Raw genomic sequence first — 43,195 nt, 5'->3', positions numbered from 1 at the left:
CTGTTACCCTGGTCACCGTCAAGCCTSAGAGTCCCGATATCGTGAGTTACRGGCACTTCCATGCCGTGTTCCACACTGACTGCCTTTCCGGGCATCATAAGGATTTCTGCAAGCTTGTCGACTTCATCGGCACTCAGACCGGAGATCTCACCGAGGTCGGCGGCATTTGCCACACCTGCCTCAAGCTCCTCCATGATCTTTTCTTTCGTAAGGAAGATACGTTTCCCGTCTCCCATTCTCAAAGCATATTCAGTTGCCATATCTTTTCACTTCCCCAGGAGCAGTTCTTTTGCTTTTGCTACAGCTTCACTTGCATTTTCAGCGTAACAGTCAGCCCCGATTTTGTCAGCCCAGGCCTGGGTTGCAGGGGCACCCCCTACCATAACCTTTACTCTCTCCCTCATTCCTTCTTCTTTGAGAAGTTCAATAACTTCTCTCTGCCCCTGCATTGTGGTGGTCATGAGAGCTGAAAGTCCGATCATATTCGCATTGACCTCCTTTGCCTTCTCAACAAAGTTCTTTATAGGAACATCTCTGCCTATGTCGTGGACTTCAAAACCAGCTGACTGAAGCATGGTTGAGACGATAGACTTGCCAATATCGTGCACATCCCCTTCAACGGTCCCGTTTACGATAACCCCAAGTTTCTTTGTCTCAGCCCCTGCAGGCAGATCAGCTTCAAGGATCTTGACTCCGGCAGTCATTGCATCGGCAGCCATCATTACATGCGGCAGGAAAAGTTTTCCCCTTTCAAAAAGAGTCCCTACCTGATTCATGCCGGCAGCAAGCCCTTTGTCAATTATTTCTGCAGGCTCCATCACTTCTTTTGCCTTTTCTACGGCTGCAATCACTCTGTCCTTTTTACAGGAAATTATTGCATCCGAAAGTTCCTGTATCAGTTCTTCTTTGCTTGCCATTCTCAACCCCCATTTTCAAAGTCGTGTAAGAGAACCGGAAAAATACTTCAAACTGAAAGAAATCCCTGTCTCTACTTTTTAAAAAGTAAAAACCTTTTTTAGGGAAAATGAATTTTCGGAAAAATTCAACTTGCTTCTCACTGCAGAAATTCCCGCGGAGAGCTGTGAGGTGTTTGTTTTCCGGGTTGACTCACCCTATTCAATATATTTTAAATAAATATATTAATATCATTCGAAAATTATTAAAATCGGTTTATTTTTTCTAATAATCAAAATTTTCCCATACCGTGGTAACGGGACTAACAGAAAGTTCAGGATATAAAAAAGATATAAAAAAGATATAAAAAAGAAAGTGTTTTTTCCTTAATTTTCAGCCCTGGTTACAGGAAGACACTTCTTCTAGTAGAAAGTAAAAAATCGAGAGTTTAGATAAAACATACCAGTTCTGGATAGAAATGAATTCTGAAAAGCGTCTATGTCTGCTGGATACATGATAGCGTGAGCAGCACGAAGACTGTAATAATTATTAAAGGAATATGATTTGCCTCCAGATAGCTCAGTCGTCCTCAAGCCCCGAGTTCTCTTCGACTGAGAGCATAAGTTCCCCGTAGAGCAGCTTCTCAAGGGTTTCGGCTACGTATTTTCTCTGCTGATATCTCTGGATGTCTTCATGCATCCTTATATCCGAATCTACCTGGACTCTGAGCAGGGCAAAATGAAAAGCTTTTTCATTCTTTATCTGCGCAGTATGAAAGGTTTCCAGCAGGTAAGGAAGTTTTCTGGGGTCTTCAATTACTTCACTTAAAAGCAACATTTCTTCGGGGATATCAATCGTATGCGAACGTATATCCTTTTTTCCGGTAATTAGCTGCAGGTTTCTTTCCGAATACTTTTTATCAAGGATGATTATTTCACCACTCATACCTTCCACCTCCATCTATGTTGTGATCTCTAAGTTTTCCTGATAAACTGCTGTTGATTGGCTGAAAACTCCAGTTTATAGGATGCCGGATTCAGATAAATAAGGGATGAAGGCAAATTTAAGCCAGCATTCCTTTTACTATGATATCTATTGCATCGTCTTCTTCAAGACCGCGGGCCATAAGGGTTTCGACTTCCTTTTTGTCCACGCAGCCGATTGCAGCTTCATGTGTAACCTTGGCAAGAGGGTTGTCTACACGGACAATCGGTACGGCTTCAGCTTTTGCATTACCCTGGATAACTTCCATACAGTCAACATGTCCGCGCGCTCTCGGGGCGTGACCTTCGGTGATTCCTCTGAACATGGATTCTGCGTTATCGGTTATTGCAAGCCGGCTTTTAATTACGCTGCGGGCATTTTCTCCGTTAAGAGAGATCCTTTCGAGAATTTTTATTTTATCGTCCGCTTTTCCGTAGACCTTGGTGACCATCTCGCAGATCGAATCTTTTTCGGCATCAACACTGTAATCGAATTCCAGATACCCAACTCTCCCGGAAATGAGAGAAAAGTTTGTGTAGTAGCTACCTCCTTCTTCTATCTTTATATGGGCTTTCGGGAGCACCTGAATTCCGCCATATGGGCCGTGGAAATGAGTCTCTGTGTATTTCAGAGACGCGTTCTTTCCGATAACCATCTCGGCATCCATTTTATGGATAACTTTTTCAGCATTCGGGAAAGTACAGTGGGCGATAAGTTCTACAGCCGAGTCTTCTTCGGCTACGAAGTCCATTTTGATTTCCTGGATTCCGTCTTTAGGGACAAGCCCGAAGCAAAGGTGGACAGGCAGGGGGATCTTATAACCTTTTTTGATGGTCATTTTGATGTCCACGCCGTATTCGGTCTCTTTCTTCTCAAGCACTATGCCTTCGGTCCCATTTGCGCTGAGAACTTTGTTCCCGCTTACCACAAGGCTTGCGAGCCCATGGTTATGCAGGACTGCAGCATCTCCTCCGGCTGCTGTGTAAGCTGCAGTTATGTCTTCCGTTTCTCTGGAAAGTGCATTTAATGTAATCTGAGCCATTTTTCAGACCACCTTTGGGGGAGATACCCGGTTGTCACAGGGTATGCATCTGTTTTTGAAAAATTCGCTTATCTCCAGGGGGTCTCCGCTCCTGAGGATTACCCCTTCGCACATCAGGGACGCTTTATCCGAGGCAGCTGCAATTTCTTCCCTGTGCGTAATAACGAGCACTGACGAGCCGTTTTCTTTAAGCGTCCGGATCAGGGAGACAATTTCTTTTAAGGAAACAACGTCAATTCCGGAGTCCGGCTCATCAAGGATTGCAAGTTTCGGCTTCATGGTAATGATGGAGGCAAGCTCAATCCGCTTCCTTTCGCCCCCGCTCAATGCCTCGCCTACTTCTCTGGAAAGGTATTTTTCAGGCTTCAGGTCGACTTTTCTGAGGGCTTCCTTTATCTCTTCTTCCGTGATGCCTCCATTGCCTCTTGCCCCGATTGCGAGGTAGTCCCTTACCTTCAGCCCCTCAAAGCGGGCGGGTTCCTGCCAGGCAAGAGTTATGCCTTTTTTTGCACGTTCGGTTATCGAAAGTACTGCAACATCTTCCCCGTTAAAAATGATGCTGCCCTCTTCATGTTCATAACCCTGGAGCCCCATCAGGGTATATGCAAGTGTACTTTTTCCTGCACCGTTTGCGCCGATGATACTGTGGATTTCACGGTCCCCTACCTCAAGGTTGATTCCACGCAGAATTTTCTTCCCATCACGGCTCAATATCAGGTTTTTTAAGGATAGAATATATGACACCTCTAGCAAATTTTAGTTTGAACACTGCAGCAAATCCTTGCAGCGCTGCAGGTCTTTAACGGTATTTACGTTTATTGCTAGTCTGGGATTATCGAGTATCAGATTAAAGTCTTCCTGTTCGTTTCGAATCTGAGAACTGTCAAGGATATTTACTCCCGCGGGCACGATAAGTTTCCCATCCTTGTTAAATACGGTATCCGGCCTGGTTCCTGCTCCCTTGCATACATTGATCGGGACATACACGGAAAGTGCCGGTTTTCCTTCTTCCCTGTATTTCCTGATCACTGACTCAATAAGCTCAGAATCTATAAGGGGCAGGTCTGACATTATAATCATTACCGGACCTGTCGTTTCTGCAGTTTCCACTGCATGTATCATGTCCCCTACATAGTTTCCTCCAAAGGTCCTGATTACCTGAACCTCGCCTTTGTAGCGTTCCTGGATCATGATTTCGGTCTTCGGGGTAACAGGCGAGACCGCTACGAAAACTCTGTCTATATCTTTCGTTGATCTGAGGGTATCTATTACATAGGTAATGAGTGGCTTTCCGAGCAGTTCTACGCAGGGCTTTTCCCCCATTCCAAGTCTCTGCCCGAATCCTCCTGCCATTACAATAGCGTCCATTCTAAACCTCCCAGGTATCCATTTAATGAAAGTTTGAGGGTAACTGCAATGACAATCAGGGCAGTTATCCTTCCAATCTCGTTGGCTGTACCTATTCCGTCGCCGTTTAAGCCTCCAAAGTGGGCATAGCTCCTGTTAAGGAGCACCAGAGCCGAAATGCATGCTGCCAGATACGGAAGCAGTCCTATTAGCCCAAAGGGCAGGAAGCACACAACCGCTCCGAAAATAAATCCTATCAGGAAGTTTTTCCGGGTTGCTCCGTTTATTGTCATTTCCCCCAGGCCAGGATAAGCCTGTTTTTCCGGTCGTGGGAGCGGTTTTCCAAAAGCTGCAATTGTTAACATTGACTGCTTGGCACTGACTTCTGCTATAAACATGGATGCAAATATAAGCAACGGAAGGTTCGAACCGACGACAGTAAAGCCTTCATCCTGTACTGCTCTTATGGAACCGTAAAGGGTGAGCAGTACAAGCATGCCAAAAGCAACTCCTCCTGTCCCGAGGGTTGTGTCTTTTAAGGCTTTAATTTTTTTCTCACGGGACCCATGGGCCATAAAGCCATCTCCCATGTCCGTAACTCCATCGAGGTGGTTAAAGCCTGTAAAGTAATATACAGACCCCATGATAAGGGCTGCAAGGACAGGGCCCGGAAATATCAACTGCCCTACGTATGCAATTGCCCCTATGAGAAGCCCGAGTACGGCTCCCACGACAGGGTAAAAGTATATCTTTTTCATGAGTTCGTCGATCCCTTCCATACTGATCCCTACAGGAATCGTGGACAGGAAGCCAAAACCCGACTTAAATGCAAGTAAGTATGAATTCATTATGTATCGCCTGTTTTTCAGTCTTTTCTTTCAAACTCTGCCATACCTCTTGAATACATATTGGAGGATACCCCTCCTATAAGGCCCCCTATGACATCGTCCATGAAAGGCCCCAGATTTGCAAGGATTCCGGGTTTTAGTTTGTCATACCTGACAAACTCGAATGTCCCTTTAGAGCCGCTGATATAGTTTGCGATGCTGTTGCCCAGAACTTCGTCAGCAATTATGAAACTAAGGTCTTTTTCATAAGAACTTTTGCTGAGGTTCGGAAGGCTTCCGGCTCTACCTTCTCTTTCCAGCAGGACCCCGGAGTAAATCAAAAGGCAGAGATTTGGGTCAGAAAGAGCGAATTTAAGTTCTCTTTTAAACAGGGATTCGGCTTTTTCCCTTGTTTCAAGTCCGGGGTGAGGGACGTACATTTCCAGAGCCGTGTCCGCAAGGTCCTGGACGCTTATGCCTTCTTCTGCCAGGACATCGAGGATATCGATAGTAGCTTTTCCCTCTATTTTTTCAGGCTGCCCTTTTTTCAGGTCCCTTTCCTCAATATCGGATAACTTCATACTGATCACTCCGGGGTTGTTGAAATTATTATGTTAGATTTCCTGAGGTTCTTGGAGTTGTTGGTCTTGAAACTAGATCCTTAAATCAGGAGCTTGGTTTAAGCTTTGTTTTTAAGCTTTTATACCGGTTAACATTCTGGATTTTACGGTGAATTTTACTGCTTCCAGCATTACCTGCCAGATACATTCCGGTTTCTCAGAGTCTCGGCTTCCGCACAAAAGTCCGGATTGTGAACTTGACAGGGATCCTGTAAGTCAATGAGCTCAAATTAATAGGGGAATTGATGAATGTATATCTACAGATTACGGGTAATAAAGGTAGATTCCCACCATCTGGATAACTGCCACAAAAGCAACAAGTGAAAAGCCTGAAGCAATTGCTATTAATTGGGATACCCGTTTTATATCTTTTACTTCGGTAGGGGGGTACGAGATTCCCAGAACATAAGTATCAGGTTTTTCGAGTTTGACTCCCAGGGCTCCCGCAGTAGCAGCCATCGGATAGCCGGAATTGGGGGACGGGGTCTTCATCCCGTCTTCGAACGCAGTCTTTACGCTGTCAAGGGGATTGGTTTTTCTTCCTTTTTTAGGGAATAAGGATATTGTAAAGGCTGCAGCAAGGATAAAAATAACTGAAATCCGGGCAGGAATCCAGTTTAATACATCATCTGACTTTGCTGAAAAATATCCAAGTTCTCTGTAAGGCTCGGTTTTATACCCTACCATCGAGTCAAGGGTACTTATGGCTTTAAATGCGTATGCAGCCACAAGCCCTAATTCCCCGAAAAGTGCGTAATAGAAAATAGGGCTCAGGATACCGTCTACGTAATTTTCGGAGACGGATTCAATAACTGCCGAAGACATCTGAGTTTTTGTCAGTTTGGAGGTGTTCCGGCTGACGTAGATAGGGAGCAGTTCCCTTACTTTTTCCAGCTGGTTTTCTTCAAGGTGTTTGTAAATCTTTCTGGCAGGGCTCAGCAGACAATTTATTGCAAAGGTGGCTTTCAGGAAGTAGGCTTCAATTAAGAGTGCTAAAATGTACGGAATTCCCGGAAGGGCTGCAATATAGAGAATGGAATAGCCCAGTAAAGACGCGAAGAAAACACAGCAAAGAGCCATTGCAGTGCCATAGAGTTTCCTGTGGGTTTTTGGGGCTGCGTTTTTCAAAAAACTGATTAATTTTCCTATCCAGACAACGGGGTGAACAGCAGCAGGGGGTTCTCCGAAAACTATGTCTATAAATGCAGCAAGCAGAAGTACCAGAGCGAGGTGCCCGCTGTCCGGAATAATCATAAGATGGGCTCCATCACTTTTTTCCAGGCTACTTTCACAAGTTTGTCCGTATCTCCTTCCTGCATCAGGCAGTCAAGGATTTGCTGGGCTATTTCTTTCTTATGGACAAGGTGACAGTCAACACAGCTCCATACCCTGCCGCCTCTTGAACTCTGAATCCATTTTCCTCCTGTTTTCTCATTTTCACAGGGGTAAAACGGGCAGAAACAGAAGGTGCAGTTCTGACCTTCAAAATGGCATGGGTAGTATTCGCAGGTCTTTCTGCCCCCTATGCCTTCTTCACTCGCTTTTTCTATTACGTGCTGCAGTTCGTTCTTTGCCTGTTCTCTGCCCCACTCAGTGATAACTTCTCCGATCGCAGCAATGAGCCTGTCGTTTTCTTCTGCGGTCCTTACTGCAACCCTGATGTAGTCTTTTCCAAGGCCATGAAAAGAGATACAGTCCCGAATAAGGACTCCGCGGGCTGCAAGGCGTGCAGCCAGTTCACTTGAGTTGAGTATGAATTTGCTTATATCGACGAAGATAAAGTTTACATTCACTTCTCCGGCTTCAAAACCTCTTATCCTGTTGAGTTTAGCTTTGAGCTTTTCTCCTTCTTCCATAATCATTTCCCTTGCTTTTTTCAGGTAAGGGCTGTCAATCCCGCCTTCTATATTGAGAAGCGCGATTCCGATAGCGTTTGCAATAGCTCCGAGGTTCCAGGACAGCCTGGCTGTGTTCAGGATATCAGCCATACCCGGAGAAGCTATCCCGAAACCCATCCTGATCCCGGGGATTGCAAAATCTTTTGTAAGGGAACGCATGACAAAAATGTAATCGTTATTTGCAGGAAGATCTGCAACACTCTGCGAGGGATCGGAGAGCTCTATGAAAGCTTCATCTACATAAAGAAGAGTCTTATGTTTCCTGCAGCGCTCTGCAAGGGCTTTAAGTTCTTCTCTGCTGCGGAGTTTCCCTGTAGGGTTGTTCGGGTTACAGATAAAAAGGATCTTTGCTTCTTCCAGCATTTCATCAGAAAGCGTGTTCACCTCTTCCTGTGAGGGGTATACCGGTTCTGCTCCCATGACCCGGCACTGCATTTCGTATTCTCCGAAAGTGGGCCAGGGTAAAAGGACTTTATCTCCTTTTTCTATCACAGATTCGACCACAAGCCGGACTATCTCCGTTGATCCGTTACCCGGGATAATATTCTGAGGTGTTACTCCAGGTCCTACAAATCTTGCAGCAGCTTCCCTGAACTCCAGATACCTGTTGTCGGGGTATTCCAGGAGTTTTCCAAAGCTCTCCTCTATAATATTGGTAAAGTTAAGTCCGCTTCCCGGGTAATCAAAAGGGCTTCCCAGCGGGTTAAAGTTTGCACTGAAGTCGAGGATTTCGTTTTCGGGGATCCCGTACATCTCCGAAGTTTCCTGGATTAGCCCTCCATGTCTGCAGGGCTTCAGGGATAGCAAATGCTCCCTTAAAGGTACACTTCTTTGCTCTGACACGTTGATCACAAATATTTAGCGTAAATCATGTATATTAAGTTGTTTATTATATTAGCCGGTGTAAACTTGTCTTTATTTGATTTATGGTTATTTGATTGCGAAAACTCTGCTTTCTGGAATCCATTCTACTTTATTTTACAAGAAAAATATATTATATCTGTTTTTTCTCCTTTTATAGAACCTATTTTTCGGGCTCCTTCTACATAGGTATTTTTGGTCTGTAGAGCGTAAATAACGAAAAAGTAAAATAGCTTGTTTTTAACTACCATCCAGAAAGCTGAAGAGAAGTAGAATAAATCCCGTACAATTTTAGAAATACTGACTCTTTACATGATCTTTATATTCTGTTTATGGAATGTATAGAGTTATTTATCCTAACAGGCGGTTATGTCTTCAGCATAAATCCTCTAAATTCAATATACCAGGTGCATTAAAAAATGACAGTCAACAGGCCAAGAGGGACCCGGGACTTTTTACCCGCAGATACTGCCCGGAGAAGGTACGTGGAAAGCGTTATGCGAAATGTTGTCCGCAACTGGGGCTACAGTGAAATCATTACGCCCACGTTTGAACATCTGGACCTTTTTACCCTTAAGTCCGGAGAAGGAATCATAGGGGAACTTTATAACTTCACGGACAAAGGAGGAAGGAACATGACCCTCAGGCCGGAACTTACGGCTCCTGTCATGCGGATGTATGTAAATGAACTCCAGCCTTTCCCCAAGCCTTTGAAATTGTTCTACTTCGAAAACTGTTTCCGCTACGAACGCCCCCAGAAAGGCCGCTTCAGGGAGTTCTGGCAGTTCGGAGTCGAACTTATAGGGAGTGGAAAATCCGATTCTGATGCCGAGGTTATTGCCCTTGCCGATGCCCTGTTAAAAGCTGTGGGCATACAGGGCGACATGAAGCTTGGAAACCTTGCAGTAATCCGTACGCTTTTAAAGGGGCTTGAACCTGAAATCGTGAGCAAGGCTATGAGGCTTGTGGACAAAAAAGAGTATGCAGGCCTTGAAGCTCTGCTTGAGGAGATAGGGGCAGAAGAGAAGTTGAAGTCCGACCTCTTCCGCCTTATCAAACTGGAAGGCAGGTATACCCTCCCGCAGGCAAAAGAAATAGTCGGAAACATCCCTGAACTTGTAAGCTTTGAAAAGACCCTTAAACTCCTTGACGCATACGGTGTCAATTATTCACTTGACTTCGGAATCGCTCGCGGGCTTGATTATTACACGGGCATGGTCTTTGAGATCTATGCCGAAGGCCTTGGCGCCCAGAAACAGGTATGCGGAGGAGGCTCTTACCAGCTTATCCAGCTTTTTGGGGGCGGAGACGTGCCTTCAACAGGTTTTGGAATAGGTTTTGACAGGATAATGGAAATCTGTCCTCTCTTACCTCCGGAGCTCAAAAGCCTTGTACTGGTTTCAAAACCCGAAACTCATCTGGAAGCCGTAAAAATTGCAAATGAATTAAGGAATTACCTGCCAGTCCAGATAGACCTTATGGAGCGCAACTTCAAAGCCCAGCTCTCGTATGCCAATACTGTCAATGCCGCTTATGTAGTCATTGTAGGAGAAAAAGAGCTCGAGGCGGGGAAACTAACTCTCAGAGATATGGTGTCCGGAGAACAGGAACTTTTAACGCTGGAAGAAGTGATTGGAAAAATTACAGAACAGTAAACCGAAAGGTTTTCTTCTTTCATCCTTTTTTTCTTTCCCTTTTTCTGTTTTTCCTTTTCTCTGTTTCTCCTTTTCTCTTTTTCTGTTTCTCCTTTTTCCAATTTTACGTGCAATTTACCTTCTGTCTGCTTTCTTTTTCTTTTCCTCTTTCTTTCCTTTTCTATTTTTTACTTGCTCTTCCGTTACCCCATTTTTTTCTCTCTTTTTTCTCTTTTCTTTTTAATTTTATATTTCTGTTTCAATTTTTTTCTTTGCTTTTCTCCAATTTTTACTCCAATTTTTGCTTTATCCTTTCCATCTCGGCTATTATTTTATCGATCGCAACCGCCTTTTTTTCATTTGTCTTCAAATGCTTCAATTAAAACAAAAGATAATCTATTTATTATCAGACTGCCTAACTTTTATTGTCTCCAATTCATAACTTTTTTCTGAATCTGGAGTTAAGGGGGTAAATTTACGGCTAGTAAGGCTCAGGTTTTAGCCTGTAAGCTTGGAACTGATGAGTCTGCAGTATGCGGGCTTCCTTTCAGGCTTACAGTTACAGGTACTTTTTTTGCTGTACTTGTGCTGATCTCTTCAGTCTCTCTTTCCGGTTTTCTGGACGGGGTAAAAGAGCAGGAAACTCTGGATGAGGTTGCAAAACTAACAGCTGCTGGCGAACAGCTCTCCATACGCGGAGAAGGGAGTGAGATTATCCTTGAGATAGATTTGCCTCGTGGGGCATATGCAGACTTCGGGACTTTGCCGGGCCGGGAGAAGAACTGGCCTGAGAATGCGGATAATTATTGCATCACTATTGGAGGAAAATCGAAATTTTATCCCGCATATGCTTCCTTCTCGAATCCGGAGCTTAACGGGCCCTTATCGCTTGGTCCGGGCAGGCATAGATTATTCCTTTCAACACAGGTCGATCAGGGATCAGGTAGGCTGTTTGTTCTGATCTCAGAAACCGGAGCTGACCGAAGAACGTGAAGTCAGGAAAGACCTGTATGGTAAAGGAGCTTTCAGGAGACGAATCGGCATGGGCTGACTTTTTGATCTCAAAAGCGGCACTTATTCTTGCCAGTGTAGTCCTCTTTGCAGCCCTTTTTCAACTGGCTGCCGGCTTTAAGGAAGTTGAGGCGCAGGAACAGCTGGATTTTCTTGCAAGGGATTTCAAAACCGCAGTAGACGAAACTGGAGCAGGGAGTTTTTCGGGGGGGACTCAGGAACTTTCCTACCGTTTTGATGAAAATGAAGTCTTTCTAATTTCTCCATTTGGGGAGAATATAGAGGTCTGCGTTTCAGGAGAGTATGTTCATTTGAAGGCCAAATATGATGAAAAAAGTTTCAGTGCTGTAAGGCCGTTTTCCTTCAGGGTACTGCCTTTTGACGAATCCGCACTAAGGGGAAAGCTGCATACGGAATTCGGAACTGACGGTAGGGAAGAATCTCCCCTCAGAGCTGACTTTCTGGAAGTTAATAATTTCCTCCGGGTATCCGGGACTGAAGAAGTGATTTTAACCGTAAATGAAAAGATCTCAATAAAGAAAGAGTTTGTCTATATAAAGGGTAGTGAGGGGGTTTCTGCTTTTGGTTATGTCCTTGTTTATCAATAATTTACTGGCAGCTGTGAGAAAACTTAGAAACAAATCAGGTTCTTCAATCCTCGGAGATGAAAGGGGAGCACTTGAGCCGCACTCCGACCTTGTCGCTACTGCTCTTGCAGTCATAGGTTTTGTTGTCTTTGCAGCCCTCCTGTCCAGGGCATATATGGGATATGAGGACCGCTCTTTTGCCCTTGAGAATTATGAAAGCGCCTCCCTTCTTGCGGGAACTATAGCGGAAGCACCTGACCTTAGGGCCGAAAACCCTGGTAAGCTTTCTGCACCAGCTCTTGATAAGCTTTCAGACCCCTATAGCCGTGATGAGAGAATCACATTTTTTGCACCTTTTTCAGGAAACTATCCGTTTCTGGTCGAAATCAGGACTGGAGATGGACGATGGCAATGGCTAATCGAGCCTGATCTTGTTGAACCTGGCTATCTTATGGGGAAACAGGAGCAAGTTGCAGCTTCAGTGCCGGTTGTAATCGAGTTAAACGCCGCAGAATCGGTCCCAGGAACCCTTACTGTGGTACTTTATAATACACCATGGGTGTAAAACATGATCAATCTGGAGTAAATATCGAAACAGGAGTTAACCGGTCCTGGACAGGTGGACAGGATATCTAATTCACGGTAGGAATGGATAGAGGATGGAAATTGATCAAATGACAGAAATTAGGTGAATAGATGAAGGCTTTTAGAACTTCTCATAGATCTGGAGAGATACAAAGAGTAAATAATACTAATACAAAAATAAAAAGTATAATCATAAAAAGTATAATCATAAAAAGTATAATTATAAAAAGTACAGTCGTAAAATATAGAAAATTAAAGATCTGGGCTGTTAGAGAATCTTCAGGTTACTCTACAGTTTTTGATGCTCTCTTTTTACTTGTGTTAATTTCACTCTCCGGTGTCATTCTTATGCCCTCCCTGCAGGCTGATGAACAATATCTCGCAGCCGGATATGTGTCTTCCTCAGAACTGGATACTTCTCTGCTCGAATCCCTTCTCTCATGTAAACTTGAGAACTTCGAATATGAAATCTCTCCTCTTTCAGCACTTAACGTTTCAGTCCCCGAAAACTCAATTGTGGAAAGTCCTGCTCACACCCTTTTCGGAAAGGAACAGAAACACAGGACATTTGCTGACCTGACCGCCGAATACCTGGCTATCTCCCTTACACTGCCAGTAAACGGCTCGGTTGTTTCGCTCAATCCTCTTGCTGAGGATTATTCCGATCAGGCTTCTGAAACTGTTGCTGTTTATCTGGACCGGAAAATTGCGGGAAGGTTTTCTTATCGTTTTGAAGCCTGCTGGCATCCTGTGGGAGTTTTCCCTATGGAAAGTGAACTTATAATCGGAGAAGAACCTCCTGCAGATTCCATCCGACAGAGTACAAAACTTTCCATGCCTCTTTATGCATGTACACCTTCCAAGGACGTCCTTTTTGCCTGTGTGAATGATTCCATGCTTGAAGCTTCACTTAATGCTTCTGACGAAGAGGCTTCAATGGCACTTTTCCAGGCTTTTAATGCTTCTCTTGATGCAGCAGCTCTTGAAGGAGCAGAGACGGTTGTTGAGCTTCTGTTCCCGTCAGATTATTCTGGATCGGTTTTCGGAGAGGAAGCAGATGAGTCTTTTGAGATCCTGCTTTACGGGGTTTCTGAAAATACGGGTGAGGAAAATTCCTCCTCAACGGAAGACGAATTTAATGCTTATCTCTCAAATCTGCTTGAAACAGGGTTTGTACTCGACCCCGAAATTTATTCTGAAACTGAGTCCAGTGTAGAACTCTCCCTACTTGAAGACCTGCTGGCGGACTATATAAGAGAAGAGATTCGGGCAGAACTTAAAGTTGAATTTTCAGGTGAGATTAACGAGACTGTTTATGCTATACTTGAGGCTGAAGACCTCTCTGAGGCTCAGGCTTTAAGAGATGGAAGGATAGAATCAATTTACAGGCAGATCAATCCCGGAGGGGCACGAATAGTCCTCTACATTTGGAAATCATTTTAAAACCACTTTATATAGTCAAATTCCAGAATTCGACACAAAGTATATATCATATGGTGCGCTCTCTAGTGATGTTTTTACCGAAAAACTTACGCTTTTGCAGGAGTTCCTGGAAAAAGCCACGCAGCAGTTGCTGTGGCGGATTAAAAATCTCCCGATCGATGTGTTGGTCCGTTATAATCGGTAAAGATATAACCTCAACCCGAAGAGCTTTTCTTTCGGGTATCGATCAATTGATATCAGGAGAATCATATATGGCAAAAATGCATACCAAAAGAAAAGGCAAGTCCGCCTCCACCAGGCCTAACAGAACCGAGGCACCTGAGTGGTGCAAGATTGGAGCAGAAGAAGTTACTTCAATTACACTGGACCTCTGGAAACAGGGTGTCTCCACAGCCGAAATCGGAATGGTTTTAAGAGACCGTTATGGAGTCCCTGACGCCAAGCTCATCACAGGCAAGAAGATCACAACAATTCTCAAGGAAAACAACGTTGCTCCTAACATTCCCGAAGACCTTACCAACCTCATTGTTAAGGCTCTGGGACTGAGGAAACACCTTTCTGTTAATAAGAAAGATGTCCACAACAAGCGTTCCCTCAACCTGACAGAATCCAAGATCAGAAGGCTTGTTAAGTACTACAAGCAGGAAAAGGTACTTCCGAGAGATTGGTTCTACAAGCCTGAAACTGCAGAAATGATGATTACCAGATAAACCTGGAAATTACCATTCAAGAAATCTTTCATTAAGGATTGAGTTTGCCTTTCCGGCAAACCTCCTTAGACTTTTTTTAAAACGTAATCCTTCCATTGCCTCTTATTGAGGTATATGCAGAAATACAGTCCAGTACTTTTTGTCCAGTAATTTTTGTCCAGTAATTTTTGTCCAGTACTTTTTGTCCACAGCTATTCTGCTTCTTTCATTACTGCATTATTTTTCTACTTCTTTCATTGCTACATCATTTGCTTGCAACATAGCCTGTATTGCAGTCCCATACCGGGCTTCCCGGAACTACACACCGCATACCTGAAATCTCTCCTATGATAACTGGCAGGCCGTATACCTCTTCGATTACCTGAGGGGTAATTACTTCCACTCCTCCATGGGAGTGAACTTTCCCACCCTTCAGGAGGATAAACCGGTCTGCATACCTGAGAGCCTGGTTGAGGTCATGCATTGTCATCACAGCTGCAATCCTGTGCTGAAGGACTATCTGCCTGATAGTTGCCAGGATTTCAACCTGGTTTTTCAGATCAAGGCTGCTTGTCGGCTCGTCAAGGAGAAGGACTTTTGGTTCCTGGACAAGGGAACGTGCTATTGCTACCTTCTGGAGTTCGCCTCCGCTCATCTCATCGATATAGGACAGGCGCAGGCTTTCCATCGAGAGTAATCTGAAGACCGAATCAACGATCTTGAGGTCATTTTCTGTAATATCCCATTTGATATGGGGACGCCGCCCCAGCAGGACCGCATCAAAAGCAGTCAGTCTTCCGGTTTCAACACGCTGGGGGACATAGCCTATCCGGCGTGCAATCTCCATAGTCCCGAGGCTGGACAGATTTTCCCCGTCTATATGAACCGCTCCCCCTTTAGGATGGAGGATCCTGTTCAGGCACTTTAACAGGGTAGTCTTGCCAACTCCGTTGGGACCCAGGATTGCGACAACTTCTCCTTCATCGATCGAAAAGGCGATCTCATGCAGGATCTTACGGTTACGATATAAAAACTGGAGTTCTTCTACAGAAAGAATCATCGTTTATACCCCCTAAGAAGCAGGTAAATGAAAGTGGGTGCACCCATGAAAGCTGTAAGAACAGATACCGGAAGCACATATGGCGCCACTATAAGCCTGGCTGCGGTATCCGATATCAGAAGAAGGATTGCTCCAAGGAGGGTTGAGCCAGGTATCAGATATCTCTGGTCATCTCCTATTATCCGTCTTACCATGTGCGGACAGATCAGACCTACAAACCCGATCACTCCAAGGAACGAAACTATTACAGCTGAGACGAGGGCTGCAATAATCATGCCGACGGTCCTGATTCTCTCCACATTGACACCCAGGCTTTTTGCGGTCTCATCCCCTGCATCGATTGCATTATAGTTCCAGCGATTGGCAATAAAAAATATTATTGCAAGTAGAACAACCCCTGCCATAATTTCCAGTTCCAGCCAGTTCTTCACTCTTCCGACATCTCCAAAGGTCCAGAAGACAACTGCTGCAAGCTGGGTATCGTCAGCAAAGTACTGCAGGAACATTGTCCCTGCGGTAAAGAGGGACGATAATGCAACGCCTGCGAGCACCATTACCTCGGGCGAGGATCCGCGGACCCTGGAGATGAGCAGGATTATTCCGGTAGCAAGAAGGCAAAAGATGAAGGCTACCATCGTGGTCAGGTAAGGGTTGTTAATGATGACAGCATTTGCAACGGTCGATTGCATCCTTCCTGTCCCGAGAACGATTACCGAGAAGGCAGCCCCGAAAGCTCCGGCGTTTGAGATGCCGAGCGTAAACGGAGACCCGAGTGGATTACGCAGTATTGACTGCATAACCACTCCCGCAACTGAAAGCCCGGCTCCTGCTACTATCGCAGCCAGGGCTTGAGGAAGGCGGATGTTCCAGATAATACTCGATACAGTTTCATCCCATTTGGTAGTGACTTCTTGACCTGATAGTATCTGTATCACCTTACACAGAGGGATTTCTACCGCTCCTACCGAGATCGAGTAGATAAGCATAAAAAATAGGAACAGGAGCCCCCCCATAATCCAGAAGTATTTTCTTCGCACGTACACGAGGTAATCTTCGGGAACTGCTCCATCGGCAAAATGCACTTATTTATACCCTCCGTGTTATTGTAGGATCTGCTTGAATCCCAGGTTATTGTACTGTCCGTTCAGGTCGGAGAACACAGGCTTGCCAACGAAGAAGGTGTAAATCTCGTCGGCTTTGGCTTCAGGGTCTATATCCTCAAACCTGTCCGGATAGAGTACCTTTCCTACGAAGTAAGCGTTTGCAAGCACTGACTCATAGTTGGTGTTATAGAAGTTGTAGGGAATCACTCCGTAAACCTTTCCATCCTTTACAGCTGAAAGCCCTTTGAGTGACGGATCGGTTTTGAGTTCTCCAATGGCTCCTTCGTTGCCCAGCTGGATAGTTCCTATGTCGACAAAGATATATTCGGGATCCCAGTCCACAAGCGCCTCTTTGGCAATGTCCGCATGGTCTGTGCCCATTCCGACTGCAACGTTATTTGCATTTACCCAGAGGAATGGCGGATAAGCCGGTTCTGTGGAAATTATTCCATGAGCTCCTGCACTGCTCACCCCTCCAACATAAACAGCCTTTCTTTCGGATTCCGGAATGTCTGCAGTCCTGCTTTCGAGGTCATCCATCGTAGCTTCGATATAGGCAATTATCTCTTCTGCCCTTTCCTGTTTGCCAGTAACTTCTCCCATTATTCGGAGTGAGCTGTACATTTCGGTTTTCTGCTCCTCATTCTTCAAAGACCCGGCAGGGAATGAAACAACCGAGATGCCGGATTTTTGCTGGAGAGTGTCGGCTTCAGTGGCACTTGTTGCCGGGGGCTGGCCAGTTGTGCCAGCTTTCAGGACAACCTGAGGGCTGATACCAATAATTTTTTCGGGGTCATCTTTGCCCCTGAACTCCCCTATCAGGGGGTAATCCTTAAGCTGCGGGTTTGCAAGGGCATAAGGCCTGCCTTCAATTTCCGCTTCCTTCTTTTCCAGGCTGTCAACTCCAACTACGAGGTCCTGGGCCTGCAGGTATACGAGGTAACGCAGGGATCCTGCCCCTGAGCAGACGACACTTTCAATATCCTCAGGTATGGAAACACTTCTACCGAACCCATCAGTGATTGTGATTTCGGCAGACTCGGTTAACTCATCGGTTCCTGTGGCGGTTCCAGCAGCCTCCGCCGGGGACGCACCCTCTTCGTCCTCAACAGGAGTGGGTTCTCCTGTGCACCCTGAGGTTGCAATCAGGGCAATAATGAGTATTCCTATAAAAATGATTTTTTTTAATTTAACACCGAAGATTGCTTTCATGTTACTTTCCTCTAATTTACTAGAGAAAGAGTATTACATAAAGTTAACTAATTTTTCCGGTTAATTCTTATATGTCGGTAATTTTTCCAAAAATTGGTGTGATTTATTGTCATTATCCATTTGACCGGTAATAATTATCACAATGCGTACGAACATGTTATGAATCACTACCTCTCATTTATGGTACTATGGTGTACCTGTAAGCATTGACTTTTGACAGACTTCGTTCTGTCCTGCTGCAGATGAGACATTTTTCACATAACTGTTAGTAAACAGTTAATTTCGGAATGATGAACCTCTCGATATAGAAGTTCTAAGAGTAGAATAAGGGCAGAACAGAGAAAAATTCAGGTCAAAACGGTTACAGTAGGAAAGTCAAAACGATTACAATAGAAATCCAGACTAAAAAAGGATCTGAAGGAAAATACCTGAATTTCAGTATTCAGGCTCCAGCCCTTCAATCTGAGAAAAAGCTTTTTCCACCTTTACTCCTTCTTCCACACGCTTCTTTTTTGCCTTTTCGTAATGGATTGCCTGAAATGCCACATTATAGAGTTTTTCCAGCTCATGGGCTGATTCCAGGGTAAGGAGTGAAAAGATCTGCGGGTACGAATGAGGGTGTGAAATCCTACACCCTTATTGAGTATAAATCCTGAAACAATGGACTTTCAGAGGCTGGATTTAGCAGACCCTTTTATCTGGGGACTCCATTTATTTTTGTTCCATTTTTTTATATTCTTATTTCGTATCTTTGTAATTTTTATTTATCAATTCCTATATATTTTTTCGGTGTTTTTTAAACTTTTGGCAGAAAAATGAAACCTATTATAAATATAATTGTACTCACAAGTGTAAAAAATTTTTAATATTAACTATTCAAGATGAAAAAATTTTAATTAAAAAAGGAAGAGAGTAATGTTTATTTATAATAAATCTCAAAACTTCTTGAAGATTTCTTAATAAATCTCGAACAAAGATATTAACCCAATAAGGTGCAGAAACCACGAAATAACGGGCACTTCCGTTGTTATAAAGCACCCGGTGAGTTTAATGTAAGCATTTACGTCCGAAACTATAGTTTCAGTTATCGGAGTTGACTATTTCCAGGCTAATATCTATCCATCTTGATTTATGGATAAGGGAGCCCATTGATATTATATCCACTTCTGTTTTTGCATAATCTTCAAGGTTTGCGGGGGAAATCCCTCCCGATGCTTCCACAAGGACTGATTTCCTGAGCCCTTTTTCTTCAAGTATAGAGAGAGCCTCTTTGATTGCTTCAGGCTGCATATTGTCAAGCATGATAATGTCGGCTCCCAGTTCTGCAGCGAAGACCGCGTCTTTTGCAGACTCGACTTCAACCTCTATTTTCCGAGTAAAACTGGTTTTTTTGGCTGCTTTGATTGCAGCTTCTATTCCCATAAGTTTTACATGGTTATCTTTAATCATAACCGCATCCGATAGGTTAAATCTGTGAGTATCTCCCCCCCCTGCAGCAACAGCCAGCTTTTCGAACTTCCTTATTCCTGGGGTGGTCTTCCTTGTACACGCTATCCTTGTGCTTTCGGAGTGTTCTCTTACGATATCCACGCAGCCCCTGGTCAGGGTTGCAATCCCGCTAAGGTGCCCGAGAAAGTTAAGGCTAAGGCGCTCTGCCCTGAGAATGGACACCGATCCTCCCTTAAGCCTGAAAATTAGATCTCCTTTGCTGAGGTGGTCTCCATCTTTAAGATCGGTTTCTGCTTGAATTCCAAAATAACAAAATATTGATGCCGCCTCATTGAGTCCGGCAACCGTACAATCTTCTTTCGTGAAAATGATGGCTTCAGCAGGTCTGTCCGGAACAATGGTACACGAAACATCATCGTACCCCAGGTCTTCTTCTACGAAGCTTTCTACTTCTCTGATAAGCATGATTTTTACCCTGATACTTAATGCTGCCCGGATTTATAAGAGGTGCGGGCATTTTTTCCTTCAATTTCTCTTTATTCCGTTTTTATTTTATTGTTTGTAATTTGCCTTTATCCTGAGCAAGGTACTGAGAACAGGCACAGGAAAGACAAAGAGAATATAAGAAAATATAAGAAAATACAAAGAAAAGACAAAAAAGACAAAGTAAGGTAGAAATGTGCAAAGGATTTTAAGACAACAAAAAAGACAAAGTAAGGTAGAAATGTGCAGAGGATTTTAAGACAAAAACAAAAGCCGTGCAACAGAAGATTTAAAGAGATGGAACAGAATACAATAATCCCGTTCTCGGATTTCCTTTATGCCGGGTATATAAAAAAAATTATAATGCAAGCAATTATAACGGATGGAAAATACCAGCTAAAACAACTCAAACTACTGATTAAATCGATTAAAACTTACTGATTATTATCAGGAGCCTGGAATACTGAAAATAGGAATTATTGGTTGCGGATTTATTGGCGGACAGATTTGCAGGGCAATTGATAACGGGGAGATTAATGCAGAGCTGTATTCTCTCTGTGACTCTTCGGAGAGCAAGGTTCTTGAACTTGCAGCTTCCCTGAAAACATGCAGTCCTGCGTATATGAAGATTGAAGAACTCATACGCAGTGTGGACCTTGTCATAGAAAGCGCCTCCCAGAATGCTGTCAGGTTTATTGTACCCCAGGCCCTTCAGGCAGGATGTGATGTGATGGTCCTAAGTGTGGGCGCCCTTGCAGATAAGGAGCTGAGGGAAACTCTTTTCGGGCTTGCAAAGCAGCACAATTGCAAACTTTACTTTCCTTCGGGCGCAGTTGTCGGCATCGATGGGTTAAATTCAGCACATGCAGCCGGGATTTCTTCTGTCACCCTGACTACCAGGAAACCTCCTTCAGGACTCATGGGAGCTCCTTATGTTGTGAAACATGGCATAGAACTTGAAAAACTCGAAAGAGCAACCGTACTTTTTGAAGGGCCTGCGTCGGAAGCCGTAAAAGCTTTTCCTGCAAATGTTAACGTGGCAGCCACTATAAGCCTTGCAGGCATAGGTTTTGAGCGGACGGCGGTAAGAGTCATAGCTGACCCCTCTCTTTCCAGAAATGTGCATGAAATCACTGTAGAAGGAGAGTTCGGAAAGTTCTGCACAAAAGTGGAAAACCTCCCTTCTCCTGAGAACCCTAAAACAAGTTATCTTGCAGCCCTTTCTGCAGTTTCTACCCTGAAAAAAATTCTCAATCCTGTCCAGGTCGGGACCTGAATTCTTCCAGGTCGGACCTTGAGGACTGAACCTGAATTTTCAGTATTCGGATATTTGAATTTAGATTTCCGGATTGAAGGCAGGCCGGGTTCACAAACATTATATAGTCCGAAGGAGTTAAGCACGTAAATCCTATGGAGAAGGTGACATGTATGCGAAAAAGCGCCTTATGGATATAATTTTTCCTTATTGCACTCCTTTCTGTGCTTAACATGTCCTTTTGCCAGATTGCCCTTAATTAAGAACTCAGCCAGACCAGATAACTTTAGCCTTACTTTATATTCCATATTCATATTTTTCTCTCAAATATTTTTGGTGGTCCCATGCAACAAGCAGACCTTATAAAAAGGATCCAAGAATTGAAGTTAAAACGAAACGCAGTAATTCTCTCTCACTACTACTCCCGTCCCGAAATCCAGGACATTGCGGATTTTGTAGGGGATTCCCTTGCCCTGAGTCAGGAAGCTGTCCGCCAGAGCGCGGATGTTATCGTATTTTGCGGCGTCCATTTTATGGGGGAGAGCGCTGCAATTCTTTCTCCGACAAAGACGGTCCTGTTGCCGGAAATCGATGCCACCTGCCCTATGGCAGATATGGTGGATGTGGAAGGCCTTAAACAACTGAAAGAAAAGCACCCCGATGCTCCGGTTGTCTCCTATGTAAACAGTTCGGCTGCGATCAAGGCAGAATCCTATATCTGCTGTACCTCTGCCAACGCTGTAGAAGTGGTAAACTCCCTGGAGGCCGAAGAGGTTATCTTTGTGCCTGACAAGAACCTGGCAGCCTACGTTGCTGCCCGGACCGATAAAAAAATCATTCCCTGGGAAGGGCACTGCCCTACGCATCACCTGGTCTTGAAGGAAGATGTCCTGAGAATGAAGGAAAAACATCCTCAGGCTAAATTTATAGCCCATCCTGAGTGCCGCCCTGAGGTCCTTGAACTTGCAGATCATGTGGCAAGCACACGAGGTATGATCGTGTACGCGAAAAACTCGCCTGCACAGGAATTTATTATCGGTACTGAATGTGGGCTTATTCACGGGCTCCTTAAAGAAGCTCCTGAAAAAACATATTACTGCATATCTGAATTTGCCTGTTGCCCGAGCATGAAGATGGTCAACCTTGAAAAGGTCCTGGCTTCCCTTGAAAAGATGCAGTACGTGGTGACTGTCCCTGAAGACATGCGGGTCAGGGCAAAAGAAGCCCTTGACCGGATGCTTGCGGTAAAAGTAAAATAACCCTTTGAATAATTTTTCCGTTGCGGTTTGCCATGCCCCATTTCTGCTGGGGGCAGTCTGCTTTATTCTTTATTTATTCTTTATTTATTTTTTGAGAGCTTACTGAAAAAAGAATTTGGAGTAAGTGAGGTAAGGAGCCTCACATACTTTCATTCTAGACTTGAACTTTTTATATTTTTTTCTTTAACACAGCATATCCTACAAGAAGCGCAAATAACGGCAGAGAAAATGCAATAAGTATTTTAGCTGCCTTCATAGGCTTTTCGTCTATGCCGTTTTGTCCTGACAGGCTTCTCAGAGTTTTCTGTAATTGAGTTTCTTCTTTGTCTTTATCCTCTGCAGAGTATTCCGTTATCGCAAAAAAGGAATAACCAGGCGTTTTTGATTTGAAATATATGTAATTCTCATCTTCTCCAATCTTCTCAGTATCAAGAGGCTTCCAGCCTTTATTATACCATTGAAGGGTTACCAGGGACTCACTGACATTATTGTTTTCAATCCATTTTTTTTCGACTCTGAATCCTACTAGTCCATTTTTAAGGGAAGTAGGAAGTCCTGCTGCATTTTCCCCTACCCAAATATTCACATGTTTGTATATTCTGCCAGCAGGCAGTTTTGGAACAAGAGCAGATTTGTTATTAAGTACTTCTACAATTGCTGTTGTTTTTCTGAACGTCCTTTTTGAGTCGTATTCAATATGTGTTATGCACGTAACATTTTCCGGAAAATCATATCTTATATGATAACCACTTATCACGTTTCTGGTAGCAAGCTCCTTAATCTCTATATTGGTGGCCGGTTCTGTGGAAACACCGCTTCCTATGCTACTGGAACCAGAACTTGAACCTGAGCCTGAACTTGAATTAGAACTCGAACTGGAGCTTGAATTGGGACTCGAACTGGAGCTTGAACTGGATTCTGAACCGGAATTAGAATTAGAACTGGAGCTTGAACTGGATTTGGAGCCGGAATTAGAATTTGAGCTGGAACCGGAGCTCCCACCGTCTTCACTTATTCCTGTATCCGGATCTCCTGAATCTGAGTCTTCCGAATCTGAATCTCCTTGATCTGAATCTCCCGAATCTGAATCTCCCTGATCTGAATCTCCCGAATCTGAATCTCCCTGATCTGAATCTCCCTGATCTGAATCTCCCGAATCTGAATCTCCCTGATCTGAATCTCCCGAATCTGAATCTCCCGAATCTGAGTCTCCCTGATCTGAATCTCCCGAATCTGAGTCTCCCGAATCTGAGTCTCCTGAATCTGAGTCTCCCGAATCTGAGTCTCCTGAATCTGAGTCTCCCTGATCTGAGTCTCCCTGATCTGAGTCTCCTGAATCTGAGTCTCCCTGATCTGAGTCACCCTGATCTGAGTCACCCTGATCTGAGTCTCCCTGATCTGAGTCTCCCTGATCTGAGTCTCCCTGATCTGAGTCTCCCTGATCTGAGTCTCCTGAATCTGAGTCTCCCGAATCTGAATCTCCCTGATCTGAGTCTCCCGCATCCGAACTTCCGCTATCTCCTACTGTTTCATCTGCAGCAGACGCCATGCCGGGAGTCATTCCAGGGATTATTAGCATTACCAGCAATACATAAATTAAAGAACTTAAAAAATGGGCTTTCATTTTTTAGGCCTCCGGCCACACAGACGTAAGCAAAAATCTTTGGTACGCAGTAAGTCATTGACAATTTATTATATTATTCATATAAACAAAATTTAGAGCCTTATTATGAGTAGATTTTTCCAATAAACTGCCGTCTAAATCATATATTTGCTCAAATAAAGTAACTCTTGACATCATTAAAACAGAAGCATATGATAATCCGTTTATACTGGATTATATTGGGGTATGGATTTCCAAATTTCGGGAAGTTGACTATACAGGTCTTTTTATGCTCTTACCTTCTTCCGGGCACCGGGAACCACTTTCTCCTTAATAAATCTGGTGGATTTTTTCTCCAGTTTTAAATTGTCTTAATCAGGCAAGGGGATTATGCCCTTATGCAGTACTACAATCTGACAGCCGGTTCGAATCTCAAATCTTTCCTGCACAGGCGGAGTTTTTTCATGTAAACGCTCAAATCTTGTTTTGATTGGTATTTCTTCCTTAGCAAGTTCTGTTCCACTTTAACTTTCACAGGGGGTGGATCAATGACTCGAGTCAATGCCTTATCTGAAGGGCCTCAGAGGAACCGTAAATAAAGCGCTGATTCGAAATATACACCTCTTCATCTCTTATGGAGAACCAGAAAGCTACTCCAGAACAGGGCTTCCTGTGGTTTGCAGTAAAAATCAGCAGGTAATTTTTACATAATCGTTAGATACATTTCTGGAAAAATTTTAATACTTTATAATGCTGCTTTCTTCTGATGTCTGCCGGAGTACGAACATACCTGGAGCTTATGAGGTACGGAAACTGCCTGATGGCAGGTTTTGCAGCTATAATCGGAACCTTGATAGCCTTTAATATCCTGACCTCCTACTCTTTGAGTTCAAATAATGTAGGATCTTTTCCTTTCCTTGATGCAGGTCTGGTGTTTCTGGCAGTATTCATGGTTTCAGGTGCGGGAAATGCTATCAATGACTATTATGACATAAGGATAGATTCTATCAACCGTCCTGAAAGGCCCATCCCATCCGGACGGGTAAAGGCAAAAGAAGCTTTTTATTTTTCTTACCTCCTGTTTGCCCTTGGTACCCTGCTGGCTTTCTCCATAAATTCGGTCTGCGGGTCAATTGCCCTTTTTAATTCCCTGCTGTTGATTCTGTATGCAAAAACCCTTAAAGGTACGCCCCTTTTAGGAAACCTGAGCATAGGTTATCTTACCGGCTCTGTCTTTTTGTTCGGAGCTTCGGTTTTCGGGCTTGAAGGCATTGAAGTCCTTTCCGTGCTTTTCCTGCTTGCAGCTCTTGCCATAACAGCCCGGGAAATCGTAAAAGATATTGAGGATATGGAAGGGGACAGGTTGGAGGGAGCGGACACACTGCCCCTCAGGATCGGGGCGAAGAATGCAGGGAATCTCGCGGTGCTTATAGGGCTCCTTGCCGTACTTTTAAGCCCTCTCCCTTACTTCCTGTCCATTCTAGGACTTCGCTACCTTTACCTTGTTTTTCTGGCAGACCTCGGGTTTATTGCAGCTATTCACCAGCTGTTTGTGCGGAATAACCCGACAAAGTCCTCTAAAATGTTTAAAATAGCTATGTTTTTTGCTCTGATAGCTTTCATTGCCGGGGTGTGAACTTTACATAAATATATCAAAAATGTGCCCGAGCCTGCCCGAATCTGCCCGAATCTGCCCGAACCTGCATGCGTGTTTGCATTAGTAATTAAGGATTACAACCTAATTTTGCCGGCTACTCCGAGGGAGAGATCTGCAGAGTCTCGACTCTCATATTTTAATGGTCGAGCCAGCTGGCAGATAGGTCTTTATCAGGAATGAGAACCTTGGCAAGGATTGCGGGTCCCAGTAAATAAATTAGAATTAAACAGATAATTAAATAATCAATTAATTAATTAGTTAAATAAATAAATAAGTACATAAATAAATAAATAAATAAATAAATAAGTAATTAAATAATTAAATATATAAATTAGCAGATAGGTTTCTTTCCTGCTACAAGTTCCATTGAAAATGAATGGATATTTTCAAGTTCTTTTTCTATAACTTCTGCAGCCTCTTTTTCTACATCTCCTGCTGCACCTTTCTTCATAATCAGTTGGGCAGTTGCAATCTGAGGCTGGTCAATCGGGGTTCCTATTTCGCTCAGTAACCAGACATACACTTCGGAGACATCAGGAACTTGCCTGTAAATCTCTGCTGCGATCCTGTGAGAGAGGAGATTGTATATCTTTCCGATATGGCTTACAGGGTTTTTTCCTGCTGCAGCTTCACTGCTGACAGGGCGGTTTAAGGGGATTATTCCATTTACGCGGTTTCCGCGCCCCACCTCTCCGCAGTCGGCATCTTCTGCGGATGTGCCGGTAACTGTTGTGTAGATTCCTTCCATTCCCCTGCCCGGCATATCCAGGGTATTAAGGGATGCAGTGGGTCTTACACACATGCAGGCTTCAAACTCTGCTCTCTCTTTTTCTGCAAATCCGGCAGTAAACTCTTCTATCCGGTCATGAAGTTCTATCTTCTTTTTGAAATAATCCTCCTCAGACTCAACAAATTTGTCCACTAAAGGTGCGGCAACCGTGAGGTGAACATCTTCTTTGTGCCTGAGTCCCATGACCTTTATATCTTCACCGGACTCGGGATACTCTTTCTTGAACCTCTTTGAGTTAAGGTAGCGTTCAGTCTCGAGTACCAGCCTTTCGGTAGGACTCAGGGGCGCATATCCGACTGCTGCGGATGTATCGTTTGCCCCGAGTACCTTTCCTCCTCTGTTAAAGATATCCGTAAGTTCCGCAGAGCCTCTTTTGAGTTCCACCTGGTAAATCACGCTTTCAGAGTCCACAAAACGGAGTTTCTCCGAAAACCATTCTTTTGCCGTATCAACTGCAAGACCGGAAACATCGATTTCAACTCCCTCGTATTCGAAGGTCGCCCTATCTCCAATTATCAACCGCATAGGGCTTACAACCCTTCCTCCTTTGAACTTCCCTTCCACCTGTCCTGCAACAAGCATACCCTTGTCTATATTATGGTGTAAAATTGTCCCGAAGGTCTCAAGGTATTTCTGGCTGAGGTTTACGGAAATCTGTTCCATAATTGCGTCGCAGATATAATCCGGGTGCCCGAGCCCTTTTCTTTCAACAACCTCTACCTTCTGGCGGTAAACTTCCGAAGCTTTCAACTCTTCTATGACAATATTTCTCAAACTCTTTCCCCCCAGATTGCCCTTAAGGGCGTGACAGATACAGCATTGATATGATACAGTTGTCTGATAAAGTATTGATCTGATAAAGTATTGATCTGATAAAGTATTGATCTGATAAAGTATTGATCTGATAAAGTATTGATCTGATAAAGTATTGATCAGATACAGCATTGATATGATAAGGTACTGATATTATGAATGCAAGTGAAGAACGATCATATGTTTGTCAATAAATGCATCTCGGCGAAACGGTCGGTGAATATTCAATGGAGACGTGTAATGAGCTCAGGAACAAAGGAAGGCAATCAACAGGATTCTTCTTCCCAAGCAGACATAGCAGGGCAATTCAAGATCATTATCCTTGCCATTAAATCCATCAGTTCTGTTTCATTGAGCCTTTCCCAGCCTGTTAGATGAACTCTACTTCCTCTGAATCCCCTTTTTCCTTTTTATCTCCGTTACCCTTTTCTTTTTCTCCTTCCGGAGAATGCTTTAGATATTCTTTGAGCATCATCGGGAAGGTGTTTGCAGGTACAAAACGAACTCCAAGCTGCTCTGCCCATTTTTCAATTCCATAGTCACTTGCAATGACAGCTGCATCAAGTTCTTTGGCAAGGATGAGGACATCAATGTCAGGTGCACTGTCAAGGATCCCATATCTGAGAGCTGCTCTGTACTTGTTCCTGAATTTGCCGATTATCCCGCCAATAACTTCTCTTTCAACCTCTTCTCTGTACTCTTTTTTCTTATTTTGCGGGTTTTCCATAAAGAGGCATTCGGTTGCTGCCTCCCATATCGAATCTTCTGCAACCCCCATCCCCCGGTTAATCCTTTCCCTCATGTAAGACACATATTCGTGGAATATCTGTGAGGTTACATCAACTCTATAGCGGTCAGGAGACTTTTTCACAAGCCAGGTATCTATTTTTGCTATAACCTCCCTGTCGCAGCCGTTGCGGCTTGCAAATTCGTACATCTCCTTGTACACTGATGGATAGGGAACATAACAACTGATCCCGAACTGCAGGCGGGCATCGGCTATAAGGTCAAGTATTGCTTTCATTCCCTCACAGAGGGATGTATAACCCATAACCTCCCGGGTCTGCAGGTCCGTTAGTGCTGTAGTATCCAGCACGAATCTCTGCTTAAGCATTTTTTCGAGTCCTTTTATACTTCTTTTCCCTTCTTATGTATTGATCAAAGAACAATAAAATTCTTTGTTTTATTTCCCTATCCTACCCCTGCGTATCTAATTTTCCTTATTAACCTATTTTTTGTTCCTGTCCTATCTTTTATTTACCTTTTATTTTGTTTCTGCCCTATCTTTTATTTACCTTTCCCAGGCCTGTTTTTGTTCTCTCTCCCTGCCGATTATATGGTATATATCTTGTTTGCTCTCTTTTTCACTCTTTGATTGCGGTCTTTTCTGGAGAATCATACTTATGTTTATAAACCCTTCATCTATTCTTAACTAATATTTGTGTTATTATTCATTAAATCCTGATCAAAATGAATAACTGTATATACTTTTAAAACCTATATTTACATAGGGAAGTTTGAACCATAAGCTAAAAAGCGGTTTGAAACATAATTTGTATATTATTTTCTCGGATTGTTCTTGCTTGAGTGCGTAAAGTATTTCCGGGAATACATTGTAATAAAATTAAACATGTTTTCTTCCTTATCGCTTTTCCTCAGTTTGGGACAGGACTTCTCTGGCTGAATTGCCGGCAGCTTATATATCCGGCAGGGTGAAAATTTATTATAAAGGTGTGAAAGATACTGAGCCGGAGTAGAAATACTGAAAAATTGACCGGTTCTGTATGATATGGATAAATAGGCTAAAAATGGGGAATTAAATGAGTGCAAACACGGAAAGTTTAAAACCTTTTGTAGGCTCAGCACAGGGTTTTGTGAGGAATCCTCTGAAGAAGGGAGGCGACACAATGAAAGAATACTGTAATATCTGTGGTCGGGAACTGCTGGAAGATGTGCTAGTTGTGGACACCAGTCTCGATATGAAACCAATCAAGTTCAGGGATATTCACGGGGAAAAATCCGATCTGATATGCATTGAATGTGCAATTGATTCGGTTGAGAACCCCCCCTTTGTATGTACAAGGTGCGGACAGCCAATAGAGTTTAACGAAAAATTCTATGTATTTAAGGAAGCAACTACAAAACCTGGTGGTCCCAGAGTAGATTTCAAAGAAACATGCCTCGATGACAAGTATATCTGCAGCAGCTGCTTCGACGAGACTATGAACCCTGATTATGAAGAAAAAGAGGTTTGAATAAAAAGCAGGGTCTGCTGAATTCTGTCCTCTAACCCGCCCTGAAGCTTTTAACGATATGTAAAAAGCGGGGACAGCTGCCAGAAGAATCAGGGAATCCAAAAAAGACAGAACTGATCTTACAGTTCTGTTCACTAGCTTTTTCTCAGGCTTATCTCTATTTTTATATCTAGAGAACTTTGTTTTTAACCTTATCTAAGCTACTGAAATTTTTCTTGTTATTTACAAAACTTCTGTTTCTACTCTTAATTACTCTTTATTACTTTTAATCACTTTTATTACTATCCGTTTTCTGGAATCGTGAGATTGCAAATGGCAGATCTCATAAGCCTGAATCCGCAAATGCATGAACTTTAATTCCATAAAGACATAAATATTGTATTAATTAAAATTAAAAGAATAAAGTATCTTTATTGTAAAAACCACATATTCTATTAATCTTAAGAGCAAGTTAAAGAACATAATTCATCTATCTCATAATTTCTTTTAAGGGGGTAATCGATTGAACGGAAGTAATATTATTGAAGTTGAAGATGCGACCTGGGGACAGCAGGTGGAAAGTTCCGGAAAGCCGGTTGTTGTAATGTTTTACAGTCCTGCCTGCCCGTATTGTAAAGCTATGGAACCATATTTTGAGGAATATGCTAGGGAATACAAAACTTCGGCAGTTTTTGCCAGAATAGATATATCAGCAAACCCCTGGACTGCAGAAAGATACGGAGTCCAGGGCACTCCGACTTTCAAGTTTTTCTGCCATGGAAGGCCTGTGTGGGAGCAGGTAGGCCAGATTTATCCTTCAATATTGAAAAATGCGGTCAGGGATATGGTCCAGTATGGTGAGGAATGCATAAGAAAAAGCACTCCGATAGGACAGGACATCACAGGGTATGTGTAAGCTTTAAGATCAGGTCCGATGTGTCTTTTTCTCCTTTTCTCCTTTCCTTTTTCCTTTTCCCCTGTCTTTTTCTCTGTATATTTCCTTTTTTACCAGCCCATACTCATCAAAAGTAGTATATATAGTGCTGAGGATGCTAAAGGTGGTACTCATAGCTGTGGACACATAAAGGGCAACCATAATTGAAATCTGGTACTTGATTGCAAGGGTAGGGCTTGCACCTCCGAGGATCTGCCCTGTCATCATTCCGGGAAGGAAAACAACCCCTGCAGTTGCAATATTAGCAAGAGTAGGTCTGAGCGCAGAACGAAGGCATTTTCGAATATAAGGTATCAGGGCTTCATACCTGCTTGCTCCGAGAGAGAGACTGTAAAGGTACCTGTTTTCATTTCTGCGGATGTCCTCATAAAATTCTCCCATGCCCACAATGTTGCCCCTGAGTGAGTTCCCAAGAACCATGCCTCCTATGGGGATCAGGTAACGGGCTTCCAGAAGGTTTCCAAGGTCGAGCACGAATTCGTTGAAGTACAGCAACACGCTTAAATTCGCTACAGTAAAGGAGAGTATAACCGGCAGAAATAGTTTTTCCATTTTGAGTTCGACATTGCGGATGGTTGTGTAGCTTGCAATTGCAACCATTCCCAGAACCCATGCCAGGTTCAAAGCCCCATTGTTCAGGTCAAAGACATAGGTTAAAAACACGCCTACCATTCCCAGCTGGACTGTCATGCGGGCAACCGCGTCTAAAGTTGTCCGGGAGATACGGAGTTTTATCCTGTAACTGATTACCAGGGGAATCACAAGTAATAGAAAGCAGAGTATCAGGGAAGGTATCGATATATCAGGGCTTGCCATCTGAAAATCCCTCTCTTTATTTTCATGCAGCGCTTTTTATTCAACTATTTATCCATACCTTTATCCATTTCTTTTCAAGATTTGACCTGTTTCTATTCTTACAGAAGGATGCTACACTTCCGGCGATACCTTTCAGTCAGAGCCATTTTTTCCTATATCCACAATTTTCACTCCATCCCTTTCCCACTCTCTATCATGTGAAACTACAAAGAGGGTCCAGTCCGTATGTTTAAGAAAATAGTCAACAACCCTTTTTTTAAGCTCGGAGTCAAGAGCTGAGGTTGCTTCGTCAAGCAGGAAAATCTCTCTTTCAAGCAACAGGGATATCAGGATTCCTATCCTTTGTTTTTCTCCTCCTGAAAGATTTTCAAAGTTTTTATCAAGCATGTCTTTTTCAAGCTCGAGCTCCCTCATAAGAATGTGAAGTTTTTCAGGATTGACTCTTTCCCTGTTAGAGTGGTAAGAACGGACTTCATCAAGCAGGTCTCTTACAGGTCCTTCACCGAGATCCATGTCCTGAGAAACATACGCTACATCTTTTCGAACCTGCCAGGCTACCTGAGGGCTTAAGGGCCTGCCCATGTAGTACACCGAGCCTTCGGAAAGCTTTCCAAATCCGAGAATTATTTTTAGTAGAGTGGATTTGCCGGTTCCTGATTTTCCTTTCATCAGGATCTTTTTTCCTTTCGGGATACAAAGAGAAAAATTAGAAAGAACTTTTTTGCTCCCGAAATGTATGCCAGCATTTTCATATCTTATTACTTCATCCTGCATTCTGTTTCATCCTTCATCTTTGCCCATTACCTTCCCACTCTATTCCCACTCTATTAATTTATTTTTCTAATTTAATATATTTCTGACCTTTTTCTACAGATTTCCATTTGCCTTTTCTTTTCAGGCTTTTTACGGAACAGGTTTCTTTTTTGCAGTCCCGGAAGATTTCCTGCAGTTTCCGGAAGAGAAAGTTTATCTATACCGAGGTGTTCACATAAATCAGTTCCATATAGTTACTTGCGTGAAAATAATAACTATTATCTAAAATCAAAAACGATGATTATCCGGGAAATTATAGATTCTCAGGTTATTTTGAGATTATATTACTTTGAAATATAGATTTGTCTGCAGGAGAATTAAACTTCAATCTGCTTAAACTGGCATATCCTCATCCCGGGTTTACTACCAGTACTACCAGCGATTAAAGTGACTGCAGGTGGCAGGTTGCGTATATATTCGATATCCTGCGTAATATTTGATATCCTGTATTACAGTCTGCATACTTATGTCAGAATGCATTATTTTGCTACACGCTAAGGAATAACACAATTATGTTTTAATAATGTTAATCTCTGAGGAATAAAAATGGACTTTGAAGCTTCTGCTAAAAATCTTACAACTCCGGTCAAAGGGGCTAAGATAGTTCCTAATATGACTGTAGACGAGCTTGTGAGGGAGTACAGCGGCTGTGCCTTTGGTGCAGGCAGGCTGGCTGAAGCCGTGGACATCTATTATGAGATGCTGGCTTCCGAGAAAACTACGAAATTTTTCGGGCTTGCGGGGGCAATGACACCGGCAGGCATGAGGAATATTGTTGCAGACCTTATCCGGGACGGGTACATAGATGTGCTTGTCACAACCGGAGCTAATATGGTGCATGACACGGTTGAAGCCCTTGGTCTCCACCATTATAAAGGTTCGGACTGTGCAAATGATATCCAGCTCAGGCATGAATGCATTGACAGGATCTACGATGTCTACCTCCCTGACCAGCACTTTACCGACCTTGAAGAATTTCTACAGGGAGTTTATGCAGGGCTTCCACAGGAAAAACTGTCTATCCGTCAGGTCCTTACCGATATCGGAAAAAACCTGGACGACAACTCTTCAATCCTGAAAACCGCAGCAGAAATGGGTGTGCCGGTCTACTGTCCTGCTCTTCAGGACTCTGTGATAGGGCTTCAGGCCTGGCTGTACAAAGAAAACAATCCTTTGAATGTGGACGCTTTTGCGGATATGCATGAGTTTATGGAAATCTGCTATGAGGCTGAAGGTGCAGGCGCGATGCTGCTTGGAGGTGGGGTCCCCAAGAACTATATCCTGCAATCCATGCTTGTGACTCCCAGGTCCTTTGACTATGCAATCCAGCTAACAATGGACCACCCTGAAACCGGAGGCCTGAGCGGGGCAACCCTTGACGAAGCCCAGTCCTGGGGAAAGGTCGGGGAAGATGCAAAATCAGTGACCGTGTACGCAGATGCGACCATTACTCTCCCGCTTATAGTGTCGGCTGTGCGGACACGTCTTTCAAAAAGGTGATTTGATGGAAAGGAACACCTGTATGATCCTTGCCCTGGATGTAACTGACAGGGAAGAAGCGCTGAAGATTGCAGAAGATGTCTGGGAATTCGTGGACGCAATAAAAGTAGGTTATCCCCTGATTCTTGCCACAGGGCTTGGGATAATCAGGGAGCTTGCCGAATTTGCCCCGGTTATAGCTGATTTTAAGGTTGCCGATATCCCGAACACAAACCGCCTTATCTGTGACCAGGTCTTTGAAGCAGGGGCTGATGCGGTTATTGTGCAGGGCTTTACAGGCAGGGATAGCCTTAACGCCTGCATTGAAATTGCTTCCGAATACAGAAAGGACGTATTCGTTGTAAGCGAAATGAGCCATCCCGGCGGAGCCGAGTTTATGCAGCCAGCAGCAGAAACGATTGCAAAAATGGCACTTGAAGCAGGAGCTTTCGGGCTTGTTGCTCCAGCCACGCGGCCCGAAAGAGTGAAGAAAATCAGGAGAGTTATCGGAGATAAACTTACCATTATCTCTCCCGGCGTAGGCGCTCAGGGAGGAAAAGCCTCTGACGTGATTGCTGCAGGGGCAGACTGGGTGATTGTAGGCAGAAGCATCTATAAAGCAGAATCTCCCAAAGAAGCTGCCAGTGAGATTGCTGAGGAAATTCAGGCTGAACTCAGGGGTGAAAGCTGAAGAATCTTTTTTAATCTAAAAGAGAATATTTCTCTAAGAAAGTATTTCTAAGAAAATACTCTCTAAGAAAATATTTTCTAATTATTTTTTAATCTCAATTACGTGCCTGTGATGAAAAATCTAGCTGATTTCATGATGAGCCCTATGAGTTCTGAGGCACGAAAATTGAGTACCTCATGTATTAAATACTAAGAAAACCAATAAGTAAGTATGTTCAAATTAGCGGATGCTGAACGGTTTTTAAATAGCGATGAGGTTTCAGATTGTAACCGAGTAATCCTTAGAAAGTATCTGCGCTTCCTCCGACATGAAGGTAACTCTGAAAGGACCGGACTTAATCACATTGAGAATATGATATGGGTTGCACGGGCGCTGAGAGACACTGATCTAGCAAGTCTTACAGAAGATGATCTTTACACCTTCTTTGATGCTCTTGAAGCTTATGAATATGTAAATAGAGCAGGCCAAAAAAAGAAATATTCTGAAGCCACAAAAGAGACTCGGAAAATTTCTTTGAAAAAGTTCCTGAAATGGAATGGAAATTTTGACCTGCACATGAAGATTAAAAGCAAGAGACTCAAAGGAAAGAAGCTTCCCGAAGACATCAAGTGCAAAGAAGAAATCGTAAAAATGATAGAAGCCGGAAATAACGCTAGAGACCGCGCTATTATTGCATGTTTTTATGAATCCGGAGCAAGGAGAGGCGAACAGCTATCCACCAAGCTCAAAAATATAGAAATGGACGAGCACGGGGCTGTTATGACGTTCCCTGAAGGTAAAACCGGAGCTAGAAGAGTCAGGTTAATTTTTTCTGCCCCATATCTACGAGAATGGTTAGAGATCCACCCCAGAAAAGATGACAGAGACGCTCCCTTGTGGTGTACTTTGGACAAAAGAGCTGCGTCTATGTCGGTTACTGGTCTTGTGAACGTGTTCGATAGGTGCGGAGAAAAAGCAGGAATCGAGAAAAAAGTAAACCCTCACAGTTTCCGGCACGACCGCGCGACGCATTTGGCCTCAAACTTCACCGAACAGCAACTTAAAATGTTTTTAGGCTGGTCCCCTACATCAACCCAACCCGCAACCTATGTCCATTTGAGCGGAAAAAATATGGACGATGCTGTTTTGAGAATGTACGGAATTAAAACGGATGAAAATGACACTGAGTTTTTGAAGCCTGGTGTATGCCCTAGATGCCGCGAGTTAACTGCAGTAAACGCCAAGTTCTGTTTTAAGTGCGGGTTACCACTTACGAAAGAAGCCGCAACAACTGTAGAAGCCATAAAAACCGAGTATGTGCAATTAGCGGATTTGGATGAAATTAGAAAAATGAAAGAAACATTAAAACAAGAACTAGAAGAGATTGCTAAGCTCAAAGAGATGATAGTGAAAGGAAAATAAATTCTTTTATGGCCTTCTTCAGAGTAGATGAAGAAGGCTTCATGTCTCCAAATTAAATTTTGAGTTCTTGGGATAAGTCTGGAGAAGATTTAGATTTCGCTGTTGGGACTCACAACATTTCTGCGTTAACATTTTCAATGCTATATTTATCTCTGGTCCGCTTAAACGATTGTCCTGAATCATTTTTTCTACTGCAGAAACCGGGTCCCTTTCGATCTCTTCTCTTAATCTAGCCTGCGCATCTTTTTTTCTGTAAATAATATCAATCTCTTTAGGGTTTGCTCTACCTGAAGATATGTCATTCAGAACGCAATTTTCAAAAACGTTGTCCAAGTTTGTTACGCATCCAAGCAGGTCATAGGTAAGGGCCTCAAAAACAGCACCGTACCCTACTTCGTCGATGGCGTCTTTAAAGATTTCTTTTAACTCTTCTGCAGGCATTTCTCGGCAAGTTTTGAGAAGCAGTTCTTCAGTCATTTCAACATTAGGATGACATTTTGCATAGTCCGAAATAAGCTTATTGATACAGTTTTTCACGCGTCTATATTTCTCAAAACCCTCGGAATGCTGATAACTTTTCCATGCGTTTTGGAAAAGAGTATCCGAGTCATTGAGTACACATAAATCAAAAAACGATTCTGAAACTTGTAATTGTTCTCGAAACCTATTATTTTCACATAGATAATTTCTAGTTATGAAAGTTTTGATGATTATATCTAATGCTGTTTTATATGTATTTAATTTGATTTCTGGATATTCTTTTCTAATATTTCTTAGATTTTCAATCCTTCTTATACTCCAGATTTTTTTACGTTTCTTGTCATTGGGATCTGGGTGAATCCAATCAACACAATAGGACTCGTACAAAAGTGGCATATGTTTGCGTATAGTGCTCTCATTCATTTTTAATTCTTCAGGGATATCCAACTCATTCGCAATGCCATCAGATGCATTCAATATAAATTCAATAATATTTACTTGTGTCACCCCTTCTTTTTGACGACTCTTCGATGTTCTATATGTGCACTTTGATTTTTTTTGTAATTCTTTGGTATTCATACGCTGTAGTATATTCTAAAAAATATATTAATGTTACGCAGGAGTTTTCTGGTTTGGATCTGTTAAAAACGATATGCTGCAACCTCGGGCATAATCTCAAAAGAAGGCCCGGTCGGTGTATATATAGGTTCACAGGAGTATATTTTGATGGTGGTTAAAATACATATCAATCTCGGCACACGAAAAATCCAAAAGTGTGGTTACACGCATCTACTGCCACTACCAGCTATCTGGGCAAAAAATTTTTGCCTTACACAGGGCAGCGTAATGAACATTGAAATGCTTGATGACAGTAGTCTGAGAATAACCCCGGTCCCCACAGCCCACCACGACGACGGGGACAACGGGAGCACAACACCGTCCGCAAGAAATGGAGGTGCAGGCAATGGAAATATTGACCTCAACAGATAAAATGTTATTCTCCATTTGGGCTCACCAGATTGCTACTCAACATTCTGAAATTTTGGAACATATGCGTCAGAGTACCGACCCTCTTGAACGCGCAATTGCGATTCGAATAACAACCGTTGCCAGCGAGGGATGAGTGATTGAAAATCAAAATTAGTTTGCTCCGAGTCGCCAATGAGTCAAACACTTCTGTTGGAGTCCGCTATCGAAATCGTAAAGCATACCTGTTTTATGGGGACGATGTCGTTACGTGTTCATACGCTTGCGGGGACGAGGAGTGCACTACTTGTCCAATTCCCTTGAACTGCCCCAATAGGGGACTGTGGGGGTACTTTAGTTGAATTCTATAGTGGATAAATCGACCCCTAAAAAACTTATCCCCAAAAATCTTCGATCTTCTAGTGAGGACGCGAAAACTTGTCCTCTATACTTTGATACTATCCAAAGATCGATTCAGGTTCCGCGGGATATTTGGGATGCAGCGAGGTGCATTCCAGGAGGGCGGACGAGATTCATCATCAATGCATTGGCGGACGCAGTTGAAGCACGTCAATCAGAGCTTCCAAAACTACGGCTTGAAGTAAAAGAACACATTGCTGAACGGCAGAGAATTGACGCGCTTATTTCGGCAAAAGAGGCCAGGATAGCTGAGCTACTGGAAGAGGAGAATAGATCATTGAGCGAGGCAGTTAAAATCCAGAAAAATATTGACCAGGCTATCGTAGAGACCAGTCGGTTACTGGAAATGTTTAGAAGAAACATTACCACGACTCATTTTAAACGGTTAAGCGACTTGACAGGAACTCCTGTAACTGATATTGAATCGTTTATTAAAAAACACCGATATAGGCCAACAGAGGAACAAATTAGGGAATTTTATCTGGGGTGATATTATGGAATATGGACAAATTGTAGACAGGCTCCAAGAATTTTTTAGCAAAAACACCATTGTTAACAAAGCTAGATCCTTTAAGAATATCGAACCGTTTTCTTACTGGGATGAGCTTTTGATAGCAAGTGCAGAGTATCCCTCCAGAAAGGATGTGTATGTTGAGTTTCGACACCTTGAAACATTTAACCAAGAGCTGGCAGACAAACTGTTGTCTAATCCAACTGAATGGTTTATGGCTGCTACAGATGCAATATCTGAAATCGAGTTTCCAATAAATAATCTCCCAGATATTACAGTTCGAGTTATTGATCTGCCTCAAACGAGTGAAGTCATGATATCTAAACTAAGGAACGATCATCTAGAGAAATTTATTACTATTCGATGTGTTATTTCAAAGGCGACTGAAGTAAGGCCTGCTTATGAAACAGTTGCGTACAAGTGCCTGCGGTGTGGGCACGTTACCCGCGTCACCCTGTCGAAGGATTATGATCAACTAGAGGAACCGTTTGCCGGATGTGAAAATGACACTTGCGGAAAGCGGGGACCATATGATATCGTGAGCGAGGGAAGTATAAGATACGATCACCAGTATTTGAAAATCCAAGAGCCTATTGAAAACCTGAGGGGACGACAACCTGAAACACTAAATGTCTCATGCTCTGATGAGTTAGCAGGGTCTCGCAAACCTGGAGAAAAAGTGATTATTACAGGAGCTCTTAAAAGTAGAATCCAAACAAAGAAAGAAGGAAAAACGAAGTTTCTTGACTTTTTGTTTGTGGCAAACTCAATACAGCTGTCAGACAAAGATTATGAAAATCTTGAAATAACACCACACGATGAGGAACAAATAAAAGAACTTGCACAACGACCGGATATTAAACAAGTAGTTATATCTTCTATTGCTCCTTCGATCCGTGGTCATGAAAATATCAAGGAAGGGATCGTTCTTCAGCTGTTTTCTGGAAATAGCACAAATATGTCGGATGGTACTCACATTCGAAAAGATATACATATTCTTATTATAGGAGATCCGGGTGTAGGGAAAAGTCAGATTTTAAGTTTTGTCTCAAATTTTGCACCGAGAGCTATTCAAGTCTCTGGGGGGTCCACTAGTGCAGCAGGATTGACTGGCGCTGCAGTACGTGATGAGTTCGATGGACGATGGAGCATTGAAGCAGGGGCATTAACTATGGCAGGAGATGGGGGTATATGCTGCGTCGACGAGCTTGACAAAATGAATAATAAAGATAGAGGATCAATGCATGACGCTCTTGAACAACAATACGTGAATGTTGCAAAAGCTGGTGTGTTTGCAAAATTACCGACAGCATGTTCTTTGCTTGGAGCAGCCAATCCAAAATATGGTAGATATGATCAATATGAAAGCATTTTTTCACAGTTTAATATTGGAGATGCTTTGCTCTCAAGAATGGATCTCATCTTCGTATTCAGAGATATTCCGAATGCAGAAACTGATAGTGCTCTAGCATGGCACGTTTTAGACGAGGGAAATACAAATTATCCAGAAAGAATCGATCTTGAATTGTTGAGAAAATATATTGCTTATTCAAAAATTTATTGTTCACCAAAAATGACAGAAGAAGCAAAAGCATGCCTTGTTGATTTTTTTGTAAAAACTCGAGAGAAAGCTGGGTCAATAAAGGATTCGGTCCCTGTGACGGTCAGAACCCTTGAGTCTGCCAAACGGTTGGCTGTGGCAAATGCAAAAATACGATTGTCTGAAACGGTAGAGAAAAAGGATGCTTTAGACGCTATTACACTGTTATTGAGAAATCTTCATGAGGTGGGTATCGATCCTGAAACGGGTGACCTGGATGCTTCATACTTGGAATTTGGTGTTAGTGGAAGCCAAAGACAAAAGATTAAACTAATGAAGGAAATTATACAAAAGCTGTGTAAACAGAATTTAATCAATGGTACGGCGAAAATAGAAGATATTGAACGAGAATGTGAAAAAAATAAAATCGTCGACCCAATAGCCATTTTGTCAAAACTTAAATCGAGAGGGGATATTGTGGCTATAACTCCAGACAGTTTCAAGATTGTATGATACCTACATTCACAGTAGGGAAAAGATATCTATCTCTCTAAGGAAGAAAAATACGAATACGTATTCGTATTTTTATATATAGATAGTAGATAGATATCTATTTTTAAAAAACAAAATTTCTAAAAATACAATTTGGTATTTTTTATTTTTTTAGAGTTATTGACTGACTCAAAACTCTACAGGTCTCAGAGTGAGTTAAAAATTGATAAAGGCAAAAAGAACTTTTAAGACTTTGGAATTTCATTTTTTCCTGATCTTGCTTTACCTAGACCTGAAGATATTGAAGAACTTATCCTAAAATCAGAATCCTTGTCCTGAAATTAAAGCTTAGGAATGATTAAAATATAACTTCTAAATTTCAGTTTGGGAATTGATCTATAGTTCCATTTCCCCCAATAACCATTCTTGGCAACAAAACCCCTTGATATTATATTTGAATTATTCCTTAAACTCTCTTGAACCTAAGATTATGAAGAAAAAACCCAAAAAAAGTAAAGATTTACAGAATAGTAGCATAGATATCATTTATTATGTAGTATTAAGGTGGAATATAGGTAGTGTTAGAAAAGTATAGAGGTTAGTTCTTTTTTGTCAAACTCTTTAAAAGAACACAGGCTCCTTTTTCCCAATTTTGATAACAGCATTTTATCTTAAAATGGTGCTATTTCTCTGATTTTAATGTCTGCTTCATGTGGTTTTTCAAACCTGTTATATTAATTACAGCAACGTTTTAATATTTTGTTGCTATATTATAAAGCATAGAAAACGGGCTTGTTACTGCAGACGGGACCAAAATTCTCACGGTCCAGGAGTATGATAGTTTTTTACAGGCAATTCCGGAATCGAAACGAACTATTTTTGAGATTAATGCAATTACCGGACTAAGATATGTTGAGCTGCAAAGGCTCTATGATAATCATGCCTGGTATTACAAAGAGAGAAATCAGATAATTCTTCCCAAAGGGGCACAACAGAAGGTTAAACAACAGCAGATAAAAAGAACTATTGACAAATTACCTTCAACTTTTCCTTATATCTTCAAACAATTTATAGAAGGCTGCAAACCTCCGGAGAGATCCTCTTGGAATAGGGACTTAGAAAGATGGTCACTGAAAGCCAGTATAGCTCCAAAAGTCGGTCCGAAGAGCCCGAGAAAAACAATTGAGTGCTGGCTATTGAAGTGTGGGATACCGGAGATTGAAATTTATTCCAGGCAAGGCCATGATCCAGTAACAAGTTTAAGGCGAGCTCATCCCAAAACCGATCTTATTTTCACATCAACAAGAATTTTAAAACTATTTTCCCAATCAAAAGATCGATTGATTATTCTAGATTCGAGATTTAGGGACTTAATCCTGAGTTTTGGGATCAGCTCAAAAATTATTTCCTGGCTCTGTAGACAGAACCGCTATAGCGGCTTCTAAGCCTGCTCATATGCCTGGAATAACCTGAGAATTTTGTACGGTTACAATGCCCGGAATATTATATAATTTGAAAGTTGCCTTCCAAAGGAAATACTGCAGGTTAATCAACCTTTTGACCGTTCTCCTAATACATATTGTTTTCCATATACAGGATTTTCTGCCTGTGAGCAGGTAAAACTCAGGATCCATAGTAAACTACCCATGTTTTTCTGCCAGCATATCCAGCATATTATACACCAGAATTTATACCAGAATTTATCTCTTAAGGCGAGAAGACCCCCTCCTCAGGAGATCCGGTTTACCGGATCGAACAGGTGGGGGATGGAAGCCGTCAACTTYCTGACATYYTACAGATAGTAAATCTGTTAATCTTAACATAGTTTCAAARCATATATARTGCTAATGAAACGAGGAAAYCGATACAGGATTTACCCTAACAAAGAACAAAAAGTTCTTATGGAAAAACACTTCGGTAGTACTCGKTTCGTCTATAACAAACTTCTAMATATTAAATCTACATTATATAGAAAKTGTAGAATAAGTATTTCTGAATTTGATCTTAATAATYACTTGTTAGTTCTAAAAGAAATATATCCCTGGCTAAAAGAGATTAACGCCGGGGCACTTCAGCAAGCAAGCCGAAATYTAAATAAAGCTTTCAYAAACTTTTTCAATTTYGGATTCGGTTAYCCTCAAAGAAAAAGCAAAAAGGATCATCATTTTTCTTTCCAGCTTCCACAACATTATGATCTTAATGTAGAAAAGTCAGAAATTAAGYTGCCTAAATTCGGTTGGATAAAAGTTAAGATGCACAGAGACATTTTTCAAGGAGAGATGAAAACATTAACAGTATYGAGAACYCCTACTGGAAAATACTATATDAGCRTCTTAACGGATGATGGAATAGAACTACCAGAACYCGAACCTTTTTCTCATGCTACTCTCATCGGAGTAGACGTAGGACTCAAAACATTTGCTGCACTATCAACAGGAGAGAAAATTGATAATCCTAAATTCCTGAAGAATTCTCTTGAAAGGCTKAAGTGTTTGCAGAGGAGAGTTTCGGGAAAAGTAATCGGTTCTRAAAACAGAAGAAAGGCAGTACATAAGCTTGCTAAAYTGCACGAACTAATCTCAACTCAAAGACATGACTTCCARCACAATGTCTCAAAAAAGCTCATAAGCRAYAACCAAGCAATAGCTRTTGAGACATTGAATATCAAGGGAATGATGAAAAACCACARTCGTGCTCAATCAACCGGAGATGCAGGTTGGTATAGTTTTGTCCTGAAATTACAGTATAAAGYAGAATGGTTAGGAAAAACTATATTGAAGATAGGACAATGGGARCCTTCATCAAAGACCTGTAACGTTTGTGGATACAAATATCAAGATMTRACTGAAGAAATAAGRGAGTGGCAGTGTCCCGATTGCGGAACTAACCACGATAGAGACATTAATGCCGCTATTARCATCAAAAAATTTGCACTCYTGGGACAAGAGGTAGAGCCTGTGGACTCGCAGAGGTTGCTCTGGAGAATGAAGCAGGAAGCACCTCCCTCAAWAGCTTGAGCCATTAGGCCAGAGCTTTAGGGAGGGGCAGTTCACTTGATTCCAGATCTATTAGACTACGAATTTTTTCCATGACAATATTTATACGTAAAACGGAAGTAATGTCTCAAAAGAAAATAGTTAATGTTAGTTAATACTAATCTGAAAAATGTTGTATCTCTGAACTCTTAATCAGGGAAAAAGTAATTATCTATGTTTCCCTTTAGGTGTACTGTAAGAGTAAAAGATACCGTTTATTAATAAACTGCATAGAATTCCAGAGTTATTATGAGTA

The 43,195-nt window shown here is 42.4% G+C and carries 41 protein-coding genes and 1 pseudogene; 20 read left to right on the top strand and 22 right to left on the bottom strand.

Features of this window, described 5'->3' with window-relative positions:
* The 10 genes and pseudogenes from FXV91_RS08705 to cobD all read right to left on the bottom strand — a co-directional run.
* Positions 1-260, bottom strand: a pseudogene (locus FXV91_RS08705) ([dimethylamine--corrinoid protein] Co-methyltransferase); the annotation flags it as partial.
* Positions 261-266: 6 nt separating this feature from the next.
* The gene (gene mtbC / locus FXV91_RS08700; protein ID WP_229390181.1) at positions 267-917 is read right to left on the bottom strand and encodes a dimethylamine corrinoid protein MtbC; all 651 of its coding nucleotides are present in this window, start codon (positions 915-917) and stop codon (positions 267-269) included.
* A 556-nt stretch (positions 918-1,473) separates the two neighbouring features.
* Positions 1,474-1,839, bottom strand: a complete 366-nt coding sequence (locus FXV91_RS08695; RefSeq protein WP_229390180.1) for a hypothetical protein — start codon at positions 1,837-1,839, stop codon at positions 1,474-1,476.
* A 118-nt stretch (positions 1,840-1,957) separates the two neighbouring features.
* A complete protein-coding gene (locus FXV91_RS08690) occupies positions 1,958-2,920 on the bottom strand; it encodes a SufD family Fe-S cluster assembly protein (RefSeq protein ID WP_229390179.1) in 963 nt (320 codons plus the stop codon).
* Between the two features lie 3 nt (positions 2,921-2,923).
* Positions 2,924-3,631, bottom strand: a complete 708-nt coding sequence (locus FXV91_RS08685) for an ABC transporter ATP-binding protein (RefSeq protein ID WP_229390178.1) — start codon at positions 3,629-3,631, stop codon at positions 2,924-2,926.
* Positions 3,632-3,676: 45 nt separating this feature from the next.
* Positions 3,677-4,288, bottom strand: a complete 612-nt coding sequence (locus FXV91_RS08680) for an NTP transferase domain-containing protein (RefSeq protein ID WP_229390177.1) — start codon at positions 4,286-4,288, stop codon at positions 3,677-3,679.
* The gene (gene cobS, locus FXV91_RS08675) at positions 4,273-5,115 is read right to left on the bottom strand and encodes an adenosylcobinamide-GDP ribazoletransferase (protein ID WP_229390176.1); all 843 of its coding nucleotides are present in this window, start codon (positions 5,113-5,115) and stop codon (positions 4,273-4,275) included. The genes FXV91_RS08680 and cobS overlap by 16 nt, the downstream gene beginning before the upstream one ends.
* A gap of 17 nt (positions 5,116-5,132) precedes the next feature.
* The gene (cobZ, locus tag FXV91_RS08670; protein WP_229390175.1) at positions 5,133-5,675 is read right to left on the bottom strand and encodes an alpha-ribazole phosphatase CobZ; all 543 of its coding nucleotides are present in this window, start codon (positions 5,673-5,675) and stop codon (positions 5,133-5,135) included.
* 303 nt (positions 5,676-5,978) lie between these two features.
* Positions 5,979-6,968 (bottom strand): cobalamin biosynthesis protein, encoded by a 990-nt coding sequence (locus tag FXV91_RS08665; protein WP_229390174.1) that lies wholly within the window; start codon positions 6,966-6,968, stop codon positions 5,979-5,981.
* The gene (gene cobD, locus FXV91_RS08660; protein ID WP_229390173.1) at positions 6,965-8,455 is read right to left on the bottom strand and encodes a threonine-phosphate decarboxylase CobD; all 1,491 of its coding nucleotides are present in this window, start codon (positions 8,453-8,455) and stop codon (positions 6,965-6,967) included. The genes FXV91_RS08665 and cobD overlap by 4 nt, the downstream gene beginning before the upstream one ends.
* A 437-nt stretch (positions 8,456-8,892) precedes the next feature.
* Here cobD and hisS point away from each other — a divergent pair, with 437 nt between their 5' ends.
* The 6 genes from hisS to FXV91_RS08630 all read left to right on the top strand — a co-directional run bounded on the left by hisS (position 8,893) and on the right by FXV91_RS08630 (position 14,443).
* Positions 8,893-10,128: a histidine--tRNA ligase gene (hisS, locus tag FXV91_RS08655; RefSeq protein ID WP_229390172.1), complete on the top strand. Its 1,236-nt coding sequence runs from the start codon at positions 8,893-8,895 to the stop codon at positions 10,126-10,128.
* 564 nt (positions 10,129-10,692) lie between these two features.
* Positions 10,693-11,100, top strand: coding sequence for a hypothetical protein (locus tag FXV91_RS08650; RefSeq protein WP_229390171.1), 408 nt, complete (start codon positions 10,693-10,695; stop codon positions 11,098-11,100).
* 17 nt (positions 11,101-11,117) lie between these two features.
* Positions 11,118-11,726: a hypothetical protein gene (locus tag FXV91_RS08645; protein WP_229390170.1), complete on the top strand. Its 609-nt coding sequence runs from the start codon at positions 11,118-11,120 to the stop codon at positions 11,724-11,726.
* Positions 11,707-12,270 carry a hypothetical protein gene (locus FXV91_RS08640; protein ID WP_229390169.1) on the top strand — a complete coding sequence of 188 codons (564 nt, stop codon included), beginning with the start codon at positions 11,707-11,709 and terminating at the stop codon, positions 12,268-12,270. Before FXV91_RS08645 ends, FXV91_RS08640 begins: the two co-directional genes overlap by 20 nt.
* 368 nt (positions 12,271-12,638) lie before the next feature.
* Positions 12,639-13,733 carry a hypothetical protein gene (locus FXV91_RS08635; protein ID WP_229390168.1) on the top strand — a complete coding sequence of 365 codons (1,095 nt, stop codon included), beginning with the start codon at positions 12,639-12,641 and terminating at the stop codon, positions 13,731-13,733.
* A gap of 251 nt (positions 13,734-13,984) precedes the next feature.
* A complete protein-coding gene (locus tag FXV91_RS08630; protein WP_229390167.1) occupies positions 13,985-14,443 on the top strand; it encodes a 30S ribosomal protein S15 in 459 nt (152 codons plus the stop codon).
* A 244-nt stretch (positions 14,444-14,687) separates the two neighbouring features.
* Here FXV91_RS08630 and FXV91_RS08625 read toward each other — a convergent pair whose 3' ends face one another.
* From FXV91_RS08625 to nadC, 4 genes are all read right to left on the bottom strand, one after another.
* Positions 14,688-15,482 carry an ABC transporter ATP-binding protein gene (locus FXV91_RS08625; protein WP_229390166.1) on the bottom strand — a complete coding sequence of 265 codons (795 nt, stop codon included), beginning with the start codon at positions 15,480-15,482 and terminating at the stop codon, positions 14,688-14,690.
* On the bottom strand, positions 15,479-16,564 hold the full coding sequence (locus tag FXV91_RS08620; protein WP_229390165.1) for an iron ABC transporter permease: 1,086 nt from the start codon (positions 16,562-16,564) through the stop codon (positions 15,479-15,481). The genes FXV91_RS08625 and FXV91_RS08620 overlap by 4 nt, the downstream gene beginning before the upstream one ends.
* An 18-nt stretch (positions 16,565-16,582) precedes the next feature.
* A complete protein-coding gene (locus FXV91_RS08615) occupies positions 16,583-17,797 on the bottom strand; it encodes an iron ABC transporter substrate-binding protein (protein WP_229390164.1) in 1,215 nt (404 codons plus the stop codon).
* Positions 17,798-18,877: 1,080 nt separating this feature from the next.
* Positions 18,878-19,711 carry a carboxylating nicotinate-nucleotide diphosphorylase gene (gene nadC, locus FXV91_RS08610; RefSeq protein ID WP_229390163.1) on the bottom strand — a complete coding sequence of 278 codons (834 nt, stop codon included), beginning with the start codon at positions 19,709-19,711 and terminating at the stop codon, positions 18,878-18,880.
* 478 nt (positions 19,712-20,189) lie between these two features.
* Here nadC and FXV91_RS08605 point away from each other — a divergent pair, with 478 nt between their 5' ends.
* Positions 20,190-21,005, top strand: coding sequence for an aspartate dehydrogenase (locus tag FXV91_RS08605; RefSeq protein ID WP_229390230.1), 816 nt, complete (start codon positions 20,190-20,192; stop codon positions 21,003-21,005).
* 167 nt (positions 21,006-21,172) lie between these two features.
* On the opposite strand, the gene FXV91_RS19740 is transcribed toward FXV91_RS08605, so the two are convergent.
* Positions 21,173-21,298 (bottom strand): hypothetical protein, encoded by a 126-nt coding sequence (locus FXV91_RS19740; protein WP_255679998.1) that lies wholly within the window; start codon positions 21,296-21,298, stop codon positions 21,173-21,175.
* Between the two features lie 30 nt (positions 21,299-21,328).
* Between FXV91_RS19740 and nadA the strand changes: the two genes are divergently transcribed.
* Complete coding sequence (gene nadA, locus FXV91_RS08600) at positions 21,329-22,243, top strand: quinolinate synthase NadA (RefSeq protein ID WP_229390162.1); 915 nt, start codon at positions 21,329-21,331, stop codon at positions 22,241-22,243.
* 169 nt (positions 22,244-22,412) lie between these two features.
* Here the strand turns inward: nadA and FXV91_RS08595 are convergent, their stop codons facing one another.
* Positions 22,413-23,066, bottom strand: a complete 654-nt coding sequence (locus tag FXV91_RS08595; RefSeq protein ID WP_345945491.1) for a PGF-pre-PGF domain-containing protein — start codon at positions 23,064-23,066, stop codon at positions 22,413-22,415.
* Here FXV91_RS08595 and FXV91_RS08590 point away from each other — a divergent pair.
* Positions 23,047-23,310, top strand: coding sequence for a hypothetical protein (locus FXV91_RS08590; RefSeq protein ID WP_229390160.1), 264 nt, complete (start codon positions 23,047-23,049; stop codon positions 23,308-23,310). The two genes, FXV91_RS08595 and FXV91_RS08590, sit on opposite strands and share 20 nt — an antisense overlap.
* On the opposite strand, the gene FXV91_RS08585 is transcribed toward FXV91_RS08590, so the two are convergent.
* Positions 23,255-23,746 (bottom strand): hypothetical protein, encoded by a 492-nt coding sequence (locus tag FXV91_RS08585; RefSeq protein WP_229390159.1) that lies wholly within the window; start codon positions 23,744-23,746, stop codon positions 23,255-23,257. The two genes, FXV91_RS08590 and FXV91_RS08585, sit on opposite strands and share 56 nt — an antisense overlap.
* Before the next feature lie 866 nt (positions 23,747-24,612).
* On the opposite strand from FXV91_RS08585, the gene FXV91_RS08580 reads away from it, so the two are divergent.
* On the top strand, positions 24,613-25,482 hold the full coding sequence (locus FXV91_RS08580; protein WP_229390158.1) for a geranylgeranylglycerol-phosphate geranylgeranyltransferase: 870 nt from the start codon (positions 24,613-24,615) through the stop codon (positions 25,480-25,482).
* 352 nt (positions 25,483-25,834) lie between these two features.
* Here the strand turns inward: FXV91_RS08580 and FXV91_RS08575 are convergent, their stop codons facing one another.
* Positions 25,835-27,067 (bottom strand): methionine adenosyltransferase, encoded by a 1,233-nt coding sequence (locus tag FXV91_RS08575; protein ID WP_229390157.1) that lies wholly within the window; start codon positions 27,065-27,067, stop codon positions 25,835-25,837.
* Between the two features lie 279 nt (positions 27,068-27,346).
* Here FXV91_RS08575 and FXV91_RS08570 point away from each other — a divergent pair, with 279 nt between their 5' ends.
* On the top strand, positions 27,347-27,484 hold the full coding sequence (locus FXV91_RS08570) for a hypothetical protein (protein ID WP_229390156.1): 138 nt from the start codon (positions 27,347-27,349) through the stop codon (positions 27,482-27,484).
* Here FXV91_RS08570 and FXV91_RS08565 read toward each other — a convergent pair.
* Entirely contained in the window at positions 27,477-28,220 is a 744-nt protein-coding gene (locus FXV91_RS08565) for an RNA ligase partner protein (RefSeq protein ID WP_229390155.1), read from the bottom strand. The two genes, FXV91_RS08570 and FXV91_RS08565, sit on opposite strands and share 8 nt — an antisense overlap.
* Before the next feature lie 706 nt (positions 28,221-28,926).
* Here FXV91_RS08565 and FXV91_RS08560 point away from each other — a divergent pair.
* Together FXV91_RS08560 and FXV91_RS08555 are read left to right on the top strand one after the other, a co-directional pair.
* Positions 28,927-29,361 (top strand): hypothetical protein, encoded by a 435-nt coding sequence (locus FXV91_RS08560; protein WP_229390154.1) that lies wholly within the window; start codon positions 28,927-28,929, stop codon positions 29,359-29,361.
* Positions 29,362-29,863: 502 nt separating this feature from the next.
* A complete protein-coding gene (locus FXV91_RS08555) occupies positions 29,864-30,256 on the top strand; it encodes a thioredoxin family protein (protein WP_229390153.1) in 393 nt (130 codons plus the stop codon).
* 9 nt (positions 30,257-30,265) lie between these two features.
* On the opposite strand, the gene FXV91_RS08550 is transcribed toward FXV91_RS08555, so the two are convergent.
* A complete protein-coding gene (locus FXV91_RS08550) occupies positions 30,266-31,111 on the bottom strand; it encodes an ABC transporter permease (RefSeq protein WP_229390152.1) in 846 nt (281 codons plus the stop codon).
* 132 nt (positions 31,112-31,243) lie between these two features.
* Positions 31,244-31,885 (bottom strand): ATP-binding cassette domain-containing protein, encoded by a 642-nt coding sequence (locus FXV91_RS08545; RefSeq protein WP_229390151.1) that lies wholly within the window; start codon positions 31,883-31,885, stop codon positions 31,244-31,246.
* Between the two features lie 585 nt (positions 31,886-32,470).
* On the opposite strand from FXV91_RS08545, the gene FXV91_RS08540 reads away from it, so the two are divergent.
* The 3 genes from FXV91_RS08540 (at position 32,471) to FXV91_RS08530 (ending at position 35,495) form a co-directional block, all read left to right on the top strand.
* Positions 32,471-33,424 carry a deoxyhypusine synthase gene (locus FXV91_RS08540; protein ID WP_229390150.1) on the top strand — a complete coding sequence of 318 codons (954 nt, stop codon included), beginning with the start codon at positions 32,471-32,473 and terminating at the stop codon, positions 33,422-33,424.
* Positions 33,425-33,428: 4 nt separating this feature from the next.
* Positions 33,429-34,094: an orotidine-5'-phosphate decarboxylase gene (pyrF, locus tag FXV91_RS08535; protein ID WP_229390149.1), complete on the top strand. Its 666-nt coding sequence runs from the start codon at positions 33,429-33,431 to the stop codon at positions 34,092-34,094.
* A 351-nt stretch (positions 34,095-34,445) separates the two neighbouring features.
* Entirely contained in the window at positions 34,446-35,495 is a 1,050-nt protein-coding gene (locus FXV91_RS08530; RefSeq protein WP_229390148.1) for a site-specific integrase, read from the top strand.
* A gap of 39 nt (positions 35,496-35,534) precedes the next feature.
* Here the strand turns inward: FXV91_RS08530 and FXV91_RS08525 are convergent, their stop codons facing one another.
* Positions 35,535-36,554, bottom strand: a complete 1,020-nt coding sequence (locus FXV91_RS08525; RefSeq protein ID WP_229390147.1) for a hypothetical protein — start codon at positions 36,552-36,554, stop codon at positions 35,535-35,537.
* Positions 36,555-36,701: 147 nt separating this feature from the next.
* Here FXV91_RS08525 and FXV91_RS08520 point away from each other — a divergent pair, with 147 nt between their 5' ends.
* The 4 genes from FXV91_RS08520 (at position 36,702) to FXV91_RS08505 (ending at position 42,921) form a co-directional block, all read left to right on the top strand.
* Positions 36,702-36,965, top strand: coding sequence for a hypothetical protein (locus FXV91_RS08520; protein ID WP_229390146.1), 264 nt, complete (start codon positions 36,702-36,704; stop codon positions 36,963-36,965).
* Positions 36,966-37,299: 334 nt separating this feature from the next.
* Complete coding sequence (locus tag FXV91_RS08515; RefSeq protein ID WP_229390145.1) at positions 37,300-37,851, top strand: hypothetical protein; 552 nt, start codon at positions 37,300-37,302, stop codon at positions 37,849-37,851.
* 4 nt (positions 37,852-37,855) lie between these two features.
* Positions 37,856-39,925, top strand: a complete 2,070-nt coding sequence (locus FXV91_RS08510) for a minichromosome maintenance protein MCM (protein ID WP_229390144.1) — start codon at positions 37,856-37,858, stop codon at positions 39,923-39,925.
* A gap of 1,826 nt (positions 39,926-41,751) precedes the next feature.
* Positions 41,752-42,921 carry a transposase gene (locus FXV91_RS08505; protein ID WP_229390143.1) on the top strand — a complete coding sequence of 390 codons (1,170 nt, stop codon included), beginning with the start codon at positions 41,752-41,754 and terminating at the stop codon, positions 42,919-42,921.
* The last annotated feature ends 274 nt before the right edge of the window (positions 42,922-43,195 follow it).

It is taken from the genome of Methanosarcina sp. DH2 (assembly GCF_020804225.1).
Classification (GTDB): domain Archaea; phylum Halobacteriota; class Methanosarcinia; order Methanosarcinales; family Methanosarcinaceae; genus Methanosarcina.
The sequence above is the reverse complement of the archived record's forward strand: the minus strand, read 5'-3'. Positions and strand labels throughout refer to the sequence as shown.

Excerpts from the sequence above, each read along its gene's own strand:
- FXV91_RS08630 (WP_229390167.1), top strand. The coding sequence starts at position 13,985 with ATGGCAAAAATGCATACCAAAAGAAAAGGCAAGTCCGCCTCCACCAGG.
- FXV91_RS08560 (WP_229390154.1), top strand. The coding sequence starts at position 28,927 with ATGAGTGCAAACACGGAAAGTTTAAAACCTTTTGTAGGCTCAGCACAG.
- FXV91_RS08540 (WP_229390150.1), top strand. The coding sequence starts at position 32,471 with ATGGACTTTGAAGCTTCTGCTAAAAATCTTACAACTCCGGTCAAAGGG.
- FXV91_RS08550 (WP_229390152.1), bottom strand. The coding sequence starts at position 31,111 with ATGGCAAGCCCTGATATATCGATACCTTCCCTGATACTCTGCTTTCTA.
- nadA (WP_229390162.1), top strand. The coding sequence starts at position 21,329 with ATGCAACAAGCAGACCTTATAAAAAGGATCCAAGAATTGAAGTTAAAA.
- FXV91_RS08615 (WP_229390164.1), bottom strand. The coding sequence starts at position 17,797 with ATGAAAGCAATCTTCGGTGTTAAATTAAAAAAAATCATTTTTATAGGA.
- FXV91_RS08565 (WP_229390155.1), bottom strand. The coding sequence starts at position 28,220 with ATGCTTAAGCAGAGATTCGTGCTGGATACTACAGCACTAACGGACCTG.
- FXV91_RS08695 (WP_229390180.1), bottom strand. The coding sequence starts at position 1,839 with ATGAGTGGTGAAATAATCATCCTTGATAAAAAGTATTCGGAAAGAAAC.
- FXV91_RS08545 (WP_229390151.1), bottom strand. The coding sequence starts at position 31,885 with ATGCAGGATGAAGTAATAAGATATGAAAATGCTGGCATACATTTCGGG.
- pyrF (WP_229390149.1), top strand. The coding sequence starts at position 33,429 with ATGGAAAGGAACACCTGTATGATCCTTGCCCTGGATGTAACTGACAGG.
- FXV91_RS08625 (WP_229390166.1), bottom strand. The coding sequence starts at position 15,482 with ATGATTCTTTCTGTAGAAGAACTCCAGTTTTTATATCGTAACCGTAAG.
- FXV91_RS08510 (WP_229390144.1), top strand. The coding sequence starts at position 37,856 with ATGGAATATGGACAAATTGTAGACAGGCTCCAAGAATTTTTTAGCAAA.
- FXV91_RS08690 (WP_229390179.1), bottom strand. The coding sequence starts at position 2,920 with ATGGCTCAGATTACATTAAATGCACTTTCCAGAGAAACGGAAGACATA.
- FXV91_RS08680 (WP_229390177.1), bottom strand. The coding sequence starts at position 4,288 with ATGGACGCTATTGTAATGGCAGGAGGATTCGGGCAGAGACTTGGAATG.
- FXV91_RS08640 (WP_229390169.1), top strand. The coding sequence starts at position 11,707 with ATGTCCTTGTTTATCAATAATTTACTGGCAGCTGTGAGAAAACTTAGA.
- FXV91_RS08585 (WP_229390159.1), bottom strand. The coding sequence starts at position 23,746 with ATGCGGGAGACTCAGATCAGGGAGATTCAGATTCGGGAGACTCAGATT.
- FXV91_RS08645 (WP_229390170.1), top strand. The coding sequence starts at position 11,118 with ATGGTAAAGGAGCTTTCAGGAGACGAATCGGCATGGGCTGACTTTTTG.
- FXV91_RS08530 (WP_229390148.1), top strand. The coding sequence starts at position 34,446 with ATGATATGGGTTGCACGGGCGCTGAGAGACACTGATCTAGCAAGTCTT.
- hisS (WP_229390172.1), top strand. The coding sequence starts at position 8,893 with ATGACAGTCAACAGGCCAAGAGGGACCCGGGACTTTTTACCCGCAGAT.
- FXV91_RS08580 (WP_229390158.1), top strand. The coding sequence starts at position 24,613 with ATGTCTGCCGGAGTACGAACATACCTGGAGCTTATGAGGTACGGAAAC.
- FXV91_RS08635 (WP_229390168.1), top strand. The coding sequence starts at position 12,639 with ATGCCCTCCCTGCAGGCTGATGAACAATATCTCGCAGCCGGATATGTG.
- mtbC (WP_229390181.1), bottom strand. The coding sequence starts at position 917 with ATGGCAAGCAAAGAAGAACTGATACAGGAACTTTCGGATGCAATAATT.
- FXV91_RS08525 (WP_229390147.1), bottom strand. The coding sequence starts at position 36,554 with ATGAATACCAAAGAATTACAAAAAAAATCAAAGTGCACATATAGAACA.
- FXV91_RS19740 (WP_255679998.1), bottom strand. The coding sequence starts at position 21,298 with ATGAATATGGAATATAAAGTAAGGCTAAAGTTATCTGGTCTGGCTGAG.
- cobS (WP_229390176.1), bottom strand. The coding sequence starts at position 5,115 with ATGAATTCATACTTACTTGCATTTAAGTCGGGTTTTGGCTTCCTGTCC.
- FXV91_RS08570 (WP_229390156.1), top strand. The coding sequence starts at position 27,347 with ATGAGCTCAGGAACAAAGGAAGGCAATCAACAGGATTCTTCTTCCCAA.
- cobZ (WP_229390175.1), bottom strand. The coding sequence starts at position 5,675 with ATGAAGTTATCCGATATTGAGGAAAGGGACCTGAAAAAAGGGCAGCCT.
- FXV91_RS08520 (WP_229390146.1), top strand. The coding sequence starts at position 36,702 with ATGGTGGTTAAAATACATATCAATCTCGGCACACGAAAAATCCAAAAG.
- nadC (WP_229390163.1), bottom strand. The coding sequence starts at position 19,711 with ATGCTTATCAGAGAAGTAGAAAGCTTCGTAGAAGAAGACCTGGGGTAC.
- FXV91_RS08665 (WP_229390174.1), bottom strand. The coding sequence starts at position 6,968 with ATGATTATTCCGGACAGCGGGCACCTCGCTCTGGTACTTCTGCTTGCT.